The following is a 55,871-nucleotide window of genomic DNA, read 5'->3' on the forward strand; positions in this document are numbered from 1 at the left end:
TCGGCCAGCTTGTCTTCCGCGAGGCGGCTGAGCTGCGCGTGCGTGAGCGTGGTGCTGGACAGCGACAGTTGCAGGATCGGCTGCGCCCCGGGGTCGGCCCGCGTGATGATGGGCTCGCGCATCTCGGTCGGCAGCTTGTAGCGCACCGACGCAATCGCATTGCGCACCTCGTCGGCGGCCTCGATCATGTTCTTCGAGAAGTCGAAAAACATCACGATGGTGGCGCCGCCTTCACGGGACGTGGAGGTCGTGCGGTCCACACCCGAAATGCTTTGCAGCGCTTTTTCGATGCGGTTCACCACCTCGCGCTCCGCCGTCTCGGGCGACGCGCCGGGATACGTGATGTTGACCACCAGCACCGGCGGCTCGACCTCGGGGAACTGGTTGACCTTGAGCTTGGACAGCGCCAGCAGGCCCACCAGCATCAAGCCGATCACCAGCACGACCGTGGCTACCGGCCGGCTGATGCTGAAGTTGGAGAGGAACATGGCGACTCCTGCTTATTTGCTGGCCGCGTTGGACGCCACGGGCGCCGCCGGGGTCGCGCCTGCCACGGCCGAGGCCGCACCAGCGCCTGCCGCCACGCGTTGAACGGTCGCGCCATCGACCAAGCTGCCCGACGGGTTGCGCAGCACCGAGTCACCCAGCGCCAGGCCGGACGTGATGACCACCTCCCCCCGGCGGTCGTCTCGCTCACCCAGCGTGACGGTGACCTTCTTCAACTGCGAGCCGGCCAGCTTCCAAACGAACGCGGCATCACCTTGCCGCTGGATGGAGCCCTCGGCCAGCACCAGGGCGCGGCGGTCGGCGCTTTCCACGCGGCCTTCGGCGTACAAGCCCGCCACTTGGGGCGCCTTGCTGCGGTCATCAAACTCTGCAGCCACTTCAACTTGGCGCGTGGTGGCGTTGGCCGCGGCGTCAATGCGCGCCAGCTTGCCGCGGAACTCGGCATCGCCGAAGCCGTTGATGCGGAAGGCCACGGGCTGGCCGACCTTCAACTCGCCCAGGCGGTCCGCGGAGATCTGGCCTTCAAACCGCATGGAGTTCGGGTCGATGACCTTGATGAGCTCGCGCCCGACCTGGACGGTATCGCCGACCGAAATCTTGCGTTCGCTGACCACGCCGTCGAACGGCGCCCGCACTTCGGTGCGCGACACCTGCTGGCGCGCCGTGACCACGCGGGCCTTGGCGGCCGCCAGTTCGCTTTGCGCCGCATTGCGGCGGACCTCGGCATCTTCCAGGCCTTGCATGGAGATCATGCCTTGCTGGTTCAACGTGCGCTGGCGGGCCAGCACGCGCTCGGTCTGCTCAAAGCTTTGTTGGGCGGCGCGCAAGGCCTCCTCGGCCGAGGTCAGGCTGTCGCGGATCGCGGTGGGGTCCAGGCGAATGATCAGGTCACCGGTGCGCACGCGCTCGCCGTTGTCCTTGGCCACCTGCAGCACCACGGCGGCCACTTCGGCCCGCAAATCCGCGCGGCGCGCCGGCTGGATCGCCCCGGTGATCACCGGCGCACCGATCAGACCGCTCTGCGTCACCTGGCGCACATCCTCGGGCGCCACCAGCAGCGGCGCCGCCGTCTTCGCTGCGGCGTCCTTGCCGTCCTCGGGCTTGCCCCCCTTGCTGCAGGCCGTCAAGGCCAGGGCCAACATCAGGGCGGTCAAGGCAGGCGTGGCTCGCTTCATGGGGTGCTTTCTTCAGGCAAATGAACGGCGGCAGAAAACCGCGGAGCGTAAGGGGTTTTGATGACCTCGCCAGACGTCATGCCGGGCGAACGGGTCTGCACGCGCAAAAAAAGGCGTTCAGGCCGAGTGCCAGTCCAGAGGCCAAGCCCCCTGCTGCCAGCGCTGCAACCACAGCAGGCCGATCAAGGTCTTGGCATCGGTGAGGCTGCCGTCGCGCGCCAGCGCATCCAAGGCATCGGGACTGTAGGTCACCAAATCCAGGAATTCACCATCGTCCAGGTGACGAGGGCCGGGGGTCAACCCGCGCGCGAAGTAGATGTGGATGCCTTCATCCGAGTAAGCGATTGCGTTGTGCAGCACACCCGCATAGGCCCACTCGCGGGCCCGGTACCCGGTTTCCTCGGTCAACTCCCGTTGACCGCAGGCCAGCGGCGCCTCGCCCGCATCGAGTTTGCCGGCCGGAAATTCCAGCATCACACGGCCCATGGGGTAGCGGTACTGCCGCTCCAGCAACAACTGCCCATCGTCCAGCAGCGGCACCACCATCACGGCGCCCGGATGTCGGATGAACTCGCGTGTGGCGGTGCGCCCGTCGGGCAAGGCGACGGTGTCTCGCCGGACCTTGAGGAAATTGCCGGCGTAGACCTCGTCGGTCGACAGCAGGGACTCGCGCAGGTGCGCGTCGTCAGCCATCCACTGCCCCCGCACCGCGGCGCAGGTAACGCCACACAAAGCCGGGGAAGCCCAGGGTCACGAACAAGCACAGGCCCGCCGCGTAGAACTCCCACCCTTGGGGGTGCCTTTGGCCGATTCGCGCCTCCAGCGCACTGCCCACCGCCCAGGTCAGCGTGGCCATCAAGGCCAACTCCAACAAGCGCCACCAGCCTGACTTCTTGCCGGAGCGACGCCCCACCCACAGCGGCCGTTCACTCAGGTACGGCGCATTGGCGGCCACCACGGCCGTGAGCAGCACCAGCCAAACGGCGATCGAAGGATCCATGACGCGAGGTGGTAGGACGGGCCGATGCGACATCGCCGGGAGGCGCCAACTGCGACAGTACGAACTGCCGCAGACGCGCCTCAACGGCCATCAGGTGGCCAGTGCCTTGACAATGGCCTGGGCGCACAGCGCCATGAGGCCGCCGGGCAACAGACCGAACACCAGCACGGCGGCACCGTTCAGCGACATGACCACACGCACGTCCGTCGGCGCTGTGAGCGGCGAGCGGTCTTGCGGTTCGTCGAAGAACATCACCTTGACGACACGCAGGTAGTAGAACGCACCGATCAGCGACACCACCACCGCAAACACGGCGAGGTAGAGGTAGGCGTCCACATGCGTGGACACCAGTGCCTGCAGCACCGCCAGCTTGGCATAGAAGCCGACCGTCGGCGGCACACCCGCCAGCGAGAACATGAACATCGTCATGACCAGCGCGAACCAAGGGCTGCGCTTGGCCAAGCCAGCCAAGTCCTTGATTTCCTCGGCTTCGTGGCCTTGACGCGAGAGCAGGATGACCATGCCGAAGGTGCCCAGCGTGGTCAGCACGTACGTCACGGCATAGAACATGGCCGAGCTGTAGGCATTGGCCGCCGACAGGGTGTTGTTGTTCACCACACCGGCCGTCATGGCCAGCAGCATGAAACCCATGTTGGCGATCGTCGAGTACGCCAGCATGCGCTTGAGGTTGGTCTGCGCAATGGCCGCGAGGTTGCCGACGATCAACGACATGGCCGACAGCACGATGAGCATTTGTTGCCAATCCACTGCCAAGCCGATCATGCCTTCGACCAGCAGGCGCACCGTGATGGCGAACGCAGCGAGTTTTGGCGCGCCGCCGATCAGCAGCGTGACGGCCGTGGGCGCACCTTGGTAAACGTCCGGCACCCACATGTGGAAAGGAGCAGCGCCGAGCTTGAACGCCAGGCCGGCCACGACGAACACCACGCCGAACACCAGGACGCCACGGTTCGGCGCGCCCTTGGAGATGACGTTGAACACTTCCGGAATGCTGAGCGAGCCCGTGGCGCCGTACATCATGGACAAGCCGTACAGCAGGAAGCCGCTGGCCAGCGCACCCAGCACGAAATACTTCATCGCCGCTTCGGTGGACACGGCATGGTCACGGCGCAATGCGACCAGGGCGTACAGCGACAGGCTCATCAACTCCAGACCGAGGTAGATCACCAGGAAGTTGTTCGCCGACAGCATGACGCTGATGCCCAGCAACGAGAACAAGCTGAGGATGAACAACTCGCCCTTGAGCATGTCACGCGACGCCGCGTACGGGCGGGCGTAGACCAGCGTGATCATCGTGGCCACGCAGGCGAAACCCGCCAACAGATGCCCCATGGGGTCGGCAACCACCATGCCTTGCATGGCGTACGTGGTGACACCCGCCTTGAAATCGCTGAAATGCATCACACCCACCACCAGCAGCGTGAGTTGGGTGAGCCAGTAGGTCGGGCGGCGAGCTTCGTCCGTGACCCACAGATCCACCAGGGCCACGACGCAACTCATGGCCAGCAGGAGGATCTCGGGATAGATGGCGAGCCAGTTCATATCGTTCATTCTTGTGCCTCAGCGCGTCATCAACCGACCAACAGCTTGCTTTGCGCCACGTGGCGCAGCAACTCGGTGACGGAGGTGTGCATCACATCGGTGAAGGGCTTCGGGTACAGACCCATGTACAGCGTCGCGACAGCCAGGATGCCCAGCATCACAAATTCGCGGGCATTGATGTCCGTCAGTGCCCGGACATCATCATTGGCCACATCGCCGAAGTAGACGCGCTTGACCATCCACAGCGTGTAGGCCGCCCCGAAAATCAGCGCCGTGGCCGCGATGCCGCCCAGCCAGAAGTTGGCCTGCACGGTCCCCAGGATCACCATCCACTCGCCCACGAAGCCCGCCGTGGCCGGCAGCCCGCAGTTCGCCATGCCGAAGAACACGGCAAAGGCAGCGAACTTCGGCATGGTGTTGACGACACCGCCGTACGACGCAATCTCACGGGAGTGCACGCGGTCGTACAGCACGCCGATGCACAAGAACATGGCACCGGACACGAAGCCGTGCGAAATCATCTGCACGATAGCGCCAGACACGCCCAGTTCATTGAAGATGAAGAAGCCCAGCGTCACGAAACCCATGTGCGCGATGGACGAGTAAGCCACGAGCTTCTTCATGTCCTTCTGCACCAGGGCGACCAAGCCGATGTACACAACCGCGATCAGCGACATCGCAATGATCAGCCACGCCCATTGGCGGGCCGCATCCGGAGCAATCGGCAGCGAGAAGCGCAGGAAGCCGTAACAACCCAGCTTCAGCATGATGGCCGCCAGCACCACCGAGCCACCCGTGGGCGCCTCCACGTGCGCGTCAGGCAGCCAGGTGTGCACCGGCCACATCGGCACCTTGACCGAGAAGGCCGCGAGGAAGGCGAAGAAGAGCCAGGTTTGTGCACCGCCCGCGAGCGGCAGCTTGTGCCAGGTCTGGATGTCGAAGCTGCCCGCCGACTGGTAATACAGGTAGAGCAGCGCGATCAGCATCAGCAGCGAACCAGCCAGCGTGTACAGGAAGAACTTGAACGCGGCGTACACCCGGTTCGGACCACCCCAGACACCGATGATGATGTACATCGGGATCAGGGTCGCCTCGAAGAACACGTAGAACAGCATGCCGTCCAGCGCGCTGAAGACACCGACCATGAGGCCCGACAGAATCAGGAACGCACCCATGTACTGGTTCACGCGCGTCTCGATCACCTCCCATGCGGAAATGACCACGATGACGGTGATGAACGCCGTCAACGGCACGAACCACATCGAGATGCCATCCACGCCAAGGTGGTAGCGGATGTTGAAACGCTCAATCCAGGCTTGGTTTTCCACGAACTGCATCGCAGCGGTCGTGGTGTCGAAACCGGTGATGAGGGGCAGCGTGACGAGGAAGCTCGCCACCGCAGCCGTCAGGGCCATCCATCGAACGGAACCCGCCTGTTCGTCACGTCCCAACGCCAACAGCAAAGCGCCGCAAACGATGGGCAGAAAAATCGCAAGACTCAGCAACATTCTTGTTCTCCGCCTCTCGATCAGAACCCGAACAGGGCGCTGAACTGGGGCTTGATGTAGGGCCAGAGCTGCCAGGTCATCAGACCAGTCACACCAAGGATCATGACTAGGGCGTACCAGTACAAGTAACCCGTCTGGATTCGACGAATCAAGCCGGCCACGCCTCCGATGGTCTTGGCCGAGCCGTTGATCACGAGACCGTCGATCAACGCACCGTCACCAGCCTTCCACAAGCCGACACCGAGGCCACGCGCGAGGCGAGCCAGCACGTTCTCGTTGAACCAGTCCATGAAGTACTTGTTCTCGAGGATGACGATGACCGGGCGCAACACCTTGGCCAGCGTCGCAGGGATGCTGGGTGCCACCATGTAGAACACATACGCCGTCACCACGCCGGACAGTGCAAGCCAGAACGGCAGCGTCGACAGGCCGTGCAAGGCCATGGCCGCAGCACCATGGAACTCATGAGCCAGTTCCTCCATCGCCGGATGGGCGTGGAGATTGACCACGATCGCATCCTTGAAGAAGTCTCCGAACAGCATCGGCTGAATGGCCAGGAAACCGATCACGACGGACGGAATGGCCAGCAGCACCAGTGGCACGGTGACCACCCAGGGCGACTCATGCGGCGTGTGGTCATGCCCGTGGCCATGGTCGTCGTGGTGATCGTGCTCACCCGGGAAAGGCTTGTGGTGGAAATGTTCCTTGCCGTGGAAGACCAGGAAATACATCCGGAACGAGTAGAAGGCCGTCACAAACACGCCGGCGATGACGGCGAAATACGCGAAACCGGCGCCCGGCAAGTGGCTGGCGTGCACGGCCTCGATGATCGAGTCCTTCGAGTAGAAGCCCGAGAACAGCGGCGTGCCGATCAGGGCCAGCGACCCCAGCAATGACGTGATCCAGGTGATGGGCATGTACTTGCGCAGGCCGCCCATGTTGCGGATGTCCTGGTCATGGTGCATGCCCATGATGACCGAGCCCGCGCCGAGGAACAGCAGCGCCTTGAAGAACGCGTGGGTCATCAGGTGGAACACCGCGACCGAGTACGCCGACGCACCGAGCGCCACCGTCATGTAGCCCAGTTGGGACAGCGTGGAGTAGGCCACCACACGCTTGATGTCGTTCTGGATGATGCCCAGGAAGCCCATGAACAGCGCCGTGATCGAGCCGATGACCATCACGAAATTCAGAGCTGTGTCGGTCAGTTCGAACAGCGGCGACATGCGCGCCACCATGAAGATGCCCGCCGTCACCATGGTCGCAGCGTGGATCAGCGCGGAAATTGGCGTCGGACCTTCCATCGAGTCGGGCAGCCAGACGTGCAGCGGAAACTGCGCGCTCTTGCCCATCGCACCGATGAACAAGCAGATGCAAGCCACCGTCAACAAGGCCCAGTCAGTGCCCGGGAACAGCAACTGCGCCAGCGCATCCTTCTTCGCGAAGGTTTCGACGTAGTTCAGCGAACCGCCATAGGCAACCAACAGACCAATGCCCAGGATGAAGCCGAAGTCGCCGACGCGGTTCACCAGGAACGCCTTCATGTTGGCGAAGATGGCGCTCTGCTTCTTGTACCAGAAGCCGATCAGCAGGTAAGACACCAGTCCGACCGCTTCCCAGCCGAAGAACAGCTGGAGCATGTTGTTGCTCATGACGAGCATCAGCATGCTGAATGTGAACAGCGAGATGTACGAGAAGAAGCGCTGGTAGCCGTCGTCTTCTTCCATGTAGCCGATGGTGTAGATGTGCACCATCAGCGACACGAAGGTCACGACGCACATCATCATGGCCGTCAGACCGTCAACGAGGAAGCCGACCTCCATCTTCAACGGGCCGAGCACCATCCATTCATAGATGGTGGCGTTGAACCGGGCACCGTCGACAGCAACGCTGTAGAGCGTCATCGCCGAGATGATGAAAGCCACGAGCACGCCAAGGATGGTCACCATGTGCGATGCACGGCGCCCAATCGTGCGGCCGAAGAAACCGGCTGAGATCGCGCCTGCGAGCGGCGCCAGGGGCACCGTCAGCAGCAGGTTCTGGGAAAGTTGTGCAGACATCTTGTTCGCCTGTGTCCTTGTACGGTCAGCCCTTGAGCGCGTCGAGTTCCTGGACGTTGATGCTGGCGCGGTTGCGGAACAGCACGACGAGGATGGCCAGGCCGATGGCCGATTCGGCCGCTGCGACGGTCAGGATGAAGAACACGAAGACCTGGCCGCCCATGTCGCCCAGGTAGTGCGAGAAGGCGACGAAGTTCAGGTTGACGGCCAACAACATCAGCTCGATGGCCATCAGCAGCACGATCAGGTTCTTGCGGTTCAGGAAGATGCCGATCACCGACAGCGCGAACAGCATCGCGCCGAGCGTGAGGAAGTGGCCCAGGGTCAGTCCAGCGGCGCCGATCATGCCTGGCCTCCTTCGGTGGGTGCAGCGGGCGCAACAGTCGGCGCCATCTTGACGATCTTCAGGCGATCCGCCTTCGTGACCTTGACCTGCTCAGACGCATCCATGGCACGCGAGTCCTTGCGGCGACGCAGGGTCAGTGCAATGGCGGCCACGATGGCCACCAGCAGCAGCACAGCCGCAATCTGAAGCGGGTACAGGTAGCTCGTATAGATCTCGATGCCGAGCAGCTTGGTGTTGCCCTGACTAATCTGGGCGGCCGTGGCCACCGGGGCGTCAGACAACTGGAAGCCGCCCATCAGCACGATGCCCATCTCGAAGGCGATCAGCGCGCCGATGACGGCCGCCACTGGCAGATGCTTCCAGAAACCCTCACGCATGCTGTCGGTGTTCAAGTCGAGCATCATCACGACGAACAGGAACAGGACCATGACGGCGCCGATGTAGACCAGCACCAGGGCGATGGCCAGGAACTCGGCCTTGAGCAGCATCCAGATGCAGGAGGCCGTGAAGAACGACAGGATCAGGAAGAGCGCGGCATGCACGGTGCTACGCGCCGTAATGACACGGAACGACGACACCAGCAGGATGCCGGAGAAGACGTAGAACAGGATGGTCGTGATGTCCATGGGTATCCAGGCCAGAGAGCCGGACCGCCAGGGCGCCAAGGGCGCCTCAGCGATCAGCGGTACTTGGCGTCGGCCTCCTTCTGGGCTGCGATCTGGGGTTCGTACTTGTCACCGACCGCCAGCAGCATGTCCTTCGTGAAGTACAGGTCACCACGCTTCTCGCCGTGGTATTCGAAGATATTCGTTTCGACGATGGAGTCCACCGGGCAGCTTTCCTCACAGAAGCCGCAGAAGATGCACTTGGTCAGGTCGATGTCGTAACGCGTCGTGCGGCGACTGCCGTCGGCGCGGACGTCGCTCTCGATGGTGATGGCCATCGCCGGGCACACGGCCTCGCACAGCTTGCAGGCGATGCAGCGTTCTTCACCGTTTTCGTAGCGGCGCAGCGCATGCAAGCCGCGGAAGCGCGGCGACAGCGGCGTCTTCTCTTCCGGGAACTGAACGGTGATGTTGCGCGACAGGAAATGCCGACCCGTCAGGGCCATGCCCTTGAAGAGCTCGGTGAGCAGGAAGCTCTTGGCGAAATCTTTGATGGACATCCGCTTACTTCCAGATGTTGAAGGGGGTCTGCATCCACAGGCCGACAACGACCAGCCAGACCAGGGTCACGGGGATGAAGATCTTCCAGCCCAGACGCATGATTTGGTCGTAGCGGAAGCGCGGGAACGTGGCCCGCACCCACAGGAACATGGTGACCACGAAGAAGGTCTTGGCGAACAGCCAGAACCAGTTCCAGAACGCCATCGTGTTCTGGATGAACTGCGGCGTGTCCATGCCCAGCAGGCTCCAGGAAATCGGCGCGCTCCAGCCACCCAGGAACATGACGACGGCCAAGGCCGACACCAGGATCATGTTGGCGTACTCGGCGAGGAAGAACATCGCGAACGACATGCCCGAGTACTCGATCATGTGACCGGCCACGATCTCGGATTCGCCTTCGACCACGTCGAACGGGTGGCGATTGGTTTCGGCCAGGCCCGAGATGAAATAGACGATGAAGATGGGCAGCAACGGGAGCCAGTTCCACGACAGGAAGTTCAAGCCCATCGTGGCGAACGTGCCCTTTTCCTGCACTTGGACGATGGTCGTCATGTTCAGGCTACCGGTCACCATCAACACGATGACCAGCGCGAAGCCCATGGCGATCTCATACGACACCATCTGAGCCGATGCGCGAAGCGCGCCCAAGAAGGCGTACTTCGAGTTGGACGCCCAACCGGCAATGATGACCCCGTAGACCTCGAGCGAGGTGATCGCCATCAGGAACAACAGCCCAGCGTTCACGTTGGCCACCGCGGCATCCGGGCCGAACGGCACCACGGCCCAGGCGGCCAGCGCCGGCATGATGGTCATGACGGGACCGAGGAAGAACAGACCCTTGTTTGCCGCGGTCGGCTTGATGATCTCCTTGAAGATCAGCTTGACCGCGTCAGCGATCGGGGTCAGCAGGCCGTAGGGGCCGACGCGATTCGGACCCGGGCGGATCTGCGACCAGCCAATGGCCTTGCGCTCCCACAGCGTGAGGTAAGCGACGCAGATCATCAGCGGTGCAACCACCGCGATGATCTTCAGCAGGCTCCAGACCAGGGGCCACAGGCCACCCAGCAGCGAAGCGCCGTTCTGGTAGAGGGACTCGATCATGTTCTGAAACTCCCTCAGACCTTGCTGACGCTCACGGTGCCAAACACGGCACCCAGCGCGGCGGTTTGCGGCAGACCGGCCGGCACGCGGGCCACGCCGTCAGGCAGGCCGGCTTCCAAGCGGGCGGGAAGTTGGGCGGCGCCACCGTCCTGAACGACGCGCACCAGGTCGCCGTCAGACAGACCGAGTTGCTGCCACAGCGACTTCGGCAGGCCGACCGTCACGGCCTCGCGGCCGTCGGTCGTCAACTGCAGCGACGTCGAGTGGCGCACCAGCGCATCGGAGACGTAGATCGGCAGGTTGCCGAAGCGCTCCACGCCCGCCCCTCGCGCGCCGGCAACCGGTGCGGCCGTCGTGGCGTTGTTCAGGCGAGCGCTCAGGTCACCGGACAGGGCCTGTTCGCGGACCTGTTCGGAGCTGTCTTGGTTGAAGCCTTCGAGGCCGAGCAGGTTGCCGAGCACGCGCAGCACCTTCCAGGCCGGGCGGGTCTCGGCCAGCGGGCGCACCACCCCGACGAAGCTCTGCAGGCGGCCTTCCGCGTTGACGAAGCTGCCCGAGGTCTCGGTGAACGGCGCGATCGGCAACAGCACGTCGGCGTACTCGATGCCGGTCTTGAACGGGCTCAGCACAACGACCATCTCGGCGGCGTCCAGCGTCTTCGCGGCCGCTGCAGCGTTGGCCGAGTCGAGCACCGGGTCGGTGTTCAGCAGCACGACGGCCTTCAGGGCCGAGCCGTTCAGCATCTGGCCGGCGTTCAGGCCGCCGGAGACCGGCTGGGCCTTCACGAGTTGGGCGCCAACCGTGTTCGCGGCTTCGGTCAGATAACCGACGGTGGCACCGGTCTGCTGACCAATCCAGTTCGCCAGGGCCAGCAGGCTGGCCGCTTGAGGGTGCTCGGCTGCGGCGTTGCCAAGCAGGATGGCCTTGCTGGCACCTGAAGCCAGGCTCGTGGCGATCGCCTTGGCTTCATCCGTTGCGGTGCCAGCGAGCGGTGCGCCGACGCCAATCGCGGCCGCGACGTCCGCCAGCGTCTGCACCCAGGCCGACGGAGCGGCCGAGATGCCGGCGCCGAGCGGCATCAGCCAGTCGTCGTTGTTGACGCCCACGCGGTGCACAGCGGCGCCGCGGCGGGCGGCGAAGCGCAGCCGGGCGGCGAACAGCGGGTGGTCCTTTCGCAGGTTGGAGCCGATCACCAGCGCACGGTCCAGTTCGGACAACTTGGCAATCGGCAAGCCAAGCCAGCGGGCCTCGCCGGCGGCCGCCGCATTGCCGAAGTCGCTGTGGCGCAGGCGGTGGTCGATGTTGTCGCTGCCCAGGCCGCGCACGATGGCGCTCAGCAGGTGCAGCTCCTCGACGGTGCTGTGGGCCGAGCCTAGAGCGCCGATGGCCGCCGCGCCGTGGTCACGCTTGATGGACTTCAGGCCGTTGGCCACGTACTCGAGCGCCGTCGTCCAGTCGACCTGCTTCCAGGCGCCGCCCTGCTTGATCATCGGGGCGGTGAGGCGGGCGTCGCTGTTCAGCGCTTCGTAGCTGAAGCGGTCGCGGTCAGCGATCCAGCACTCGTTCACATCGTCGTTCTCGAGCGGCACGACGCGCATGACTTGGTGGTTCTTCACCTGCACCACGAGGTTCGCCCCCGTCGAATCGTGCGGGCTCACGCTCTTGCGGCGCGACAGTTCCCACGTACGGGCGCTGTAGCGGAACGGCTTGCTGGTGAGCGCGCCGACGGGGCAGATGTCGATCATGTTGCCCGACAGCTCCGAATCGACCGTGCGGCCGACGAAGGTCTGGATCTCGCTGTGCTCGCCGCGGTGGGCCATGCCCAGCTCCATGACGCCGGCGATCTCCTGGCCGAAGCGCACGCAGCGGGTGCAGTGGATGCAGCGGCTCATCTCTTCCATCGAGATCAGCGGGCCGACGTTCTTGTGGAAGACGACGCGCTTTTCTTCGGTGTAGCGGCTCTTGCTGGCGCCGTAGCCCACGGCCAAGTCTTGCAGCTGGCACTCACCACCCTGGTCGCAGATCGGGCAATCCAGCGGGTGGTTGATCAGCAGGAACTCCATGACACCCTGCTGGGCCTTGATCGCCTTGTCACTCTTGGTGCGGACGATCATGCCCTGCGTCACGGGGGTGGCGCAGGCAGGCATGGGCTTCGGAGCCTTCTCCACATCCACCAAGCACATGCGGCAGTTGGCCGCGATGCTCAGCTTCTTGTGGTAGCAGAAGTGCGGGATGTAGGTGCCAGCCTTCTCGGCGGCATGCATGACCATGCTGCCTTCCTGGACCGAGACCTTCTGACCGTCGAGTTCGATTTCAACCATGATGGTGTTTCCCTTGGGCAGCTCAGGTCGGAGCCACCAGGGGCTTCTTGTGTTCAATCAGGTGCACGAACTCGTGCTTGAAGTGCTTGATCATGGCGCGCACGGGCATCGCAGCCGCGTCGCCCAACGCACAGATCGTGCGGCCCTGGATGTTGTCGGCCACCGAGTTGAGCAGGTCGATGTCTTCCGCGCGGCCTTCGCCGTGGTAGATGCGTTCCAGCACACGGTGCATCCAGCCCGTGCCTTCGCGGCACGGCGTGCACTGGCCGCAGGATTCATGGCTGTAGAAGTACGACAAGCGGAGCAAGCTCTGCACCATGCAACGGGAGTCGTCGATCACGATCACGGCGCCCGACCCAAGCATGGAGCCGGCCTTGGCGATGGAGTCATAGTCCATCGTGCACTGCATCATGATCTCGGCCGGCAGCACCGGGGCGGACGAACCGCCGGGAATGACGGCCTTGAGCTTGCGGCCCTTGCGCACGCCGCCGGCGAGCTCCAACAGTTTCTCGAAAGGCGTACCCAGCGGAATCTCGAAGTTGCCGGGCTTCTCGACGTCGCCGGACACCGAGAACAGCTTGGTGCCACCGTTGTTCGGCTTGCCGATCTCGAGGTAGGCCTGGCCGCCGTTGCGGATGATCCAGGGCACCGCCGCAAAGGTTTCGGTGTTGTTGATGGTGGTCGGCTTGCCATACAGGCCGAAGCTGGCTGGGAACGGCGGCTTGAAGCGCGGCTGGCCCTTCTTGCCCTCCAGCGATTCCAGCAGCGCGGTTTCCTCGCCGCAGATGTAGGCGCCGAAACCATGATGCGCATGCAGCTGGAAGCTGAAGGCGCTGCCCATGATGTTGTTGCCGAGGTAGCCAGCGGCACGGGCTTCTTCCAGCGCGGCCTCGAAGCGCTCGTAGACCTCGAAGATCTCACCGTGGATGTAGTTGTAGCCGACCGTGATGCCCATCGCGTAGGCAGCGATGGCCATGCCCTCGATGACCTGGTGCGGGTTGTGCATCAGGATCTCGCGGTCCTTGCACGTGCCAGGCTCGCCTTCGTCGCTGTTGCAGACGAGGTATTTCTGTCCGGGGAACTGGCGGGGCATGAAGCTCCACTTCAGGCCCGTCGGAAAGCCCGCACCGCCTCGGCCACGCAGGGCTGAAGTCTTGACCTCAGCGATGACCTGATCCGGCGTCAGACCTTCACCACCGTCTTTGCCGAGGATCTTGCGCAGGGCCGCGTAGCCGCCGCGGGCTTCATAGTCCTTGATCGACCAGTTCTTGCCGTTCAGATCCGCGTAAATCTGCGGACTGATGTGGCGACCGTGGAAGCAGGTCTCGGCGCCGGTGCTTTGGAATTTGGAGAGGTCCAGCATCGTCTTCCTCAGGCCTTGGCGGCTTCTGCGCGCAGCGTGTCGACCAGCTCGTCCAGACGATCGTTCGTCATGAAGCTGCACATCTGACGGTCGTTGACCAGCATCACCGGGGAGTCAGCGCAGGCGCCCAGGCACTCGCTCTTCTGGACCGTGAACAGGCCATCGGCCGTGGTGCCGCCTTGCTCGATGCCGAGCTTGCTGCACAGATGGTCCAGTGCCTTCTGGCCATCACGCAGTTGGCAGGGCAGGTTCGCGCAGACGTTCAGCTTGAACTTGCCCAGCTTGCGCTGGTTGTACATGTTGTAGAACGTGGTGACCTCGTACACGGCGATCGGCGCCATGCCAAGGTGTGCCGCGATCACGTCTTCCGCAGCGCGCGAAACGTAGCCCTCTTCTTGCTGGACGATGGCCAAGCAAGCCATGACCGCCGACTGGCGCAGCTCATAGGGGTATTTGGCGACCTCGCGGTCAAAGCGGGCGCGAGTCGCGTCGCTCAGGATGTAGTCAGTGCTGCTCGTCATCGCTTGCCTGTCAACGATCGATTTCGCCAAACACGATGTCCATCGTGCCGATGATGGCCACCGCGTCCGCAATCATGTGGCCCTTGCCCATCTCATCGAGCGCCGCGAGGTGAGCGAAGCCCGGCGCACGGATCTTGAGGCGGTAGGGCTTGTTGGCACCGTCGCTGACCATGTAGATACCGAATTCGCCCTTCGGATGCTCGACCGCCGCGTAAGCCTCACCTTCCGGCACGTGGAAGCCTTCGGTGAAGAGTTTGAAATGGTGGATCAGCTCTTCCATGCTGGACTTCATGTCCACACGGGCCGGCGGCGCCACCTTGTGGTTGTCGGTGATGACTGGGCCTGGGTTGGCCTTGAGCCACTTCACGCACTGCTCGACGATGCGGCAGGACTGGCGCATCTCCTCAACGCGCACAACGTAGCGGTCGTACGTGTCGCCGTTCGTGCCGACCGGCACGTCGAAGTCCATCTTGGCGTAAACGTCGTAGGGCTGTGTCTTGCGCAGGTCCCAGGCGATACCCGAGCCGCGCAGCATGGCGCCCGTGAAGCCCATATTGAGCGCCCGCTCCGGCGTGACCACGCCAATGCCCACCGTGCGCTGCTTCCAGATGCGGTTGTCCGTCAGCAGGGTTTCGTAGTCGTCGACGTTTTTGGGGAAGCGACGGCAGAAGTCCTCGATGAAGTCCAGCAGGGAGCCCTGACGGTTCTCGTTGAGCTGGGCAATGGTCTTCGCGTTCTTGATCTTGCTGACCTGGTACTGCGGCATGCTGTCCGGCAGGTCGCGGTACACGCCGCCCGGACGGAAGTAGGCCGCGTGCATGCGCGCACCCGACACCGCCTCGTACATGTCGAAGATGTCCTCACGCTCGCGGAAGCAGTAGATGAGGATGTTCATCGCACCGCAGTCCAGGCCGTGGCAGCCCAGCCAGAGCAGGTGGTTCAGGATGCGGGTCAGCTCCGCGAACATCACGCGGATGTACTGCGCGCGCTCCGGCACCTCGATGCCCATCAGCTTCTCGATGGCGAGGCAGTACGCGTGCTCGTTGGCCATCATCGACACGTAGTCGAGGCGGTCCATATAGGGCAGCGACTGGATGAAGGTCTTCTGCTCGGCGAGTTTTTCGGTCGCGCGGTGCAGCAGGCCAATGTGCGGGTCGGCGCGCTGGATGACTTCGCCGTCCAACTCCAACACCAGGCGCAGCACGCCGTGTGCAGCCGGGTGCTGGGGGCCGAAGTTCAGCGTGTAGTTCTTGATTTCTGCCATGGCTTACAGACTCAGAGGCCGCCGTACTTGTCTTCGCGGATGATCCGCGGCGTGATCTCACGCGGCTCGATCGTCACGGGCTGATAGATCACGCGCTTTTGCTCAGCGTCGTAGCGCATCTCGACGTGACCCGACACCGGGAAGTCCTTGCGCATCGGGTGGCCGATGAAGCCGTAGTCGGTCAAGATGCGGCGCAGGTCGTTATGACCTTCGAAGATGACGCCGTACATGTCGAAGGCTTCGCGCTCGAACCAGTTGGCCGAATTCCAGACCGGCGTGACCGAAGCCACCACGGGGAAGTCGTCATCGGTGGCGAAGACCTTCAAGCGCAAGCGCCAGTTCTTGGAGACCGACAGCAGGTGGCTGACCACGGCGTAACGCCGGCCTTCGTAGGCACCCTCGCCGTAGGTGCTGTAGTCGACGCCGCAGAGATCGACCAACTGCTCAAGCTTGAGCTCGGCGTGATCCCGCAGCGTTGTCGCCACTTGGAAATAGTCCGCCGCACGCACGGTCAGCGTCAGCTCGCCGAGCGCATTCTTCAGTTCAACGACGCGATCGCCGAGGACGGTGCCCAAGTTTTGGGCCAAGGTGTCGAGGTTGTGGCTCATTCCGAGGCTCAGCGGGCGATGGTGTTTTCGCGGCGGATTTTGGCCTGCAGCTGCAGGATGCCGTAGAGCAGCGCCTCAGCCGTCGGCGGGCAGCCCGGCACGTAGACATCCACCGGCACGATGCGGTCACAGCCGCGCACGACGGAGTAGCTGTAGTGGTAGTAACCACCGCCATTGGCGCAGGAGCCCATGGACAACACCCAGCGCGGCTCAGCCATCTGGTCGTAGACCTTTCGCAGGGCCGGCGCCATCTTGTTGCACAACGTACCGGCCACGATCATCAGGTCGGACTGGCGCGGGCTTGGCCGGAACAACATGCCGAAACGGTCGATGTCGTAGCGCGCGGCACCGGCGTGCATCATCTCGACGGCGCAGCAGGCCAGACCAAAGGTCATCGGCCACAGCGAACCCGTCTTGGACCAGTTGATGAGCTTGTCGACCGAGGTGGTCACAAAGCCCTCTTTCAGGACGCCTTCAATACCCATTTGGAATTCCCAGCTTGTGTCGGCGAACGCTTATTCCCAGTCCAGGGCGCCCTTTTTCCACTCGTAGGCAAAGCCCACGACGAGGATGCCGAGGAAGATCATCATCGCCCAGAAGCCCGTCGCGCCGATTTCCTTGAGCGCCACGGCCCAGGGGAACAGGAAGGCAACTTCCAGGTCGAACAGAATGAAAAGGATGGCGACGAGGTAGTAGCGCACATCGAATTTCATGCGCGCGTCCTCAAAGGCCTCGAAGCCGCATTCGTAAGGGGAATTCTTGGCCTGATCTGGCCGATTCGGGCCCAACAGGGCACCAAGCACCTGAGGCGCAATCCCAACCACCGCGCCGACCAAGATGAAGAGGATGACGGGCAGGTATTGATCGAGATTCATAGATGCCTTCTCGGGTCGACTAAAACGTCTTCGTCAACGAGGCCGCCGAAAAAGCCGGCCACAAAAGCAAACAGGCGCGCCACCAGCGAATCCTAAGATATCGCTCGCGGATCGCGCCCGCCTGAAACCTTGCTGCACTGGAATCGAATCGACTCGCTGCAGCGACAGGCCGCTTCATTGTTCTGGTGCCGTCGGCGAGACTCGAACTCGCACAGCTTTCGCCACTACCCCCTCAAGATAGCGTGTCTACCAATTTCACCACGACGGCAGGTACTCAATTTGCCCAGCAAGCAGGGAGGGTTTCCTTGCTAGACAGCCTCGCATTCTATACCGCTTTTTACGCCCTCTCGGGCAAGAAGCGAGGGTTTTGATCAGGTATCAGTTCGCGGCCGCCGAAGCAGCGGGCTGTGCGGATGCTGCAGGCGCCACGATCGCGCCTGGAATCGCGGCCGCGCCGGAAGCTGCCGCGGCCGCAGCGGGTGCGCGGTCCAACACGCTGTCCGACGAGGATCCCGTCACTCGGCCATTCGACAAAGCGGCCAGCCCCAGGGTGCATCCGAAAAAGAGCGTGGCAGCAACCGCCGTGCTGCGCGACAGGAAATTCGCGCTGCCGGTCGCACCGAACAGGCTGCCGGAGGCACCACTGCCGAACGAAGCCCCCATGTCGGCTCCTTTGCCGTGCTGCACCAGCACCAAGCCAATGATGGCCAGCGCCGACAACAGTTGAACAATCAGCACCAGATTCGCAAAAAACTGCATTCCAAACACTCCATCAAAACTCATCTGCGGCCGTCGGACGGCGCGCGTTCTACTCAGTGCGCGGCCGCGCGGCAAATCGCCGCGAAATCCGCCGCCTTCAGGGCTGCGCCTCCGATCAAGCCACCGTCGATGTCCGGTTGCGCAAACAACTCCATCGCGTTGTCCGGCTTCACGCTGCCACCGTACAACACACGCATCAGCGGCGCGCGATCCGTTGCCGCCTGCAACTGCGCACGCAGAACCGCATGCACCGCCTGCGCTTGTGCGGGCGTTGCGGTCAGTCCGGTGCCGATAGCCCAAACCGGCTCGTAGGCAACAACCATTTCGCCGCAGCAGTGACCCAGGGTGTGAATCACCGCAGCCAGTTGGCGCTTGACGACAGCCTCCGTCTGGCCTGCTTCACGCTCAGCACGGGTCTCACCCACGCAAACGATGGGCGTCACGCCATGGGCGAGCGCTGCCTTTGCCTTGTCAGCAACGAGCTGATCGCTTTCGCCATGGTAGGCACGCCGCTCGGAATGCCCAACGATGACGTAGCGGCAGCCGATGTCCTGCAACATCGCGCTGGAGACCTCGCCGGTGTAGGCGCCTTGCTCATGCGACGAGCAATCTTGAGCACCGAACGCCATGGCCGTACCGGTCAACGCCAGCGCAGTTTCAGCGATGTACGGGAACGGCACGCAGACGGCAACATCTGCGTTCCACGGCCCCGCCTCCTTGAGGCCCGCCAGCAACTGCGCGTTGGCAGCGCGGCTGCCATGCATCTTCCAGTTGCCGACGACGAGCTTCTTTCTCATCTCCACTCCTTCACCAGGTCAGCACGATCTTGCCGATGTGCTGGTTGGATTCCATCAGTGCATGCGCCTCGGCTGCTTGGACGGCCGGCAACTCGCGGTAGATGACCGGCTTGATCCGGCCCGCCTCGATCAACGGCCAGACTCGCTCGCGCAACGAGCGCGCCAGCGCAGCCTTGAAGGCGGTCGAGCGCGGGCGCAGCGTGCTGCCCGTGATCGTCAACCGGCGGCGCAACACAAGGCCCGCGTCGATGTCGGACTTCACACCGCCCTGTACGGCGATCAAGGCCAGGCGGCCGTCTTCGGCCAGCGCTTGCACGCCGCGGCCGATGTAGTCGCCCCCGACCATGTCGAGGATGACATCCACACCGCGCCCGCCCGTGGCGGCCTTGGCTTCCGCGACGAAATCCTGCTCGCGGTAGTTGATCGCCAGCTCGGCGCCCAGCGCGAGGCAGGCTTTCGCCTTGTCGGCACCGCCCACCGTGACGAACACCCGGGCGCCAAGCGCCTTGGCCATCTGGATGGCCGTGACGCCGATGCCACTGGAGCCGCCATGCACCAGCAGCGTCTCGCCGGGCTGCAGGCCGACGCGATCGAACACGTTGGCCCAGACGGTGAAGCAGGTTTCCGGAAGGCTCGCGGCCTGCGCCATCGTCCAGCCGGCAGGCACCGGCAAGCACTGGCCCACCGGCACGACGCACAGCTCGGCATAGCCACCACCATTCGCCAAAGCGCAGACCTTGTCGCCCACGGCGAACCCATGAGCAGCCAGCGCCTGCACATCGCCCGACACGATTTCGCCAGCAACCTCCAGGCCGGGCAGATCGCTCGCACCCGGCGGGGGCGGATACGCCCCCTTGCGCTGGAGCACGTCCGGCCGGTTGATGCCGGACGCCGACACGCGGATCAAGCACTCGCCCGGGCCCGCGACCGGGTCCGGCCGCTCGGCCAGCTCCAGCACGTCGGGCCCGCCGGGGCGGGTGATGGCGATCGCGCGCATGGGGCGGTGATTACTCCGCGGCCGGGGGCGTGGCTTCAGGGGCCGGAGCAGCTTCGCGAGGTTGCTGCTCAGGACGGTCGATCAGCGCCTTCATGGACAGCTTGATGCGACCCTTTTCGTCGGTCTCGAGCACCTTGACCTTGACGACCTGGCCTTCCTGCAGGAAGTCGGTCACCTTCTCGACGCGCTGATGGGCGATCTGGCTGATGTGCAGCAGACCGTCCTTGCCCGGGAGCAGGTTCACGAGGGCGCCGAAGTCCAGGATCTTGACGATCGGGCCTTCGTAGACCTTGCCCACTTCCACTTCGGCGGTGATCTCGGCAATGCGCTTCTTGGCCATTTCGGCCTTCTCGGCGTCCGTCGAGGCGATCGTGATGGTGCCGTCTTCACCGATGTCGATCGTGGTGCCGGTCTCTTCGGTCAGCGCACGGATGGTGGCGCCGCCCTTGCCGATCACGTCACGGATCTTCTCGGGGTTGATCTTCATCGTGTACAGGCGCGGAGCGAACTGCGACACCTCGGTGTTGGCGCTGCCCATGGCTTCCACCATCTTGCCCAGGATGTGCAGGCGGGCTTCCTTGGCTTGCGCCAGAGCGACCTGCATGATTTCCTTGGTGATGCCCTGGATCTTGATGTCCATCTGCAGGGCGGTGATGCCCGTGGACGTGCCGGCCACCTTGAAGTCCATGTCGCCCAGGTGATCCTCGTCGCCCAGGATGTCGGTCAGCACGGCAAAGCGGTTGCCGTCCTTGATCAGGCCCATGGCGATGCCGGCCACGTGCGCCTTCAGCGGCACGCCGGCGTCCATCAGCGACAGGCAGCCGCCGCAGACGGAAGCCATCGACGAGGAGCCATTCGACTCGGTGATCTCGGAGACCACGCGCAACGAGTACGGGAACTCTTCCTTGCTCGGCAGCACGGCGACCAGCGCGCGCTTGGCCAGACGGCCGTGGCCGATTTCGCGGCGCTTCGGCGAACCCACGCGGCCCGTCTCGCCGGTGGCGAAGGGGGGCATGTTGTAGTGCAGCATGAAGCGGTCTTCGAACTCACCGTCCAGTGCGTCGATGCGTTGAGCATCGCGGTCGGTACCGAGGGTGGCCACCACCAGCGCCTGGGTTTCACCACGGGTGAACAGGGCCGAACCGTGGGTGCGCGGCAGGATGCCGTTGCGGATCTCGATCGGGCGCACGGTGCGGGTGTCGCGGCCGTCGATGCGCGGCTCGCCGGCCAGGATCTGGCTGCGGACGATGCGGGCCTCGATCTCGAACAGCAGGCCTTCCACTTCGACCTTGTCGAAGGACACGCCTTCGGCAGTCAGCGCAGCGAAGACGTTCGCAGCAGCGGTACGGCAGGCTTGCGTGCGGGCTTGCTTGGAGCGGATCTGGTAGGCCTCACGCAACGGGCCTTCGGCCAGGCCGTTGACCTTGGCGATGAAGGCCTCGTCCTTGGCGGGCGCGGTCCAGTTCCAGGCTGGCTTGCCGGCTTCCTTGACCAACTCGTTGATGGCGGCGATGGCCACATTGCCCTGCTCATGGCCGAACACGACGGCGCCCAGCATGACCTCTTCAGACAGGCCCGAGGCTTCGGACTCGACCATCAGCACCGCGGCTTGCGTGCCGGCGACCACCAGGTCCATCTGGCTGTTGACCAGCTCGGACTTGCTGGGGTTCAGCGTGTACTCGCCGTTGACATAGCCCACGCGAGCGGCGCCGATCGGGCCGTTGAACGGGATGCCAGAGACAGCCAGCGCTGCGGACGTGCCGATCATGGCGGCGATGTCGGCCTGCACTTCCGGGTTCAGGCTGACCACGTGCACGACGACCTGGACTTCATTGAAGAAGCCTTCCGGGAACAGCGGGCGGATCGGGCGGTCGATCAGGCGGCTGGTCAGCGTCTCGTGCTCGCTCGGGCGGCCTTCACGCTTGAAGAAGCTGCCGGGGATCTTGCCGGCGGCGTAGGTCTTCTCGAGGTAGTCGACGGTGAGCGGGAAAAAATCTTGACCGGCCTTGGCTTCGGTCTTGGCGACCACCGTGGCCAGCACGACGGTGCCTTCAATGTTGACGAGGACAGCGCCGCTGGATTGACGGGCAACTTCGCCCGTTTCCATCACGACCGTGTGACGGCCCCATTGGAACGACTTGGTGACTTTGTTGAACATGGACATGCTCATCTCCTGGTTGTGGTGGGCGACTGCATCGCTTGCAGAGCGCCCGGTGAACACCGGAAACGAGGCTGGGTTTGGCCCAGATGCCATTCCAAGGCGACTCGACGACGAGCCGTCTTGGAATGATCCGCGACCACGTCAGCTTGGTTCCGGCAGATGGACAAAGAGCCTGTACTGGGCTTGAGGACCAGACAGGCTCCTTGCGGGATACGCGAAATTACTTACGCAGGCCCAGCTTCTGGATCAGCGCAACGTAGCGGGCCGAGTCCACACGCTTCAGGTAAGCCAGCAGGCTCTTGCGGGTGTTGACCATCTTCAGCAGACCGCGACGACCATGGTGATCCTTGGCGTGCGTCTTGAAGTGGGGGGTCAGGTCGTTGATGCGGGCGGTCAGCAGAGCGACTTGGACTTCGGGGCTGCCGGTGTCATTGGCGCTGCGTGCATTGGCCTTGACGATTTCGGCCTTCTTTTCGGCGATGGACATTTGAGTTCCAAAAGGTTTCGGAAGTCCGGCCGGGCGAGATGCACAAAAGCATGCTGCCGCAGACGGTTTCCGGAGGGTTGACTTGCGGACACGGGGGAAACCACCCCGAGCCGTGCTGGTATCGCACACCTGACGGCGCACAACCTGCAGATTCTAGCGCAAAGCCTGCACCTGCGGGTCGATGGGTCGGGCGCACGAAGGCGAGCCCGTGGAGATCGGGGTGGAACGAATCCGTTTCAAGGGCACCTTTCGCTGCGCAACGCTTTTAAGTGACATCCATCAATCGACTGTCGCGCAGCCTCTTGACCCACCTGCCCGGCCGCCCTATCTCCGCTCCATCGGGTGCTGCTCCCGACTGGCCCAGCAGCGCAAACCAACGGAGTTGACCCTCATGTTCTACCTGACCCACCCCCGCCAAGTCGTTCGTGCCCTGCGCCAATTCGATGTGGAAACCACCCGCACACCGGCGCTCGATGTCAGCGAACACGAGGCCGGCTACCAAGTGACGCTGGACATGCCTGGCGTGGCCAAGGAAGCCGTCAAAGTTCGCGTCGACGGTCGCCGCGTGCACGTCGAGACCGTGACCGCCGACCACGCAGCCCCCACCGATGGCTCCCGCATGCTCTACCGTGAGCGCCGCGCGGCCAGCTACGCCCGCAGTTTCTCGCTGCCCGTGGAGCTCGAGCCCGCCCAATCCGAGGCCCGGTTCGAGAACGGCGTGCTGTCGCTGCGACTCGCCAAGCGCGTGGCCGAGAACGGCGGCGAACTCGCCGTGCTTTAAGCCGCTGACAGGTCCCAGCGCGGTCGCACTTCAAAGCCGCCGTCGCGTCGGGGCTTGGCCATGCCGCGCTGCACCCGCAGCGCGGCCGCCATCGCAATCATGGCGCCGTTGTCGGTGCAGAGCGACAGCTCCGGGTAGTGCACACGCACGCCTCGGCGGGCGCAGACCGCATTGAGTTGCTCCCGCAGTTGCGCGTTCGCCCCAACGCCGCCGGCAACAACCAACCGCCTGAGGCCTGACTCTTTCAGAGCCAGCAGCGACTTCTTCACCAACACCTCAACAATCGCCGCCTGGGTGGAGGCCGCCAAGTCGGCCTTGGCTTGATCGCACGGCGCGTCACCGAGTTTTTTCACCTGCGTCAGCACGGCCGTTTTGAGGCCGGCGAAGCTGAAGTCAGGCTTGCCGCTGTGCAGCAAGGGACGCGGCAATGCATAGGCCTGCGGGTTGCCGAATTCCGCCAGCCGTGCCAGATGCGGGCCACCCGGGTAAGGCAAGCCGAGCAGTTTGGCACTCTTGTCGAACGCTTCGCCGGCCGCATCGTCAATCGTCTCGCCGAGGATCTCGTACAGGCCGACGTCGCTCACCCGCATCAGCTGGGTGTGCCCTCCGCTGACCAACAAGGCCACAAACGGGAACTCCGGCGCGTCGGCAGACAAAAAGGGCGACAGCAAATGGCCTTCCAAGTGGTGGATGGGCAAAGCTGGCACCTCCAGCGCCGCGGCCAATGACACGGCCACCCCCGCCCCCACCAGCAGCGCCCCCGCCAAGCCCGGACCTTGCGTGTACGCAATCAGATCCACGTCACTCAGCGCCAGGCCCGCCTGGGCCATGACCTCCCGCGTGAGCGGCAGCACCCGCCGCACGTGGTCCCGCGACGCGAGCTCGGGCACCACGCCACCGTATGCCTGGTGCATGGCGATCTGGCTGTGCAGGGCCTGCGCCAGCAACCGAGGGGGGCGACCGCCCTCCACCTCGATCAGCGCCACCCCGGTCTCGTCACACGACGACTCGAACCCGAGGATGCGCGTCACCGCGGTCACTTGCCTTCCTTGGCGTGGTTGATCGAGTACTTCGGAATCTCGACCGTGATGTCTTGCTGCCCCAGGATGGCCTGGCAGGACAGTCGCGAATCAGGCTCCAAGCCCCAGGCACGGTCCAGCATGTCTTCCTCACCCTCTTCCATCTCGCTGAGCGAGCGGCCGCCTTGGCGCACGATGACATGGCAGGTGGTACAGGCGCACACTTGGTCGCAGGCGTGCTCGATGTGGATGTCGTGGTCGAGCAGCGCCTCGCAAATGGACGTGCCGGACGGCGCCGTCACGGTGGCGCCCTGTGGGCAGTACTCGGCGTGAGGGAGGATGTTGATGACGGGCATGGGGCGAAAGGGTCAGAGGGCCGAGACGTCGCGGCCGGTCAGCGCGCGGGCGATGCTTCGATTCATGCGCTCGGCCGCGAAGCCTTCGGTGGCTTCGGCCAGCGCCTTGGTGGCGGCGTCAATCGCGTCGGCATCGTCCGTCATGGCGGCCAGGGCCGACAGGCGCGCTTCCAAGGCCTCGCGCTCAGCCTCGGGCAGCAAGTCTCCATCGGCAGCCAACGCGCTTCGGGTGGCGAGCACCATGCGCTCGGCTTCCACACGCGCCTCACGGAGCTTGCGCGCGGCCATGTCCGCATCGGCGCTGGAGAAGCCGTCTTTCAACATGCGGGCGATTTCGTCATCCGCCAAGCCATAACTGGGCTTGACCGTGATGGCGGCTTGCACGCCGGACGTCATCTCCTCGGCCGCCACGCTGAGCAATCCGTCTGCGTCGACCTGAAAGCTGACGCGGATGCGCGCCGCGCCGGCGGCCATGGGCGGAATCCCGCGCAACTCGAAGCGGGCCAAAGAGCGGCATTCGCTGACCAGCTCGCGCTCGCCCTGCACCACGTGGATGGCCATGGCCGTCTGGCCGTCTTTGAAGGTGGTGAAGTCTTGCGCCTTGGCAACCGGAATCGTGGAGTTCCGTTCGATCACGCGCTCCACCAGTCCGCCCATGGTTTCCAGCCCCAGCGAGAGCGGAATCACGTCCAGCAACAAGATCTCACCGTCGGCGGCATTGCCGGCCAACTGGTTGGCCTGGATGGCGGCACCCAGCGCTACCACCTCGTCGGGGTTCAGATTGGTCAGCACCTCGCGGCCGAACAGTTCACTGACCGCGCGTCGCACCACCGGCATGCGCGTTGAGCCGCCGACCATGACGGCGCCCTGCACGTCCGCAGGCTTGACCTTGGCGTCGCGCAGCACGCGCTTCACGGCCGTCAGTGTCTTGGCGATCAGCGGCTGCGCGAGTTCTTCAAACTGGGCGCGGCTGACGGCCACACGCAGTTCCCCGTCATCCAGCGCCGCCACCAACTCGGTGGATTCAGCATCGGACAGCGCCTCTTTGGCCGCACGCGCCGCCACCAGCACCGCGCGCTTGTCGTGGGCCGACGCCAACACCCGCCCTGCCAGCGCCCAGTCAGCCAGGGCCCGGTCGAAATCGTCACCCCCCAGCGCGGCGTCGCCGCCCGTGGCCACCACCTCGAACACGCCACGCGTCAGGCGCAGCAGCGAGATGTCAAAGGTGCCGCCGCCCAGGTCGTACACGGCATAAAGGCCTTCACTGGCGTTGTCCAAGCCGTAGGCGATGGCTGCAGCCGTGGGCTCGTTGATCAGGCGCAAGACCTTCAAGCCAGCCAGCTCCGCGGCGTCTTTGGTCGCTTGGCGCTGGGCGTCGTCGAAATAGGCCGGCACCGTGATCACGGCGCCGAACAAGTCGTCCAGGAAGCTGTCTTCCGCACGGAAGCGCAGGGTGGCCAGGATGTCAGCCGACACCTCGACCGGGCTCTTCAAGCCGTCGCGCGTGGCAATGGCGAGCATGCCCGGGCGGTCTTCCAACTGGTAGGGCAACTGATCGCGGTTGGCGATGTCCGCCACCGTGCGCCCCATGAAGCGCTTCACCGACACCAGGGTGTTTTCAGGGTCGTCAGCTTGCGCTGCCAGCGCCTCCGCACCGATCTGTCGGCGGCCTTCGGGCAGGTAGCGCACGGCCGACGGCAGGATGACCCGGCCCTGTTCGTCGGGCAGGCACTCAGCCACGCCATGGCGCACCGAGGCGACCAGCGAGTGCGTCGTGCCCAGGTCGATGCCGACCGCAATGCGGCGCTGGTGCGGGTCGGGCGAAGCACCCGGTTCGGAAATTTGAAGAAGAGCCATAGGGGTCAGGCATCCAGCGCCGCCAGGCGTTGGTCAATATCGGCACGGAAGCGCTGAATGAACATCAGCGCCCTCACCTGCGCAGCCGCCGCGGCCGCATTGTTTTCGTTGTCCAGCAAGCGCGCGGCGGCTGCCAATGCAGCAGACTCGGCCGTCGCTGCTTCATCGTCCAGCGCCTCGAGTGCGGCCGCTGAACGCGCCTCGTCGAGCGCCTCGCGCCATTCCATCTGCTGCATCAGGAAGGCTGCGGGCATCTGGGTGTTGTTCTCGGCCCCAACGGCCGCACCACGCAGTTCACACAGGTAGGCCGCCCGCTTCAGCGGGTCCTTCAGGCGCTGGTAGGCCTCGTTCACCCGCATCGCCCATTGCATGGCTACACGCTGCGCGGCCGCACCTTCGGCCGCGAACCGGTCGGGGTGAACCTCGGCCTGCAACGCCTTCCAACGCGCATCAATCGCCGCGCGGTCCTGCGCCTGGGTCTCAGGCAAGCCGAAAAGCTGGAAGTCGTTGTCGGTCAAGCGCATGGCGGTCAATGAAAAGCAAAAGCGCGGCAATGCCGCGCTCCGCGCAATTTCAGCGGGTGATCACACACGGAACGATTCGCCGCAGCCGCAGCGGTCCTTCTCGCGCGGGTTGCGGAACTTGAAGCCTTCGTTGAGGCCTTCGCGAACGAAGTCCAATTCGGTGCCGTCCAGGTAGGGCAGGCTTTTCGGGTCGATCAAGACCTTCACGTCGTGCCCCTCGAAGACCACATCCTCGGGCGCCACTTCGTCGGCGTACTCCAGCTTGTAGGCCAGGCCCGAGCAGCCGGTCGTCTTCACGCCCAGACGCACGCCCACGCCCTTGCCTCGCTTGGCGATGTAGCGCTTGACGTGGCGAGCCGCGGCTTCGGTCAGCGTGACGGACATATCAGCTGCTGTGCTTGGCGCGGTAGTCGTCCACCGCAGCCTTGATGGCGTCTTCCGCCAGGATGGAGCAGTGGATCTTCACCGGCGGCAGAGCCAGTTCTTCGGCGATTTGGGTGTTCTTGATGGCCAGCGCCTCGTCCAGACTCTTGCCCTTGACCCATTCGGTCACGAGCGAACTGGACGCGATGGCCGAGCCGCAGCCGTAGGTCTTGAACTTGGCGTCCTCGATGAGCCCGGTGGCCGGGTTCACCTTGATCTGCAGCTTCATCACATCACCGCAGGCCGGCGCGCCGACCATGCCGGTGCCGACGTCGTCATCGCCCTTGTCGAAGTTGCCGACGTTGCGGGGGTTCTCGTAGTGGTCAACGACCTTGTCGCTGTATGCCATGAATCTCTCCTAGCGGGCTCAGTGGGCCGCCCATTGGATGGTCGACAGGTCGATGCCATCCTTGTACATGTCCCACAGGGGGGACAGCTCGCGCAGTTTCGCGACACGATCCGTCAGCACGCTGACGGCGTAATCGATCTCTTCTTCGGTCGTGAACCGGCCAATCGTCATGCGCAGCGAGCTGTGGGCCAGTTCATCCGAGCGGCCGAGTGCGCGCAGCACATAGCTGGGCTCCAGACTGGCCGAGGTACAGGCCGAACCCGACGACACCGCCAGGCCCTTCACGCCCATGATCAACGACTCGCCTTCCACGTAGTTGAACGAGATGTTCAAGTTGTGCGGCACGCGGCGCTCCAGGTCACCGTTGATGAAGGTCTGCTCGATGCCCGACAGGCCTTGCACCAGGCGGTTGTGCAGCGCGCGGATGCGCTCGCCTTCCGACGCCATCTCTTCGCGGGCGATGCGGAACGCTTCACCCATGCCGACGATCTGGTGCACCGGCAGCGTGCCCGAGCGCATGCCACGCTCGTGGCCGCCACCATGCATTTGCGCTTCCAGGCGCACGCGGGGCTTGCGGCGCACGTACAGCGCACCAATGCCCTTGGGGCCGTAAGTCTTGTGCGACGCCAGGCTCATCAGGTCGATCGGCAACTCGGCCAGATTGATCTCGACCTTGCCCGTGGCCTGCGCGGCATCGACGTGGAAGATCACGCCGCGCTCGCGGCACAGGTTGCCCAGCGCCACGACGTCCTGGATCACGCCGATCTCGTTGTTCACGTGCATGACCGAGGCCAGGATGGTGTCCGGGCGCAAGGCAGCCTTGAAGGCTTCCAGATCGAGCAGCCCGTTCTCTTGCACGTCGAGGTAGGTCACCTCGAAGCCCTGGCGCTCCAGCTCACGCATGGTGTCCAGCACCGCCTTGTGCTCGGTCTTGACGGTGATCAGGTGCTTGCCGCGGGTCTTGTAGAACTGTGCCGCGCCCTTGATCGCGAGGTTGTTGGACTCGGTGGCGCCCGACGTCCAGACGATCTCGCGCGGATCGGCACCGATCAGCTCAGCCACCTGCACACGGGCTTTTTCGACGGCTTCTTCAGCCTCCCAGCCCCAGGCGTGGCTGCGCGAAGCCGGGTTGCCGAAATGCTCTCGCAGCCAGGGAATCATGGCGTCTACCACGCGGGGGTCGCACGGCGTGGTGGCGCCGTAGTCGAGGTAGATCGGGAAGTGCGGGGTCATGTCCATGGAACGACTGCTTGTTGGAGTTCTTCTGACTTACTTGCTGAATGCACCGCCCAGTGCGAACACCGAGTTGGGCGCCGTCACGCGGATGGGCTTGAGCACCGGCTGGCTGGAGATGGCACGCTTGACCGGCGCCGCTTCTACCTCGAAGCCCTTGGCGAGCTGCTCGTCGGCCAGCTTGCGCAGCGAGACGGAATCGAGGTATTCGATCATCTTGGCGTTCAGGTTCGTCCAGAGTTCGTGGGTGATGCAGCGGCCGGCGTCTTCGCCCATGCAGTTTTCTTTGCCGCCGCAGCCCGTGGCGTCCAGCGCCTCGTCAACCGCCACGATGATGTCTGCCACGGTGATGTCTTCGGACTTGCGGCCGAGCGAGTAACCGCCACCCGGGCCGCGCGTGCTTTCGACCAGCTCATGCCGGCGAAGCTTGCCGAACAGCTGCTCCAGGTATGACAGCGAAATCTGTTGACGTTGACTGATCGCCGCCAAGGCCACCGGCCCCGTATTCTCGCGCAGCGCCAAGTCCAACATTGCGGTGACTGCGAACCGGCCTTTGGTAGTGAGACGCATCTGAAACTCCTTTGCGAGATGGCAGGACCAAAACTTGTCCTGGACAAATGATTGCGGGTTAACCCGGCGAGCTCGGCACAATAGCCGAGCAAATCATTTCCGATTATTTTACTCGACTAAAGGATTTCTGGGTGGCGCCCCACGGTGGCCCCTTGAGTTCAAGGGCCATTCACGCCGAACCTTTGCCGAAGCTGGCGGTCAGCGCCCCGGTCCACCCGATCGCGCCGCACTCAAGGGCACGACGTTGTCGTGAACACGGGCACCGAACGCCTGCTCGCGGAGCTGAGCCAGTTGATCCCGCAACCGAGCCGCCTGCTCGAATTCCAGGTTACGAGCGTGCTCCAGCATTTGCTTTTCCATCTGCGCCATGCGTTTGGCGAGGTCCTTCTCGGAGAGTTCCTCGACCTGCGCTGCCGCCAGCAACTTCGCCTCGTCGCGCCCGGACTCTTCGGAGTACACCCCGTCGATCAAGTCCTTGATGCGTTTTTGGACGCTGCGCGGCGTGATGCCATGCTCTTCGTTGAATGCGATTTGTTTGGCACGCCGCCGCTCGGTCTCGCCAATGGCCTTGCGCATGGACTCGGTGATGCGGTCCGCGTACAGGATGGCCTTGCCGTTCAAATTGCGCGCGGCCCGGCCAATCGTCTGAATCAGGCTGCGCTCGGCACGCAGGAAGCCTTCCTTGTCGGCGTCCAGGATGGCCACCAGCGACACCTCGGGGATGTCCAAGCCTTCGCGCAGCAGGTTGATGCCCACCAGCACGTCGAAGGCACCCAGGCGCAAATCGCGCAGGATTTCGACCCGCTCGACCGTGTCCACGTCGGAATGCAGGTAGCGGACCTTGACGCCGTTGTCGCTGAGGTAGTCGGTCAGTTGCTCGGCCATGCGCTTGGTCAGCGTGGTGATGAGCACGCGCTCGTTCACCTCCACGCGCAAGCGAATCTCTTGCAGCACGTCATCGACCTGATGAGTGGCGGGGCGCACTTCCACCACCGGGTCCACCAGGCCGGTGGGCCGCACGACCTGCTCCACCACTTGACCGGTGTTGTCCTGCTCATACTGCCCCGGCGTGGCCGACACAAAGATGGCCTGGCGCATCTTGCGCTCGAACTCATCGAACTTCAGTGGCCGGTTGTCCAGCGCCGAAGGCAGGCGAAAGCCGTACTCCACCAAGGTGGTCTTGCGGGCGCGGTCGCCGTTGTACATGCCGCCGAACTGGCCGATCAGCACGTGGCTTTCGTCCAGGAACATGACGGCGTCTGGCGGCAGGTAATCCACCAACGTGGGCGGCGGGTCGCCCGGCTGCGCGCCGGACAGGTGGCGGGTGTAGTTCTCGATGCCTTTGCAGTGCCCCACTTCCTGAAGCATCTCCAGGTCAAAGCGGGTGCGCTGCTCAATGCGCTGCGCCTCGACGAGCTTGCCCTCCTTCACGAAGAAGCCGACCCGCTCGCGCAGTTCTTCCTTGATGGCCTCCGCCGCGGCCAAGACGCGGTCGCGGGGCGTCACGTAATGACTGCTCGGGTACACGGTGAACCGCGGGATCTTCTGGCGAATTTGCCCGGTGAGCGGGTCGAACAGCGACAACCCGTCAATCTCGTCGTCGAACAGTTCGATGCGGATCGCCAATTCCGAGTGCTCCGCCGGAAACACGTCGATGGTGTCGCCGCGCACACGAAAATGGCCGCGGGTGAATTCCATCTCGTTGCGCGTGTACTGCATGCGAATGAGGTGCGCGATGACGTCCCGCTGCCCCATCTTGTCGCCCACCCGCAGCGTCATCACCATCTGGTGGTAATCGCTCGGGTTGCCGATGCCGTAAATCGCCGACACCGACGCCACGATGACCACGTCCCGCCGCTCCAGCAGGCTCTTGGTGCAACTCAGGCGCAGTTGCTCGATGTGCTCGTTGATCGCGCTGTCCTTCTCAATGAACAGGTCGCGTTGCGGCACGTAGGCCTCGGGCTGGTAATAGTCGTAGTAGCTGACGAAATATTCGACTGCGTTGTTGGGGAAGAAATCGCGGAACTCGCTGTACAGCTGGGCCGCCAGCGTCTTGTTGGGCGCAAAGATGATGGCCGGCCGCCCGAGACGGGCGATGACGTTGGCCATCGTGAACGTCTTGCCCGAACCCGTCACGCCCAGCAGCGTCTGGTAGCTCAAACCGTCATTCACCCCCTCCACCAATTGGCCGATGGCCGTGGGCTGATCCCCCGCCGGCGGGAAAGGCTGGAACAGCTGAAATGGTGAGCCTTCGAAGCTGACGAATTCGCCCTTGCGCGGCTCCGTGTCACTTTCCGGGCTGGCGGGGGCGTTCAAGGCTTCTTGCATGGGGAATTCCCTGGGTTCACGGGCAAAATTGCTGCGCTGCGAAACCTGGCAGGGTAGCGCAGCGCGCGTTCCCCGACCTCCCACCTCCTGCCAACGCCCTTTCAGGAACCTCGACATGTCTTCTTTGTTCGCCGACGTCGCCCTTGCCCCCCGTGACCCCATCCTGGGCCTGAACGAACAGTTCAACGCCGACACCCGCCCGGGCAAGGTCAACCTCGGCGTGGGCGTGTACTACGACGAAGCCGGCAAGCTCCCGCTGCTCCAGTGCGTGCGCGAAGCCGAGGCCGCCATGGCCGCAGCGCCCAAGCCGCGCGGTTATTTGCCCATCGACGGCATCGCCGCCTACGACAAGGCGGTTCAAAAGTTGGTGTTCGGCAGCGAACTCAAGAACGTCGCCACCGTGCAAGCCCTGGGCGGCACCGGCGCGCTCAAGATCGGCGCCGACTTCCTGAAGCAACTCAACCCCAACGCCAAGGTGTTGATCTCGGACCCGAGCTGGGAAAACCACCGCGCGCTGTTCACGCAGGCCGGTTTCACGGTCGAAACCTACCCCTACTACGACGCAGCCAACAAAGGCATCAACTTCGCCGGCATGCTGGCCGCGCTGAATGCCGCGCCCGCGGGCACCGTCGTGGTGCTGCATGCCTGCTGCCACAACCCGACCGGCTATGACATCAGCGCGGCTCAGTGGGCCGAAGTTGTCGCGGCCGTCAAGGCCAAGGGCCTGACGCCGTTCCTGGACATGGCGTACCAAGGCTTCGGGTTCGGCTTGAAGGAAGACGGCGAGGCCGTGCGCCAGTTCCAGGCCGCCGGCGTGGGCTTCTTCGTCTCGACCAGTTTCTCCAAGAGCTTCTCGCTCTACGGTGAGCGCGTGGGTGCCCTGAGCGTGGTGTGCAGCAGCGATGAAGAGTGCGTGCGCGTGCTGTCGCAGCTCAAGATCATGATCCGCACCAACTACTCCAACCCGCCGACGCACGGCGCCCAGGTGGTGGCTGCCGTGCTGTCTGACGACAAGCTGCGCGCCATGTGGGAAGAAGAACTGGCCGGCATGCGCGTGCGCATCAAGGCCATGCGCACAGCCTTGGTGCAGGCCCTGAAGACGGCTGGGGTGACGCAGGACCTGTCCTTCGTGACCGAACAACTGGGCATGTTCAGCTACTCCGGCCTCACCGCTGCCCAAATGCAGCGTCTTCGCGCCGAATTTGGCGTCTACGGCGTCGATTCTGGCCGCATCTGCGTCGCTGCGCTGAACGAAGCCAACCTGCCGACCGTGGCGGCAGGCATGGCCGCTGTGATGCGCGGCTGAGCCCGCGCCGCCAGGAAATGCGGACGATTGGCGGTTTGACCGCCAATCCAATGTTGCAGCGCACAACGCTGCAACCGTTTTCTGGCACCATGACAGCCTTTTCCAGCCCTTCCTGAAGGCTTGCCATGCTGTATCAGTTCTTCGAAACCCAGCGCGCCCTGCTCAGCCCCTTCTCGGAATTCGCCGCGGCGTCGGCCAAGCTGTACAGCCATCCGCTGTCGCCGTTTGCGCACACGCCGCTGTCGCAGCGCATGTCGGCCGGGCTGGATCTGATGCACCGGCTGGCCAAGGACTACGAAAAGCCTGAGTTCGACATCGAGTCGGTCGAGGTCGACGGCGTCGAAGTGGCGGTGCAGGAACTCGTGCCGCTGGAAAAGCCGTTCTGCCGGCTGCTGCGCTTCAAGCGCTACACCGACGACCCGGCCGTGCTGGCCAAGATGAAAGATCAGCCGACCGTGCTTGTGGTGGCGCCGCTGAGCGGCCACCACAGCACGCTGCTGCGCGAAACGGTCAAACAACTGCTGAAGGACCACAAGGTCTACATCACCGACTGGACCGACGCGCGCATGGTGCCGCTTGAAGTCGGCCCCTTCCACCTGGACGATTACATCAAGTACGTGCAGGAGTTCATCCGCCTGGTGGGCGGTGCCGACTGCCATGTGATGTCCGTCTGCCAGCCCACCGTGCCGGTGCTGGCCGCAATCAGCTTGATGGCGAGCGCCGGAGAAGCTACGCCCCGCAGCATGACCATGATGGGCGGCCCCATCGACGCCCGCAAGAGCCCCACGGCGGTCAACAACCTGGCCATGAACCGCAGCTTCAGCTGGTTCGAGAACAACGTCATTTACCGCGTGCCGACCAACTTCCCCGGGGCGGGACGCGAGGTTTACCCCGGCTTCTTGCAGCACACCGGCTTCGTGGCGATGAACCCGGACCGCCACCTGACGTCTCACTACGACTACTTCCTGGACCTGGTGCGCGGCGACGACGAAGGCGCCGAGGCCCACCGCCGCTTCTACGACGAGTACAACGCCGTACTCGACATGCCGGCCGAGTACTACCTGGACACCATCAAGACCGTGTTCCAGGACTTCGCCTTGGTGAACGGCACGTGGCAGGTCGATGGCGCGTTCGTGCGCCCGCAAGACATCACCGGCACCGCCTTGCTCACGGTGGAAGGCGAACTCGACGACATCTCCGGCGCCGGCCAAACCAAGGCGGCTCACGACCTGTGCGCGGGCGTGCCGAAGCAGCACCAGTATCACTACGACGCCATCGGCGCCGGTCACTACGGCATCTTCTCGGGCCGCCGCTGGCGCGAGAACGTGTACCCGCAGGTGCGAGATTTCATCGCCAAGTACGACGCGGCACCGCTCACGAGCGTGAAGTCCGGCAGCCCGGCCAAAGCAGCACCCTCCACCCGCAGCCGCAATCGCAAGGCGTGACGCTCGTCGATCGCATCGACGCGGCGCTGCCGCAAACCCAATGCACGCGATGCGGCTACCCAGATTGCCGCTCGTACGCCGTGGCTGTGGCCGCCGAAGAGGCGCAGATCAACCAGTGCCCTCCAGGCGGCCAGGAAGGCGTGGCTCGCTTGTCGGAGCTGACTGGCCGGCCGGCCTTGCCCCTCAACCCTGAGAACGGCATCGAAGCCACGCGCGGCGTGGCCGTCATTGACGAGGCCTGGTGCATCGGCTGCACGTTGTGCATCAAGGCCTGCCCGGTCGATTGCATCGTGGGCGCTCCGAAGAGCATGCACGTGGTGGTGGCATCGCAATGCACCGGTTGCGAACTGTGCGTGCCGGCCTGCCCGGTGGACTGCATCACCCTGCCCGAGGTCACCACGGCCACAGGCTGGGCGGCATGGAGCAGTGACTTGGCGGCTCAGGCGCGCGAACGCTATGAGTTCCGGAGCATTCGCGTTCCGCGGGATGCCCACGAACAGGAACAGCGCCTAATGAAGAAGGCGGAAGACAAACTCGCGGATGTTGCCGCTGCATCGCGGCTGACGGACCCTGCGCAACTCGACCGAAAGCGCGCCGTGATCGAGGCTGCATTGGCGCGCGCACGGGCCAAAAAAGGCTGAAGCATCGAATTGCGGTTCGGTCTGCAGGCCCACCTGACACGCACCTGCAGGCAAAAGTTCTGCGTCATTCTTCTTGGAAGCGCGCGAACGCGCTATACTAGCGGGCTGCTGGAGAGGTGGATGAGCGGTTTAAGTCGCACGCCTGGAAAGCGTGTGTGGGTTAATAGCCCACCGCGGGTTCGAATCCCGCCCTCTCCGCCAAGAAACTGAAAACGGGCCTCACGGCCCGTTTTTAATTTCTGCGCTCATTTCAGCCCCGCCAAGCTCAGTGCGGGCAAGCCCACCTCGGGGCCGGTCGAGCATCGCTTCAAGACACGACGCCGCCGATCGCCCTCCAATCGGCCTGGCTGCAATTCATCCCGCGAAAGGCGCATTTCGTCGGGTCGCGCTGGCAATGGCCCGTGAGCGCCATCACACTGCATGCTGTCTTTTGCTGTTTGCCTTCAAGGTGGAGCACCGCATGCCCTCAGTTATTCGTGCGTTGGCCTGTGCGCTAGTGAGTGCAACCGTACTCGCCGCGCCTTGCGAGGCCAGCGAGGTGGTAAAACTGGCCCGGCTCGTGGTCAGTGGCAAACGTGGTCCCGCCGATCCAGTACGTGCATCTGCGGATGGTCGCGCCGACGGCGCTGCGGGCCGACAAGGTGGCGCACCAGTCCACGGTTCTGGAGGAACCGACGCGGCCGGCACGGCCCCCACCCCACCGCGCGGCGTTTCCTGACGCAAACGTTTCGGGAAAAGGAAAAGCCGAATCTCTTGCGAGATTCGGCTTTTTAATATGGCGGAGTGGACGGGGCTCGAACCCGCGACCCCCGGCGTGACAGGCCGGTATTCTAACCAACTGAACTACCACTCCGCGTGGGATGTATTCAGTATTGAAATATCAATACTCAAGCCACATCAAACTTGGCGTCCCCTAGGGGATTCGAACCCCTGTAATCACCGTGAAAGGGTGGTGTCCTAGGCCTCTAGACGAAGGGGACAAAAACAACTTGTGTGCCACCAGAAGTGGTGGAGGTAAGCGGGATCGAACCGCTGACCTCTTGCATGCCATGCAAGCGCTCTCCCAGCTGAGCTATACCCCCAGACTGGCAACACACAAATGCAAACGGCCAACTTGTGGCCGCTTACACATTGGCGAACCAATGCAAAACTTGGCGGAGTGGACGGGGCTCGAACCCGCGACCCCCGGCGTGACAGGCCGGTATTCTAACCAACTGAACTACCACTCCGCGTGGGATGAATTCGATATTGTATATCAACAATATCCAAGCTCATCAAACTTGGCGTCCCCTAGGGGATTCGAACCCCTGTAATCACCGTGAAAGGGTGGTGTCCTAGGCCTCTAGACGAAGGGGACGAATCCTTCGCGACTTGAACTGCGCGCCACCATTCATATTCTGTTTGGTGGAGGTAAGCGGGATCGAACCGCTGACCTCTTGCATGCCATGCAAGCGCTCTCCCAGCTGAGCTATACCCCCTGTGCTAGCGAATGTCTTGCGACTTCGTTAACAGCGCTGTTCAAGCGAGAACGAGAGTATAGACCGATTTTCAGCGTGCCTGCAAGAGTTCGACCACTTTTTTCTGATCAAAGTGTTCGAGGACCGCGTCGAGGCTGGGCGTCTGGGGGCGCCCACACACCAACACACGGACGGGAATGGCCAATTGCGGCATCTTCAGTCCGCTTTCGGTCAAGGTGTCTTTCAAGGCCTGCTGAATGGCTGCCTTGTCCCAGGTTGCCAAGGCCGACAACTTGCCGGCAAAGGTGGCAATAGCCGGGCGAACCGCAGGAGTGACATGGGTTGCGAGGTCTTCCGCGGATGGGGCGACGGGCTCGAAATACATCCGCAACCAATCGGCAAGGTCGCCCACCGTGACGCAGCGGTCCTTGAACAACGCCAGCTTGTTCTGCACTTGCGAAGCTGCAGCGATCACGCCGCGGTGGGCCAACTGATCCACCACCAGCTGGGCCAGCCGGCCTTCTTCGACTTGCTTCAGGTGATGTGCATTGACCCAGTCCAACTTGGCCGGGTCCCACTGGGCCGGGCTCTTCGACAGATGGCTGCCGTCGAACCAAGCGACCATTTGCTCGGCGCTGAAGAGCTCGTCATCGCCATGGCTCCAGCCCAGGCGAGCCAAATAATTCAGCATGCCTTCAGGCAGGTAGCCCCTGTCGGCATAGTCCATCACGCTGACTGCACCACGGCGCTTGGACAGCTTCAGGCCGTCATCGCCCAGGATGATGGGCAAATGGCCGAATTGCGGCAACGGTGCACCGAGGGCGCGGAAGATGTTGATCTGCCACGGCGTGTTGTTGACGTGCTCATCGCCACGGAACACATGGCTGATCCGCATGTCCCAGTCATCGACCACGACGGCGAAGTTGTAGGTGGGCACGCCGTCCTGGCGCGCGATGATCAGATCGTCAATCTCGCGGTTGTTGATCGTGATCGGGCCCTTGACGATGTCGTGCCACGTCACGTCGCCCTCGATGGGGTTCGCGAAGCGAACCACCGGCTTGACGCCCTCCGGCGGTGCCGGCAGCACCTTGCCGGGCTCGGGACGCCAGCGGCGGTCGTACAGGGTCTTTTCACCGCGGGCCCGCTGCGCCTCGCGCATGGCATCCAGGTCTTCCGGCGTCGCATAGCAGCGGTAGGCCTTGCCTTCGGCGATCAGTTGCTCAATGACGGCCTGATACCGATCCAGGCGCTGCATCTGGTAGACCGGGCCTTCGTCATAGCTCAGGCCCAGCCAGTTCATGGCCGCGATGATTTGGTCGACGGAGTCCTGGGTGGAGCGCGCCACGTCCGTGTCTTCGATTCGAAGCACGAACTCGCCGCCATGGTGGCGGGCATAAGCCCACGAGTAGAGCGCCGTTCGCGCAGTGCCCAGGTGCAGGAACCCGGTGGGAGACGGCGCAATGCGCGTGCGGATCTTGTCGAAGGAACTCATGAATTCTTCAATGTAGAAAGGCCCCGGGCCAGGTCGTCGCAGATGTCATCGACATGCTCCAGTCCGACGGCCAGGCGAATCAACCCCTGGCCGATGCCGGCCGCCTGACGCTGAGCTTCAGTCAAGCGCCCGTGCGAGGTGGTCGCTGGGTGGGTGATGATGGTTTTGGTGTCACCCAGGTTGGTCGCAATCGACACGACCTGGGTGCTGTCGATCACGTGGAAAGCGGCAGCCCGCGAGGCTTCCGGCGTGTCGCCCTTCAACTCGAAGGACAACACCGCCCCGCCCTGCCCCGATTGCTGGCGCATGGCCAGGTCGTGCTGGGGGTGCGAGGGCAGCGCCGGGTAGTAGACGCGCGCAACTTCCGGCCGCGCCTCCAGCCAGCGCGCGACCGCCAGCGTCTGCTCACTCTGGGCTTTCATGCGCAGGCTCATGGTTTCCAGCCCCTTCAACACCACCCAGGCGTTGAAAGGTGCCAAGGTCATGCCCACGGTGCGCAGGATGGGGCCGAACACGTCACGGATCCAACGGTTCGGGCCGCACAAAGCGCCCGCCATGACCCGCCCCTGGCCATCCATGTACTTGGTGGCGGAATGCATGACGATGTCGGCGCCCATGTCCGCCGGGCGCTGCAGGGCCGGGGTCGAGTAGGTGTTGTCGACGGCCAAGATGGCCCCCGCGCCGTGGGCGATGTCCGCCAGAGCCCGGATGTCGCACACCTCGGTCAACGGATTGGTCGGCGTTTCAGCGAAAAACAGCTTCGTGCTGGGGCGCACTGCGGCGCGCCACTCGTCCAGGTCGGTTTGCGAGACAAAGCTGGTCTCAACACCGAACTTGCCGAACTCCTTGACGAAGAGGTTGATCGTGGAGCCGAACACCGAACGGGAGCACACCACGTGGTCGCCGGCCTTCAGCACGCCCATGGCGAGCAACAGGATGGCGCTCATGCCGGTCGAGGTGGCGATGGCCGCCTCGGTGCCTTCCAACGCAGCCAGACGCGCTTCCAGGCTGCGAACCGTGGGGTTGCTGGTGCGGGAGTAGGTGAAGTCTTCCGAATTGGAAAACTTGCGGGCCGACGTTTCGGCGTCGGACTGGACGTAGGCCGTGGTGAGGAACAAGGCCTCGGAGTTCTCGCCGTGGGCGCTGGGCGCCAACGCCGTGCGAACGGCAAGGGTCTCGGGGCGCAACCCCGGTGGCAAGGGGCGACGGGCCGGCTCGCTCATGCACTCAGCCCTCGCTGCCGCTTTGCAGCGCCAGACGGCTGCGGGCGGCCGCATCTTCCTCGTCGCCTTGCGCCGCACGTTGCTCACGCATCGCGGCAAAGTCTTCCAGGCTGACGTCGCCGGTCACGTAATGGCCATCGAAGCAACTCGCTTCAAAACCGGCCAGGCCGGGGTGCAGCGCGGCTACCACGCGCTTCATGGCGTCCACGTCTTGGTAGATCAGCGCATCCGCACCGATGTAGGCGCGAATCTCCTCGATGCTGCGGCCATGGGCGATCAGTTCTTCCTTGGTCGGCATGTCGATGCCATACACGTTCGGGAAGCGCACCGGGGGCGCGGCCGACGCAAGAAACACCTTGCGCGCACCGGCCTCGCGGGCCATCTGCACGATCTCTTTCGACGTGGTGCCGCGCACGATGGAGTCATCCACCAACAGCACGTTGCGGTTCTTGAACTCCAGCGAGATGGCATTGAGCTTCTGACGCACGCTCTTCTTGCGAGCGCCCTGCCCCGGCATGATGAAGGTGCGGCCCACATAGCGGTTTTTGACGAACCCCTCGCGGTACGGCTTGCCGATGCGATGCGCCAACTGCATGGCCGACGGGCGGCTGCTTTCCGGGATGGGAATCACCACGTCAATGTCGCTGGGCGGCATCGTGGAGATGACACGCTGCGCCAGCGTCTCGCCCATGTTCAAACGAGCCTGGTACACCGAAATGCCGTCCATCACCGAGTCCGGGCGGGCGAGGTAGACGAACTCGAACATGCAGGGGTTGAGCGACGGGTTGTCGTTGCACTGCTCGGTGTGGACTTTGCCGGTCATGTCCACGAAGAGCGCCTCGCCCGGCGCCACATCGCGCTCGAGCTGATGGCCCGTGCCTTCGAGGGCCACGCTTTCGCTGGCCACCATGAAGTCGCCGTTCGGCGCACGACCAAAGCACAGGGGACGGATGCCGTACGGGTCGCGGAAGGCGAGCAGGCCTTGACCGGCAATCAGCGCGATGACGCCATAGCTGCCCTTGATGCGCTTTTGCACCGCACGCACCGCGGCGAAGATTTCCTTGGGCGTCAGCGGCAGGTCGCGCGCGGCCAACTCCAGTTCATGCGCCAGCACGTTAATCAACACCTCGGTGTCACTCTCGGTGTTGATGTGGCGGCGATCGATGTCGAACAACTCCTCCTTCAACGCGTGGGCGTTGGTGAGGTTGCCGTTGTGCACCAGCACGATGCCGAACGGCGCGTTCACGTAGAAGGGCTGCGCCTCTTCCTCACTGTAAGCATTGCCCGCAGTGGGGTAGCGCACCTGACCCAGGCCGATGTTGCCCGGCAACGCACGCATGTTGCGGGTGCGGAACACGTCGCGCACCATGCCGCGGGCCTTGTGCATGAAGCACTTGTGGCCTTGCATGGTGACGATGCCGGCCGCGTCTTGGCCGCGATGCTGCAGCAGCAGCAAGGCGTCGTAGATCAGCTGATTGACGGGGGATGCAGCGAGAGTGCCGACGATGCCACACATGGCGGAGTCCTTATTCAGTCGAGGCCTCGTCCGACGGGGTCATCGAACGGGTAATGAAATGAGCAACGGGATCGGGCAGCCAGGGCGCCAGCCCCTGCAGCACACCGGCCAGCACGGGCACCGCACGGGAGGCCTGCCACGTGGCGGATTGCGCCAAGGGGGATGCCCCGATGACCAACACCAGCAGCAGTGCCACCAACACGCCGCGCAGGGTGCCAAAGCCAGCGCCGCCCAGCCGATCCAGCGCCGACAGGGGCGACGCCTGGATGAGCGTTTTGACCAGGCGCGATGCCAGGCTCCACACGATCAGCACCAACACGAAGCTGGCCACCAGCGACACGAAATGCAGCGCCGCCGGGCCGAGCGACTCCGTCCAACGCTGCGGCAGCAGCGACTCCACCAAGGGCGACAGCGGTCCTGCAGCCAGGTAAGCCACCAACCACCCGGCCAGCGACATCACCTCGAACACCAGGCCGCGCCACAGTCCCACGCCGATGGAAATCAGCAGCAGCGCCCCCAGCGCAAGGTCGACCCAGCTCAGCGTGACGTCCATGCGGCGTGCTCCGTCAGAGGGTCAGGATGGCACCCGGCAGCCCGGCGCTCTTCAGCTTGGCCGCAGCACGCTCGGCTTCGTCACGGCTCGTGAACGGGCCCAAGCGAACACGCACGCGGTGCCCATCGGCGGTGTCCACCGCCTGGGCGTACGTCTTGAGGCCGAGCTTTTCGACCTTGCCGCGCACTTCCTGCGCCGCCTTGTTCTCGCCGTAGGCGCCAACCTGCACGATGTAGCGCGCAGCGGCGGGCTCGCGTCCGTCCAGCAGGGCTTGCGCCCGCGCGCCGTCGGTCGCAACGGCCTTGGGCTTGTCCACGGTTTTCTCGGCCGGCTTGTCAGCGGCTTTCTCAGCCGGTTTCTCGGCGACCTTGACCGTCGGCTTGTCCTGAGGGCGCTCGGCCGGCTTGGCCGTCGGCTTGTCCGCAGGCTTTTCAGTCGGCTTGACCGCAGCTCTCTCTGAAGCTTTCTCAGCGGCTCTCTCCGGCGCCTTGCTGGCTGCCTTCTCCGGCGGCGGCTCCGCGGCCTTGTCCATCGCCTTTTCCACCGGCAGCTCTGCGGACGCTGCCGCCAGCTTGTCGCTCGACTTGGGGCCCGCAGCCGGCGGCGTCACCGGCGGGGTCATGGCGGTCGCGGTGCCGTTGGCCTCGGGGGTGGTCGCTGCAAGCGGCTCGCGCGTCGGCACAACCAGAGGCGCCGCGTTGTCCTTGCGCGGGATGTCGATGGGCAGGTCCACCGGGATCGGCCGCGGCTGGGTCTCGAACACCAGCGGGAACCCGACCACGCCGGCCGCCACCAGCACGGCGGCACCGATCAGGCGGCGCCGTGCCCGAATGCGCAACACCTGCACATCTTCGGCGGCGGACGACTTCGCGCCAGACTTGGCCGGCTTCTTGGGCGCCGTGTCGGCGTCACTGCGCTTGAGGAAGGAAAACAGGCCCATCGGCGGTGTCGCTGACTTCAGTGGAGGGTGGGAGGCTGTTCCGCCGGGCGGCCGGCGGTCACGCGCGGCAGGCCGGCTTGAAGCACGCCACCCACGGTGTAGAAGGAACCGAAGACCAAGATTCTATCGGCCGGTGTCGCGTCGGCGGCTGCCGCATGCAGGGCGTCGAGCGGGTTGGCGTGGGTGGCGGTGCTCACGCCCGGCGGCGTTTTCAAGCCCGAGGCCAGGAAGGCCGCCTGCAACTGCGCCGCTGTCGCAGCCCGGGGAATGGGCAGGTCGGTGAAGTGCCAGTGGTCCACCAGCGGTGCGATGCGCTCCAGGATGCCGGCCAGGTCCTTGTCGGCCATGGCGCCGAACACGGCATGCGTGCGGGGGAAGAAGCCCATTTGGTCGAGGTTCTGAGCGAGTGCCGCGACGGCGTGCGGGTTGTGGGCCACATCCAGCACCACGGCCGGCTGGCCGGCCAGCACCTGGAAGCGGCCGGGCAACTCCACCAAGGCCAGTCCCGTGCGCACGGCCTGGGCGCTGATGGGCAGGCGGTCGGCCAGCGCCTCAAACGCCGCCAGCACACCCGACGCGTTCAGCAGTTGATTCACGCCACGCAGCGCCGGGTACGACATGCCCGAGTACCGCTTGCTGCGGCCGGCCCATTGCCATTGGGTTCGGTCGCCGCTGAAGGTGAAGTCGCGGCTCAGTTGTCGCAGGTCGGCGCTCAACTCCTCGGCACGCAGCGCCAGCGACGCCGGAGGCATGGGGTCGCTCACCACCACCGGGCGACCAACGCGCATGATGCCGGCCTTCTCGCGGCCCACGCTCTCGCGGTCGGGGCCGAGGAACTCGGTGTGGTCCAGGTCGATGCTGGTGATGACGGCGCAGTCGGCATCGATCACATTGACGGCGTCCAGCCGCCCGCCCAGGCCCACCTCCAGGATGACGAGGTCCAGCGGCTCATGCTGCAGACGCCGCATGATGGCGAGCGTCGTGAACTCGAAGTAGGTCAGCGTGATGTCGCCGCGCGCAGCTTCGACGGCCTCGAAATGAGGCTCCAGCGACTCGGCCGCCACCGGCGCGCCGCCCACGCGGCAACGCTCCTGGAAGTGCACCAGGTGGGGCTTGATGTAGAGGCCGACCCGGTAGCCGGCGTGCAGGGCGATGGACTCCAGCATGGCGCAGGTCGAGCCCTTGCCGTTGGTGCCAGCCACGACCACGGTCGGGCAGTCGAAGGCGATGCCCAATCGCTCTTTCACTGCCTGGACGCGGTCCAGCGTCATGTCGATGGTCTTGGGATGCAGGCGCTCGCAGTGGGCGAGCCAGTCGTCAAGCGTCATGGCGGTCATCTAAAAACAAAAGCCAGGCGCGAAGCCTGGCTTGGAACTGTCGCGACGAAGCTCAGGCCACCGCGTCCGCGCTTTGGCGCTGCAGCATGGCGAGCTGGCGGGCGATGGTTTCGCGCAGTTGGCGGCGATCCACGATCATGTCGACCGCCCCCTTCTCCATCAGGAATTCGGCACGCTGGAAGCCGGCTGGCAGCTTCTCGCGCACGGTGTTCTCGATGACGCGCGGGCCGGCGAAGCCGATCAACGCCTTGGGCTCGGCGAGCACGATGTCGCCCACGAAAGCAAACGACGCCGAGACACCGCCCATGGTCGGGTCGGTGAGCACGCTGATGTAAGGCAGCTTGGCTTTGGCCAGGCGGGTCAGGGCCGCGTTGGTCTTGGCCATCTGCATCAGGCTCAGCAGGCCTTCCTGCATCCGGGCACCGCCGGTGGCGGTGAAGCAGATGAAGGGCGTCTTCTGCTCGATGGCGGTCTCGACGCCGCGCACGAAGCGCTCGCCGACCACGGAGCCCATGGAGCCGCCCATGAAGTCGAACTCGAAGCAGGCCGCAACGACCGGAACGCTCATCACAGCGCCGCCCATGACGATCAGCGCGTCGGTCTCGCCGGTGTTCTCCAGCGCTTCCTTCAGGCGGTCCGGGTACTTCTTGCTGTCCTTGAACTTCAGGGCGTCGACGGGCAGCACTTCCTGGCCGATCTCGTAGCGGCCTTCACCGTCGAGGAAGGCATCCAGGCGCGCGCGGGCGCCGATGCGGTGGTGGAAGCTGCACTTGGGGCAGACGTTGATGTTTTGCTCGAGGTCGGTCTTGTAGAGCACCGTCTCGCAGCTCGGGCACTTGATCCACAGGCCTTCCGGCACCGTGCGGCGGTCGGCGGGGTCACCCTGCTGGATCTTGGGCGGGAGGAGTTTGTCGAGCCAACTCATGGTCAGTCCTTTGTGTCGAGTGCGGCGCGGATGTCTCGGATGAAGGCCGCGCCGGTCAAGGCGACATTATCGACCGGCTGGCGCTCCAGCAATTCCACCAGCTTGGAGCCGATGACGACCGCGTCCGAAACGTCGGCCACCGCCCGGGCGGTGGCACCGTCGCGGATGCCGAATCCCACCCCCACTGGCGTGCTCACGTGCTGGCGAATGCGCGGCACCGCCTCGGCCACGGCAGCGGTGTTCAGGTGACCGGCTCCGGTCACGCCCTTGAGCGAAACGTAGTAGACATAGCCACTGGCCAGCCGCCCCACCTGCGCCATGCGGGCCTCGGTGGAGGTGGGCGCGAGCAGGAAGATCGCATCCATGTTCGCGGCGCGCAACTTGGCGGCGAACTCTTCACACTCTTCCGGCGGGTAGTCGACGATGAGCACGCCATCCACGCCCGCGGCCGCGGCGTCTGCGACAAAGGCATCCAAACCGTAGCGCTCCACCGGGTTGGCATAGCCCATCAGCACGATGGGCGTGGCGTTGTTGCGCGCACGGAACTCCCGAACGTAGGTCAGCACATGGCGAAGGCCGATGCCGTGCTTCAAGGCTCGCTCACCCGCACGCTGGATGACCGGGCCGTCAGCCATCGGATCGGAAAACGGCACGCCCAGTTCGATGACGTCGGCGCCTGCTTCCGCCATGGCCAGAAGAAGGTCGACCGTGGCGGCCGGGTGCGGGTCACCGGCGGTGACGAACGGAATCAGCGCCTTGCGACCTTGGGACTTCAGCGTGGCGAAGGTGGTGGCGATGCGGCTCATGCGCGGTCTCCAGGCAATTGGACGACGGCCTCGCCGCCCTTGACCGATTGGCCGCGGCAGCTCGGGCGGCAATAGAAGTCCGCGTTGGACAGATCGGCCACGGTGCCGATGTCCTTGTCCCCCCGACCCGACAGATTCACGAGGAGGATCTGATCCGGGGACATGGTCGGCGCGATCTTCATCGCATGGGCCACCGCGTGGCTGGACTCCAGCGCCGGAATGATGCCCTCGGTGCGGCACAGGTGGTGGAAGGCCGCCAGCGCTTCCGCATCGGTCACACCCACGTATTCGGCGCGGCCGATGTCTTTCAGGTGCGCGTGCTCGGGCCCCACGCCCGGATAGTCCAGGCCAGCGCTGATGGAATGGGTTTCGATGATCTGGCCATCCGCGTCCTGCAGCAGGTAGGTGCGGTTGCCGTGCAGCACGCCCGGACTTCCGGCCGACAGCGTCGCCGCATGCTTGCCACTGGCGATGCCCTCCCCCGCCGCCTCCACACCGATCAGGCGCGTGGCCTCGTGCGGGATGTAGGGGTAGAAGATGCCAATTGCATTGCTGCCGCCGCCTACACACGCGAGCACGGCGTCCGGTTGGCGCCCCGTCATCTCGGGCATCTGCACCAGGCATTCGTCGCCAATGATGCGTTGGAAGTCCCGAACCATCATCGGGTACGGGTGCGGGCCGGCCACCGTGCCGATGATGTAGAAGGTGTTCTCGACGTTGGTCACCCAGTCGCGCATCGCTTCGTTCAGCGCGTCTTTCAACGTCTTGCTGCCGCTGTCCACGGGCACCACGGTCGCCCCGAGCAGCTTCATGCGGTAGACGTTGGGCGACTGGCGCTTCACGTCCTCGCTGCCCATGTACACCACGCACTCCAGGCCGTAGCGTGCACAAATCGTGGCCGTGGCCACGCCGTGCTGGCCGGCACCGGTTTCAGCGATGACCCGCGGCTTGCCCATGCGCTTGGCCAGCAGCGCCTGGCCGATGACGTTGTTGATCTTGTGCGCGCCGGTGTGGTTGAGGTCTTCGCGCTTGAGGTAGATCTGCGCTCCACCCAACTCGCGGCTCAGCCGCTCCGCGTGGTAGATCGGACTCGGACGGCCGACGAAGTGCGCCAGTTCTTTCTTGAACTCGGCCACGAAGGCGGGGTCGTTGCGGTAGTGCGCGTAGGCATCCTTGAGCTGGTCGAGCGCATGCACCAGCGTCTCAGAGACAAAGCTGCCGCCGAACGCGGGGCCAGTGGACGAGCGGAAGTGCCCGGTGGCGTCGGGCTGGTCGTACGGGAACATGGTTTTTCCTAGCGGAGGAGTTCAGCATCGGCGCGCTTCACCGCGCGGCAGAACTCATGGATCAGATCGGCGCTCTTGATGCCCTTGGACACCTCGACGCCGGAACTCACATCAACGGCCCACGGCCGCACCCGGGCGATGCCATCGCCGACGTTTGCTGCATTCAACCCACCAGACAAAACGAGGTGAGAGGCTGCGTTTGGTGGAATGAGTGACCAATCGAAGACCTTGCCGCCACCGCCATAGCCTGCGACAGGAGCGTCGAGCAGGATGCCTTGGGCGCTGGAAAAACGAGTGCTGAAGTCTACCAAGTCAAAGCCCGGCACCATGGCAGCGGCGCGCAGATAGGGGCGCCGCACGCGCTCGCAGTCGGCGGGGGATTCGTCGCCGTGGAACTGAACCAGCATGTTCGGCAGCGCGGCCATGCCCGCCTGCAGTTCCGCGTCGGTCGCGTTCACGAACAAGCCCACAGGAGTCACAAAGGCCGGCAGCAGGCGAGCCAGCACCGCGGCGCGCTCCGGCGTCACCGCCCGCGGGCTCTTGGCATAGAACACAAAGCCGATGGCGTCTGCGCCGGCTGCGACGGCGGCTTCAACATCGGCCTCACGCGTGAGGCCACAAATCTTGATGCGGGTCATGGGAGCCAATCCAGTGCAGCCACGTGCTGCGGCATGTCGAACTCGGGGTCGTAGGTCGGCCCCAAAAAATAAAGCCCATCGGGCGCGAAGGTCGGCGCTGCAACTTTGCGATCGCGTGCGGCCAGCACCTCGGTGACCCAGTCCGGCGACCGCGTGCCCGTTCCCACCGCCAGCAAACAGCCCATGAGGTTGCGGACCATGTGGTGCAAGAACGCACTCGCTTCAAACTCGAATCGCCAGTAGTCACCCCGACGCTGCACCCGAATTTCGCGCAGGTGTTTGATGGGAGACGCCGCCTGGCACTCGGACGAGCGGAACGATGAAAAGTCATGCTCACCGATCAGCCGCTGCGCCGCCGCTTCCAACGCGGCTTGGTCCAGCGGCCGGAAGATCCAACCGCACTGGCCGGACTCGATGGCCGGCCGCACCGCCGACTCCAGCAACAGGTAGGCATACCGGCGGCCGCGGGCGGAATTGCGCGCATGGAACCCATCGCCGGGAAACCGACACCACTGAATGGCGATGTCCGGCGGCAGGTATCGATTGCTGCCACGCACCCAGGAAAACGGCTCGCGCACGACGTCGGTGTCGAAGTGCACCACTTGGTTGATGCCATGAACGCCGGTGTCGGTGCGCCCCGCGCACAGGGTTCGGATGGGCTGCGCCGCGAAGGCCGACAAGCCCTTCTCCAGGGCATCCTGCACCGTGCGCCCATTGGGCTGGCTCTGCCAGCCGTTGTAGCCACCACCGCGGTAGCTCACCCCAAGTGCAACTCTCATCGCGCCTCAACAAGAAAAAACGCCCGGCAGTGCCGGGCGTTGCAGTATCGCGGCTGTCGGCCCGGCCAGGGCCCCGCCGTCAACGCAGTTCGTTCAGCATCGCTTGCGCGCGATCCTTCAGAGAACCGCTCGCGCGTTGCAGCAACTCCTGCAGCACTTCACGGGCCCCTTCGGTGTCACCGATCTGGCGGAACTCGTCAGCCAACTCCAGTTGGCGCACCAGCGGATCGCCATCGTCATCGCCCAGGGCCTCCAACGCTTGTGCCAGTTGGTCTGGGCTTTCCGCCGAAGCGGCCGGCTCACCCAGGTCGAAGTCGAGGTCCGTCGATGCGGTTGCCGGCTTGGACGAAGGCGCATCCAACGCGCCCAGGTCGAAGCTCAAATCAGGCGCGGGCGGCGCGGTGCGCGTGCCACGGCTGGAGACATCGAAGTCCATCGACATCGGCAGCGGCTCCGCCGAAGCTGGCATGGCTTGGGTGGCCGCCATCGGGTCAGCCGACACCGGCTCCGGCGCATCCAGATCCAGGTCCAGCGCGAGATCGAAACCACTCACCGGGCCCGTGTCCGGACCACTGCGCATCGCGTCTGTCGCCATGGCAGCAGCAGCCGCCAGCGCACCAGCCGGCACCGCCGTCTGCGGCAGGGTGCTGGCGTTCATGGGCTCAGGCCGCAGGTCCGGGCCGTCGTCGTTCAACAACGGCGCGCCGCCAGGCTGGTACAGCGGATTGTCCGGATCGATACCGCGCCCCAGCTCCTGCGCCTTGGCCCAGTCTTCGCCGGTTCCACGGGTTTCGGCAAACAGCTGAACCGCCAGCTGCTCGAACCCCTTGGTGTCGCGCCGCTTGGCGTACACCTCGAGCAGCTTCAGTCGGATGGCCAGGCGTGCCGGGTTGGCACGCAGGGCTTCCTTCAGGATTTCTTCGGCCTGCAGGTCGCGGCCGTAAGCCAAGTACACATCTGCCTCGGCCACCGGGTCCACGTCACCAATGGCATCGAGCTGGCTCAGCGAGTAGCTCATGCTGGACTGGCCGCTGTTCTGCGCATCGCGAGTGTCCACGCGCTGACCGCCCGTGCCGCCGAAGAACGAGTCGGGCTGCAAACGGCTTTCGTGGAAGCCGGTCTCGGCCGCATTGGCCGGACGGCGCGAGCGCAGCCGGTACAAGCCCAGGCCGCCCAACACCGCAACCAGCACCCCGGCCAGCGGCAGCACGACCGGGCTGTCCAGCAGCGATTCGATGAACCCCGGAGGCTCAGCCGCAGGGGGTGGCGGCAACGGTGCGCTGGCGCGCGGAGCGGGCTTGGACGCTGCGACGCTGGCCGCAGCCGCCGGAGCCGAGGCCGTCAGCGCCGCGGAAGCCACCTCGGCAGCAGCCACCAGCGGCGCCGGTGCAGCGACCACCGGCGGCGCCTCAGGCGCCGGCGCCGACGCGCCTGCAGGGGCAGGACGCGCTGCGCTGGACAGCTTCTTCAGCTCTTCCACGTTGCGGGTCAACTCGGCCACGCGCGCGGCCGCATCCTTGCGCTCGGCGTCCTTCGACACCTTGGCCTCTGCAGCGCTCGCGGCGGGGCTGTTGCTCTTGCTCAGCGTGAGCTTGTCAGGCGTCGGGGCTGCGGCCGGCTTGCGGTCTTCCACCGCCGCCTGCACCTGCCCCTTGGACTGGCGCTCGCTCTCCGCGGTTTGCAGCGTGGGCGCCGCGGACGCCAGGCGTTGGCGGTAGGCCGAGAAGTCAGCGCTTTGCGCCAGGATGATCTGGCGGGCCTCCGGCGCCGACACAGAGGCCAACGCCTCGCTGCCCGGCACCATCAACGTGCTGCCCGCCTTGAGGCGGTTCATGTTGCCGTCGATGAAGGCGTCTGGGTTGTTGCGGAACAGACCAACCAGCATCTGGTCCAGCGAGATGCCGCTGACTTGCGTCTTGCCGGCCACGCGCGACAGAGAGTCACCCGGACGCACCGTGTACTCCGACGCGGCAGTCACGGGCGGGCGCACCGGCGCCGGGGCCGGCACGGGCGCCGGGGCTGCAGCGCGAGCCGACGCTACCGGCGCGGCAGGTGCGGGAGCCGGCGCACGCGGCAAGGCCGTGGCCGACGACGGTGCGGGCGCAGGCACCGCTTCCGACGTGGCCGCAGCAATGGCCGGAGCCGCCGTCACCGCCGGCGCGGGCTTGTTCATGCCCGGCGGGTCGAACAGCAGCGTGTATTCACGCACCAAACGGCCGCTGGCCCAGGTCAGCTCAAGGATGACGTCGACGAACGGCTCCTGCACCGAGCGGTCACTGCTGACGCGCAGCACCGTACGGCCGTTGTTGCGAACGACCTGCACCTGCGCAGAGGTCAGCACCGGGTTGTATTCGACGCCGCTGGTGCGGTAGGCCTCCGGTGGCGCAACCCGCACCCGCAGCGTTGCTGCCTCTTCGGCACTGATGCTGCTGACATCGATCTCGGCGCGCATGGTTTCACCCAGCGCCGACTGCACGCTGAGCTTGCCCAGACCCAAAGCCTGGGCGCTGGTGCCAGCCACGAGCAATGCGGCGGCAAGGGCGAGGTGATGGCGCGCAAAACCCGTGACCCGGGCTCCATCGCGTGCGTCGCGGATGTGGTTTTTCAAGGCGTTCCCCAAAGCAACAAGGCGGAACTCCAACGGAGCCCGCCTGTCTCGATCTTCAGCGCGCATGGCGCGAACCGGGTCTGAAAGCTGGTTTGCACGATGTCGCTAGCGTCGAGTTTCAAATCGAAAACACAACGGGATCAAGCATATACGCGGAAATGCTCACGCGATACCTGACGTGTCGCGCGGATTCCATTTCCACGCCCGGGTGAACCCTAGGTGTACACGTAAAAGACCGTAAGTGAAACCGGGCCCCTCGGCGGCTGCCGAGGGGCCCGGTTTCGCTGCGTTGACGCGTCAGGTCAACGCTCGATCAGGATGCGCAGCATGCGCCGCAGCGGCTCGGCGGCACCCCAGAGCAGTTGGTCACCGATGGTGAAAGCGCCGAGGTACTCGGGGCCCATCGCCAGCTTGCGCACGCGGCCGACCGGGATGGTCATCGTGCCGGTGACGGCCACCGGGGTCAGGTGCTTGAGCGTGTCTTCCCGCGTGTTCGGCACGTACTGCACCCACTCGTTGTCGGCGCGGATCATGGCCTCGATGTCGGCCAGGGGCACGTCCTTCTTCAGCTTGAAGGTCAAGGCCTGGCTGTGGCAGCGCATGGCGCCGACACGCACGCAGAAGCCGTCGACGGGAATGGCGCCGGAGCCAAGGATCTTGTTGGTCTCGGCCATGCCCTTCCACTCTTCCTTGGACTGACCGTTGCCGAGGTCCTTGTCGATCCAGGGAATCAGCGAACCGCCCAGCGGCACGCCGAAGTTGGCGGTCTCGTCCGCACTCAGGGAACGCTGCTTGGCGATGACCTGGCGGTCAATCTCGAGGATGGCGCTTTTCGGGTCGTCCAACAGCGGCTTCACTGCGGCATTCAGCGTGCCGTACTGCGTCAGCAGCTCGCGCATGTGCTGGGCGCCACCACCGGAAGCCGCCTGATAGGTCTGCGTGGACATCCACTCCACAAGGCCTGCCTTGTACAGCGCGCCAACGCCCATCAGCATGCAGCTGACGGTGCAGTTGCCGCCGATCCAGTTCTTGCCGCCGTTGGCGAGCGCCTGGTCAATGACGGGGCGATTGACCGGGTCCAGGATGATGACGGCGTCGTCCGCCATCCGCAGCGTGGACGCGGCGTCGATCCAGTGGCCGTTCCAGCCAGCCGCGCGCAGCTTGGGGTACACCTCGGTGGTGTAGTCGCCGCCCTGGGCGGTGATGATGATGTCGCAGCGCTTGAGCTGCTCGATGTCGAACGCGTTTTGCAGCGACTTCTCGTTCTTCGCCTGGGCCGGGGCGGCGCCGCCGGCGTTGGAGGTCGAGAAGAACAGCGGCTCGATCAGGTCGAAATCTCGCTCGGCGGTCATGCGCTCCATGAGCACCGAACCCACCATGCCGCGCCAGCCTACGAGGCCTACCAAGGTCGTCATCTTCAATTCCTTTGTCTGTCGTTCACCAAACCCCTTCCACTTTGGGCCCCGGCTCGTTCGCCGGGTCTGGTGGGGGCGAGACGAGACGGAGCTTTAGCTCTTAATGGTTTTGGTGGTCGTGATGGCTTTGACGACAGCGTCGCCCATCTCGATGGTGGAAACCTTCGAGGTGCCTTCACTCCAGATGTCGGCCGTGCGCAAGCCCTGGGCCAGCACCGATTCCACCGCGGCTTCAATGCGAGCGGCGGCGTCGGGGAGGTTGAGGGAGAACTTGAGCATCATGGCAGCGGACAAGATTGTAGCCAGCGGGTTGGCGATGCCCTGGCCAGCGATGTCCGGCGCGCTGCCGTGGCTGGGCTCGTAGAGGCCCTTGTTGTTCGCGTCCAGCGACGCAGAGGGCAGCATGCCGATGGAGCCGGTCAGCATCGCGGCTTCGTCCGACAGGATGTCGCCAAACATGTTGCCGGTCACGACGACGTCGAACTTCTTGGGCGCCTTGACGAGTTGCATCGCCGCGTTGTCCACGTACATGTGGTCCAGCGCCACGTCGGGGTACTGGGCGTGCACCTCGGTGACCACGTCCTTCCACAGCTGGGAGGTCTCCAGCACGTTGGCCTTGTCGACGCTGGTCAGGCGCTTGTTGCGCTTTTGTGCGGCCTGGAACGCCACGTGCGCAATGCGCTCGATCTCCGGGCGCGAGTAGCGCATCGTGTCGAAGCCTTCCTCGCTGCCGGGGAAGTGGCCATCCACGGCCGTGCGGCGGCCGCGCGGCTGGCCGAAGTAGATGTCGCCGGTCAGCTCGCGGATGATGAGGATGTCGAGCCCCGCCACCAGCTCGGGCTTGAGCGAGGAGGCATGGGTGAGCTGCTCATAACAGATGGCCGGGCGGAAGTTGGCGAACAGGCCCAGGGCCTTGCGCAGGCCGAGGATGGCCTGCTCGGGGCGCAGCGCGCGCTCAAGCTTGTCGTACTTCCAATCGCCGACAGCGCCGAACAGGACGGCGTCGGCCTCCTGGGCGAGCTTCAGCGTGGCGGGGGGCAGCGGGTGGCCGCTAGTCTCATAGGCCTTGCCGCCCACGTCCGCCCATTCGAGCGTGAGGGGCAGGTCCAGCGCCTGCAACACCTTGACGGCCTCGGCCATGATTTCTGGGCCGATCCCATCGCCGGGAAGAACTGCAATCTTCTTCATCAAATCACTCGGTTGTTCAGCCAGGGCTTGGCCGCAATACGGGCTGCCTCAAAGGCGCGGATCTTGTCGGTGTGCTGCAGCGTCAGGCCGATCTCGTCGAGGCCGCCGATCAGGCACTCCTTGCGGAAGGGTTCGATGTCGAAGGGCAGCTCGGCGCCGTCCGGCTTGACGACGACCTGCCGCGGCAAGTCAACGGTGAGCTGGTAGCCCGGGAAGGCGGCAACTTCATCGAACAGCCGGGCGATGGCGCTCTCGGGCAGCACGATCGGCAACAAGCCGTTCTTGAAGCAGTTGTTAAAGAAGATGTCGGCGAAGCTCGGCGCCAGGATGGCGCGGAAGCCGTACTGCTGCAGCGCCCAGGGCGCGTGCTCGCGGCTGGAGCCGCAGCCGAAATTGGCGCGGGCGATCAGCACGCTGGCCCCCGCATAGCGCGGCTGGTTCAGCACGAAATCGGGGTTGGGCTTGCGGCTGGCCGGGTCTTGCCCCGGCTCGCCGTGGTCCAGGTAGCGCCATTCATCGAACAGGTTGGGGCCGAAGCCCGAGCGCTTGATCGACTTCAGGAACTGCTTCGGGATGATCGCGTCGGTGTCGACGTTCTCGCGGTCCATGGGCGCCACGAGGCCCTTGTGGAGAGTGAACTTGTCCATGTCAGGCGAGGGTTCGAACGTCGACGAAATGGCCGGTCATGGCGGCCGCAGCAGCCATGGCCGGGCTGACCAGGTGGGTGCGGCCACCCGCGCCCTGACGGCCTTCGAAGTTGCGGTTGCTGGTGGAGGCGCAGCGCTCGCCCGGCTCCAGCCGGTCGGCGTTCATCGCCAGGCACATGGAGCAACCCGGCTCGCGCCACTCGAAGCCCGCGGCCTTGAAGACCTGATCCAGGCCTTCGGCCTCGGCCTGCGCCTTCACGAGACCCGAGCCAGGCACGATCAGCGCGAGCTTGATGTTGCGGGCCACGCGGCCGCCCACGCGCTTCACGACGGCGGCAGCCTCACGCATGTCCTCGATGCGGCTGTTGGTGCAGGAACCAATGAACACCTTGTCGACATGGATGTCGCTGAGCGATTTGTTGGGCTCCAGCGCCATGTAGGTCAGCGCGCGCTCGATGGCGCCGCGCTTGACGGCGTCCTTTTCCTTGTCGGGGTCGGGCACGCGGTCGTCGATGGCCAGCACCATCTCGGGCGAGGTGCCCCAGGTGACCTGTGGGCGGATCTGCGCCGCATCCAGTTCAACGACCTTGTCGAAATGCGCCCCGGCGTCGGAGTGCAGCGTGCGCCAGTACGCCACCGCCTGGTCCCACTCCACGCCTTGCGGCGAGAACGGGCGGCCCTTGACGTAGTTGATGGTCGTGTCGTCCACGGCGATCAGACCAGCGCGCGCACCGGCTTCGATGGCCATGTTGCACACCGTCATGCGGCCTTCCATGCTCAGCGCACGGATGGCCGAGCCCGCGAACTCGATGGTGTAGCCCGTGCCGCCGGCGGTGCCGATCTTTCCGATGATGGCCAGCACGATGTCCTTGGCGCCCACGCCCTTGGCGCACTGGCCGTCCACCTTGACGAGCAGGTTCTTGGCCTTCTTGGCCGACAACGTCTGCGTGGCGAGCACGTGCTCAACCTCGCTGGTGCCAATGCCGTGCGCCAGCGCACCGAACGCGCCGTGCGTGGAGGTGTGGCTGTCGCCGCACACCACGGTCATGCCGGGCAACGTGGCGCCCTGCTCCGGGCCGATGACGTGCACGATGCCTTGGCGGCGGTCACTCATCTTGAACTGCGTGATGCCGAAGCGGTCGCAGTTGGCGTCCAGCGTGTCGACCTGCAGCTTGGACACCGGATCAGCGATGCCTTGGCTGCGGTCGGTGGTGGGCACGTTGTGGTCGCTCACCGCCAGGTTGGCGGAAAGGCGCCACACCTTGCGGCCGGCCAAGTCCAGGCCTTCAAAGGCTTGGGGGCTGGTCACTTCGTGCACGAGGTGGCGGTCGATGTAGAGCAGCGCCGTGCCATCGGGCTCGGTGTGCACGACATGCTCGTCCCAGAGCTTGTCGTAAAGCGTACGAGAGGTCATTGCTTTTCGCGAGGAATGAGGGTGTCCACGAAGCGCTGCACGACGGTCGGCAGGCGCTGTTGGCGCAGCACACCCAGGTAGTAGTCACGCTCGGCCCACGACTCTTCCAGCCGCAGGGCGCGCACGCCGAAGACGCGAGTGAATCGCTCGGCCGGTTGCTCCGGCAACACGGCCACGCCCAAGCCCGACTCCACAAGCTGGGCGATGCCGTCAAAACCGCGCACTTGCAGACGCGC

At 64.7% G+C, this 55,871-nt stretch carries 53 protein-coding genes and 8 tRNA genes (2 of these 61 running past the window's edge); 5 read left to right on the plus strand and 56 right to left on the minus strand.

All coding sequences use genetic code 11. The features are described 5' to 3' along the window. The 24 genes from ACG01O_RS21055 to rpsO form a co-directional block, all read right to left on the minus strand. A protein-coding gene (locus ACG01O_RS21055; protein WP_394387440.1) for an efflux RND transporter permease subunit crosses the window boundary here: on the minus strand, positions 1 to 488 show its 5' portion. It extends 2,746 nt beyond the left edge of the window; the window shows 488 of its 3,234 coding nt (coding positions 1–488); it begins with the start codon at positions 486 to 488; its stop codon lies off the left edge, out of view. 12 nt (positions 489 to 500) lie between these two features. Further along, positions 501 to 1,682, minus strand: a complete 1,182-nt coding sequence (locus tag ACG01O_RS21060; protein ID WP_394387442.1) for an efflux RND transporter periplasmic adaptor subunit — start codon at positions 1,680 to 1,682, stop codon at positions 501 to 503. A 117-nt stretch (positions 1,683 to 1,799) separates the two neighbouring features. Further along, positions 1,800 to 2,375, minus strand: coding sequence for an NUDIX domain-containing protein (locus ACG01O_RS21065; RefSeq protein WP_394387444.1), 576 nt, complete (start codon positions 2,373 to 2,375; stop codon positions 1,800 to 1,802). After that, a complete protein-coding gene (locus ACG01O_RS21070) occupies positions 2,368 to 2,682 on the minus strand; it encodes a DUF2818 family protein (RefSeq protein WP_394387446.1) in 315 nt (104 codons plus the stop codon). Before ACG01O_RS21070 ends, ACG01O_RS21065 begins: the two co-directional genes overlap by 8 nt. Before the next feature lie 90 nt (positions 2,683 to 2,772). After that, positions 2,773 to 4,254, minus strand: coding sequence for an NADH-quinone oxidoreductase subunit NuoN (gene nuoN / locus ACG01O_RS21075; RefSeq protein ID WP_394387448.1), 1,482 nt, complete (start codon positions 4,252 to 4,254; stop codon positions 2,773 to 2,775). Between the two features lie 20 nt (positions 4,255 to 4,274). Further along, on the minus strand, positions 4,275 to 5,753 hold the full coding sequence (locus ACG01O_RS21080; RefSeq protein WP_394387450.1) for an NADH-quinone oxidoreductase subunit M: 1,479 nt from the start codon (positions 5,751 to 5,753) through the stop codon (positions 4,275 to 4,277). A gap of 20 nt (positions 5,754 to 5,773) precedes the next feature. Further along, a complete protein-coding gene (nuoL, locus tag ACG01O_RS21085) occupies positions 5,774 to 7,813 on the minus strand; it encodes an NADH-quinone oxidoreductase subunit L (RefSeq protein ID WP_394387452.1) in 2,040 nt (679 codons plus the stop codon). A 25-nt stretch (positions 7,814 to 7,838) separates the two neighbouring features. Beyond that, positions 7,839 to 8,159, minus strand: coding sequence for an NADH-quinone oxidoreductase subunit NuoK (gene nuoK / locus ACG01O_RS21090; protein ID WP_394387454.1), 321 nt, complete (start codon positions 8,157 to 8,159; stop codon positions 7,839 to 7,841). Beyond that, positions 8,156 to 8,785 carry an NADH-quinone oxidoreductase subunit J gene (locus ACG01O_RS21095; protein ID WP_394387455.1) on the minus strand — a complete coding sequence of 210 codons (630 nt, stop codon included), beginning with the start codon at positions 8,783 to 8,785 and terminating at the stop codon, positions 8,156 to 8,158. Before ACG01O_RS21095 ends, nuoK begins: the two co-directional genes overlap by 4 nt. 53 nt (positions 8,786 to 8,838) lie before the next feature. Further along, positions 8,839 to 9,324, minus strand: a complete 486-nt coding sequence (gene nuoI, locus ACG01O_RS21100; protein WP_088481273.1) for an NADH-quinone oxidoreductase subunit NuoI — start codon at positions 9,322 to 9,324, stop codon at positions 8,839 to 8,841. Between the two features lie 4 nt (positions 9,325 to 9,328). Continuing rightward, positions 9,329 to 10,426 carry an NADH-quinone oxidoreductase subunit NuoH gene (gene nuoH / locus ACG01O_RS21105; RefSeq protein ID WP_394387457.1) on the minus strand — a complete coding sequence of 366 codons (1,098 nt, stop codon included), beginning with the start codon at positions 10,424 to 10,426 and terminating at the stop codon, positions 9,329 to 9,331. A gap of 14 nt (positions 10,427 to 10,440) precedes the next feature. After that, on the minus strand, positions 10,441 to 12,747 hold the full coding sequence (gene nuoG / locus ACG01O_RS21110; protein WP_394387459.1) for an NADH-quinone oxidoreductase subunit NuoG: 2,307 nt from the start codon (positions 12,745 to 12,747) through the stop codon (positions 10,441 to 10,443). 22 nt (positions 12,748 to 12,769) lie between these two features. Continuing rightward, positions 12,770 to 14,110 carry an NADH-quinone oxidoreductase subunit NuoF gene (gene nuoF, locus ACG01O_RS21115; RefSeq protein ID WP_394387461.1) on the minus strand — a complete coding sequence of 447 codons (1,341 nt, stop codon included), beginning with the start codon at positions 14,108 to 14,110 and terminating at the stop codon, positions 12,770 to 12,772. Between the two features lie 8 nt (positions 14,111 to 14,118). Beyond that, positions 14,119 to 14,631 (minus strand): NADH-quinone oxidoreductase subunit NuoE family protein, encoded by a 513-nt coding sequence (locus ACG01O_RS21120; protein ID WP_394387463.1) that lies wholly within the window; start codon positions 14,629 to 14,631, stop codon positions 14,119 to 14,121. A 10-nt stretch (positions 14,632 to 14,641) separates the two neighbouring features. Continuing rightward, on the minus strand, positions 14,642 to 15,895 hold the full coding sequence (locus tag ACG01O_RS21125; protein ID WP_394387464.1) for an NADH-quinone oxidoreductase subunit D: 1,254 nt from the start codon (positions 15,893 to 15,895) through the stop codon (positions 14,642 to 14,644). Positions 15,896 to 15,906: 11 nt separating this feature from the next. Then, positions 15,907 to 16,503, minus strand: a complete 597-nt coding sequence (locus ACG01O_RS21130; protein ID WP_394387465.1) for an NADH-quinone oxidoreductase subunit C — start codon at positions 16,501 to 16,503, stop codon at positions 15,907 to 15,909. An 8-nt stretch (positions 16,504 to 16,511) separates the two neighbouring features. Then, positions 16,512 to 16,988 carry a NuoB/complex I 20 kDa subunit family protein gene (locus ACG01O_RS21135; protein WP_046113908.1) on the minus strand — a complete coding sequence of 159 codons (477 nt, stop codon included), beginning with the start codon at positions 16,986 to 16,988 and terminating at the stop codon, positions 16,512 to 16,514. A gap of 30 nt (positions 16,989 to 17,018) precedes the next feature. Further along, on the minus strand, positions 17,019 to 17,378 hold the full coding sequence (locus ACG01O_RS21140; protein ID WP_394387467.1) for an NADH-quinone oxidoreductase subunit A: 360 nt from the start codon (positions 17,376 to 17,378) through the stop codon (positions 17,019 to 17,021). A gap of 183 nt (positions 17,379 to 17,561) precedes the next feature. After that, positions 17,562 to 17,646 (minus strand) — tRNA-Leu (locus ACG01O_RS21145). Between the two features lie 110 nt (positions 17,647 to 17,756). Next, positions 17,757 to 18,137 (minus strand): preprotein translocase subunit SecG, encoded by a 381-nt coding sequence (gene secG, locus ACG01O_RS21150; protein WP_394387550.1) that lies wholly within the window; start codon positions 18,135 to 18,137, stop codon positions 17,757 to 17,759. A 53-nt stretch (positions 18,138 to 18,190) separates the two neighbouring features. Then, a complete protein-coding gene (tpiA, locus tag ACG01O_RS21155; protein WP_394387469.1) occupies positions 18,191 to 18,934 on the minus strand; it encodes a triose-phosphate isomerase in 744 nt (247 codons plus the stop codon). A 10-nt stretch (positions 18,935 to 18,944) separates the two neighbouring features. Then, complete coding sequence (locus tag ACG01O_RS21160) at positions 18,945 to 19,931, minus strand: NAD(P)H-quinone oxidoreductase (RefSeq protein ID WP_394387470.1); 987 nt, start codon at positions 19,929 to 19,931, stop codon at positions 18,945 to 18,947. Between the two features lie 10 nt (positions 19,932 to 19,941). After that, positions 19,942 to 22,095, minus strand: coding sequence for a polyribonucleotide nucleotidyltransferase (pnp, locus tag ACG01O_RS21165; protein ID WP_394387472.1), 2,154 nt, complete (start codon positions 22,093 to 22,095; stop codon positions 19,942 to 19,944). A 217-nt stretch (positions 22,096 to 22,312) separates the two neighbouring features. Beyond that, the gene (rpsO, locus tag ACG01O_RS21170) at positions 22,313 to 22,579 is read right to left on the minus strand and encodes a 30S ribosomal protein S15 (protein ID WP_268165882.1); all 267 of its coding nucleotides are present in this window, start codon (positions 22,577 to 22,579) and stop codon (positions 22,313 to 22,315) included. A 391-nt stretch (positions 22,580 to 22,970) separates the two neighbouring features. On the opposite strand from rpsO, the gene ACG01O_RS21175 reads away from it, so the two are divergent. After that, positions 22,971 to 23,360, plus strand: coding sequence for an Hsp20/alpha crystallin family protein (locus tag ACG01O_RS21175; protein ID WP_394387474.1), 390 nt, complete (start codon positions 22,971 to 22,973; stop codon positions 23,358 to 23,360). Here ACG01O_RS21175 and tsaD read toward each other — a convergent pair. The 9 genes from tsaD to uvrB form a co-directional block, all read right to left on the minus strand. Then, entirely contained in the window at positions 23,357 to 24,391 is a 1,035-nt protein-coding gene (gene tsaD / locus ACG01O_RS21180; protein WP_394387476.1) for a tRNA (adenosine(37)-N6)-threonylcarbamoyltransferase complex transferase subunit TsaD, read from the minus strand. The two genes, ACG01O_RS21175 and tsaD, sit on opposite strands and share 4 nt — an antisense overlap. 5 nt (positions 24,392 to 24,396) lie before the next feature. Continuing rightward, a complete protein-coding gene (fdx, locus tag ACG01O_RS21185) occupies positions 24,397 to 24,735 on the minus strand; it encodes an ISC system 2Fe-2S type ferredoxin (RefSeq protein WP_394387477.1) in 339 nt (112 codons plus the stop codon). Between the two features lie 12 nt (positions 24,736 to 24,747). Then, entirely contained in the window at positions 24,748 to 26,592 is a 1,845-nt protein-coding gene (gene hscA, locus ACG01O_RS21190; protein ID WP_394387478.1) for a Fe-S protein assembly chaperone HscA, read from the minus strand. A 5-nt stretch (positions 26,593 to 26,597) separates the two neighbouring features. Next, complete coding sequence (gene hscB / locus ACG01O_RS21195; protein WP_394387479.1) at positions 26,598 to 27,116, minus strand: Fe-S protein assembly co-chaperone HscB; 519 nt, start codon at positions 27,114 to 27,116, stop codon at positions 26,598 to 26,600. A gap of 60 nt (positions 27,117 to 27,176) precedes the next feature. Further along, positions 27,177 to 27,500, minus strand: coding sequence for an iron-sulfur cluster assembly protein IscA (gene iscA / locus ACG01O_RS21200; RefSeq protein ID WP_394387481.1), 324 nt, complete (start codon positions 27,498 to 27,500; stop codon positions 27,177 to 27,179). 1 nt (position 27,501) lies between these two features. After that, on the minus strand, positions 27,502 to 27,888 hold the full coding sequence (iscU, locus tag ACG01O_RS21205; protein ID WP_394387483.1) for a Fe-S cluster assembly scaffold IscU: 387 nt from the start codon (positions 27,886 to 27,888) through the stop codon (positions 27,502 to 27,504). 18 nt (positions 27,889 to 27,906) lie between these two features. Continuing rightward, positions 27,907 to 29,127, minus strand: coding sequence for an IscS subfamily cysteine desulfurase (locus ACG01O_RS21210; protein WP_394387485.1), 1,221 nt, complete (start codon positions 29,125 to 29,127; stop codon positions 27,907 to 27,909). Positions 29,128 to 29,157: 30 nt separating this feature from the next. Beyond that, positions 29,158 to 29,691: a Fe-S cluster assembly transcription factor gene (locus ACG01O_RS21215; protein ID WP_394387487.1), complete on the minus strand. Its 534-nt coding sequence runs from the start codon at positions 29,689 to 29,691 to the stop codon at positions 29,158 to 29,160. A gap of 198 nt (positions 29,692 to 29,889) precedes the next feature. Continuing rightward, positions 29,890 to 32,019, minus strand: a complete 2,130-nt coding sequence (gene uvrB / locus ACG01O_RS21220) for an excinuclease ABC subunit UvrB (protein ID WP_394387489.1) — start codon at positions 32,017 to 32,019, stop codon at positions 29,890 to 29,892. Positions 32,020 to 32,134: 115 nt separating this feature from the next. On the opposite strand from uvrB, the gene ACG01O_RS21225 reads away from it, so the two are divergent. The 4 genes from ACG01O_RS21225 (at position 32,135) to ACG01O_RS21240 (ending at position 35,612) form a co-directional block, all read left to right on the plus strand. Next, positions 32,135 to 33,325 (plus strand): amino acid aminotransferase, encoded by a 1,191-nt coding sequence (locus ACG01O_RS21225; RefSeq protein WP_394387491.1) that lies wholly within the window; start codon positions 32,135 to 32,137, stop codon positions 33,323 to 33,325. A gap of 125 nt (positions 33,326 to 33,450) precedes the next feature. Then, positions 33,451 to 34,770 carry a polyhydroxyalkanoate depolymerase gene (locus ACG01O_RS21230; protein WP_394387493.1) on the plus strand — a complete coding sequence of 440 codons (1,320 nt, stop codon included), beginning with the start codon at positions 33,451 to 33,453 and terminating at the stop codon, positions 34,768 to 34,770. Continuing rightward, positions 34,767 to 35,411, plus strand: a complete 645-nt coding sequence (gene rsxB, locus ACG01O_RS21235; protein WP_394387495.1) for an electron transport complex subunit RsxB — start codon at positions 34,767 to 34,769, stop codon at positions 35,409 to 35,411. Before ACG01O_RS21230 ends, rsxB begins: the two co-directional genes overlap by 4 nt. A 110-nt stretch (positions 35,412 to 35,521) precedes the next feature. Further along, positions 35,522 to 35,612: transfer RNA gene (locus ACG01O_RS21240), tRNA-Ser, on the plus strand. Between the two features lie 575 nt (positions 35,613 to 36,187). Here the strand turns inward: ACG01O_RS21240 and ACG01O_RS21245 are convergent. The 23 genes from ACG01O_RS21245 to ACG01O_RS21355 all read right to left on the minus strand — a co-directional run. Next, positions 36,188 to 36,264: transfer RNA gene (locus tag ACG01O_RS21245), tRNA-Asp, on the minus strand. Between the two features lie 51 nt (positions 36,265 to 36,315). Next, positions 36,316 to 36,391 (minus strand) — tRNA-Glu (locus ACG01O_RS21250). Between the two features lie 26 nt (positions 36,392 to 36,417). Next, positions 36,418 to 36,493, minus strand: a tRNA-Ala gene (locus ACG01O_RS21255). 70 nt (positions 36,494 to 36,563) lie between these two features. Beyond that, a tRNA-Asp gene (locus ACG01O_RS21260) sits at positions 36,564 to 36,640 on the minus strand. Positions 36,641 to 36,692: 52 nt separating this feature from the next. Then, positions 36,693 to 36,768: transfer RNA gene (locus ACG01O_RS21265), tRNA-Glu, on the minus strand. A gap of 45 nt (positions 36,769 to 36,813) precedes the next feature. Next, positions 36,814 to 36,889, minus strand: a tRNA-Ala gene (locus ACG01O_RS21270). 70 nt (positions 36,890 to 36,959) lie between these two features. Further along, on the minus strand, positions 36,960 to 38,360 hold the full coding sequence (gene gltX / locus ACG01O_RS21275) for a glutamate--tRNA ligase (protein ID WP_394387497.1): 1,401 nt from the start codon (positions 38,358 to 38,360) through the stop codon (positions 36,960 to 36,962). Next, on the minus strand, positions 38,357 to 39,583 hold the full coding sequence (locus ACG01O_RS21280) for an O-succinylhomoserine sulfhydrylase (protein WP_394387499.1): 1,227 nt from the start codon (positions 39,581 to 39,583) through the stop codon (positions 38,357 to 38,359). Before ACG01O_RS21280 ends, gltX begins: the two co-directional genes overlap by 4 nt. Before the next feature lie 4 nt (positions 39,584 to 39,587). Beyond that, on the minus strand, positions 39,588 to 41,099 hold the full coding sequence (gene purF, locus ACG01O_RS21285) for an amidophosphoribosyltransferase (RefSeq protein WP_394387501.1): 1,512 nt from the start codon (positions 41,097 to 41,099) through the stop codon (positions 39,588 to 39,590). Positions 41,100 to 41,109: 10 nt separating this feature from the next. After that, complete coding sequence (locus tag ACG01O_RS21290) at positions 41,110 to 41,652, minus strand: CvpA family protein (protein WP_394387503.1); 543 nt, start codon at positions 41,650 to 41,652, stop codon at positions 41,110 to 41,112. 13 nt (positions 41,653 to 41,665) lie between these two features. After that, entirely contained in the window at positions 41,666 to 42,592 is a 927-nt protein-coding gene (locus tag ACG01O_RS21295) for an SPOR domain-containing protein (protein WP_394387505.1), read from the minus strand. 17 nt (positions 42,593 to 42,609) lie between these two features. Then, positions 42,610 to 43,920 carry a bifunctional tetrahydrofolate synthase/dihydrofolate synthase gene (folC, locus tag ACG01O_RS21300; protein WP_394387507.1) on the minus strand — a complete coding sequence of 437 codons (1,311 nt, stop codon included), beginning with the start codon at positions 43,918 to 43,920 and terminating at the stop codon, positions 42,610 to 42,612. A 61-nt stretch (positions 43,921 to 43,981) separates the two neighbouring features. Then, positions 43,982 to 44,854, minus strand: a complete 873-nt coding sequence (gene accD / locus ACG01O_RS21305; RefSeq protein ID WP_394387509.1) for an acetyl-CoA carboxylase, carboxyltransferase subunit beta — start codon at positions 44,852 to 44,854, stop codon at positions 43,982 to 43,984. A gap of 2 nt (positions 44,855 to 44,856) precedes the next feature. Then, positions 44,857 to 45,660: a tryptophan synthase subunit alpha gene (trpA, locus tag ACG01O_RS21310; RefSeq protein ID WP_394387511.1), complete on the minus strand. Its 804-nt coding sequence runs from the start codon at positions 45,658 to 45,660 to the stop codon at positions 44,857 to 44,859. Further along, a complete protein-coding gene (trpB, locus tag ACG01O_RS21315; protein WP_394387513.1) occupies positions 45,657 to 46,946 on the minus strand; it encodes a tryptophan synthase subunit beta in 1,290 nt (429 codons plus the stop codon). The genes trpA and trpB overlap by 4 nt, the downstream gene beginning before the upstream one ends. Positions 46,947 to 46,954: 8 nt before the next feature. Continuing rightward, a complete protein-coding gene (locus ACG01O_RS21320; RefSeq protein ID WP_394387515.1) occupies positions 46,955 to 47,584 on the minus strand; it encodes a phosphoribosylanthranilate isomerase in 630 nt (209 codons plus the stop codon). Continuing rightward, a complete protein-coding gene (truA, locus tag ACG01O_RS21325; protein ID WP_394387517.1) occupies positions 47,581 to 48,363 on the minus strand; it encodes a tRNA pseudouridine(38-40) synthase TruA in 783 nt (260 codons plus the stop codon). Before truA ends, ACG01O_RS21320 begins: the two co-directional genes overlap by 4 nt. 79 nt (positions 48,364 to 48,442) lie before the next feature. Next, a complete protein-coding gene (locus ACG01O_RS21330; RefSeq protein WP_394387519.1) occupies positions 48,443 to 50,971 on the minus strand; it encodes a FimV/HubP family polar landmark protein in 2,529 nt (842 codons plus the stop codon). 302 nt (positions 50,972 to 51,273) lie between these two features. Continuing rightward, positions 51,274 to 52,386: an aspartate-semialdehyde dehydrogenase gene (gene asd, locus ACG01O_RS21335; protein WP_394387521.1), complete on the minus strand. Its 1,113-nt coding sequence runs from the start codon at positions 52,384 to 52,386 to the stop codon at positions 51,274 to 51,276. A 93-nt stretch (positions 52,387 to 52,479) separates the two neighbouring features. Next, positions 52,480 to 53,574, minus strand: coding sequence for a 3-isopropylmalate dehydrogenase (gene leuB, locus ACG01O_RS21340; RefSeq protein ID WP_394387523.1), 1,095 nt, complete (start codon positions 53,572 to 53,574; stop codon positions 52,480 to 52,482). Next, complete coding sequence (gene leuD / locus ACG01O_RS21345) at positions 53,574 to 54,221, minus strand: 3-isopropylmalate dehydratase small subunit (protein WP_394387525.1); 648 nt, start codon at positions 54,219 to 54,221, stop codon at positions 53,574 to 53,576. The genes leuB and leuD overlap by 1 nt, the downstream gene beginning before the upstream one ends. 1 nt (position 54,222) lies before the next feature. Then, complete coding sequence (gene leuC / locus ACG01O_RS21350) at positions 54,223 to 55,635, minus strand: 3-isopropylmalate dehydratase large subunit (RefSeq protein ID WP_394387526.1); 1,413 nt, start codon at positions 55,633 to 55,635, stop codon at positions 54,223 to 54,225. Next, positions 55,632 to 55,871: the 3' portion of a LysR family transcriptional regulator gene (locus ACG01O_RS21355; RefSeq protein WP_394387528.1), read on the minus strand. The gene runs 654 nt beyond the window's last position; 240 of the gene's 894 nt are visible here — the last part of the coding sequence; its start codon lies off the right edge, out of view; it ends in the stop codon at positions 55,632 to 55,634. The genes leuC and ACG01O_RS21355 overlap by 4 nt, the downstream gene beginning before the upstream one ends.

Origin of the sequence: Pelomonas baiyunensis (assembly GCF_043555935.1) — a bacterium.
Classification (GTDB): domain Bacteria; phylum Pseudomonadota; class Gammaproteobacteria; order Burkholderiales; family Burkholderiaceae_C; genus Pelomonas; species Pelomonas baiyunensis.

Excerpts from the sequence above, each read along its gene's own strand:
- ACG01O_RS21060 (WP_394387442.1), bottom strand. The coding sequence starts at position 1,682 with ATGAAGCGAGCCACGCCTGCCTTGACCGCCCTGATGTTGGCCCTGGCC.
- ACG01O_RS21065 (WP_394387444.1), bottom strand. The coding sequence starts at position 2,375 with ATGGCTGACGACGCGCACCTGCGCGAGTCCCTGCTGTCGACCGACGAG.
- ACG01O_RS21070 (WP_394387446.1), bottom strand. The coding sequence starts at position 2,682 with ATGGATCCTTCGATCGCCGTTTGGCTGGTGCTGCTCACGGCCGTGGTG.
- nuoN (WP_394387448.1), bottom strand. The coding sequence starts at position 4,254 with ATGAACGATATGAACTGGCTCGCCATCTATCCCGAGATCCTCCTGCTG.
- ACG01O_RS21080 (WP_394387450.1), bottom strand. The coding sequence starts at position 5,753 with ATGTTGCTGAGTCTTGCGATTTTTCTGCCCATCGTTTGCGGCGCTTTG.
- nuoL (WP_394387452.1), bottom strand. The coding sequence starts at position 7,813 with ATGTCTGCACAACTTTCCCAGAACCTGCTGCTGACGGTGCCCCTGGCG.
- nuoK (WP_394387454.1), bottom strand. The coding sequence starts at position 8,159 with ATGATCGGCGCCGCTGGACTGACCCTGGGCCACTTCCTCACGCTCGGC.
- ACG01O_RS21095 (WP_394387455.1), bottom strand. The coding sequence starts at position 8,785 with ATGGACATCACGACCATCCTGTTCTACGTCTTCTCCGGCATCCTGCTG.
- nuoI (WP_088481273.1), bottom strand. The coding sequence starts at position 9,324 with ATGTCCATCAAAGATTTCGCCAAGAGCTTCCTGCTCACCGAGCTCTTC.
- nuoH (WP_394387457.1), bottom strand. The coding sequence starts at position 10,426 with ATGATCGAGTCCCTCTACCAGAACGGCGCTTCGCTGCTGGGTGGCCTG.
- nuoG (WP_394387459.1), bottom strand. The coding sequence starts at position 12,747 with ATGGTTGAAATCGAACTCGACGGTCAGAAGGTCTCGGTCCAGGAAGGC.
- nuoF (WP_394387461.1), bottom strand. The coding sequence starts at position 14,110 with ATGCTGGACCTCTCCAAATTCCAAAGCACCGGCGCCGAGACCTGCTTC.
- ACG01O_RS21120 (WP_394387463.1), bottom strand. The coding sequence starts at position 14,631 with ATGACGAGCAGCACTGACTACATCCTGAGCGACGCGACTCGCGCCCGC.
- ACG01O_RS21125 (WP_394387464.1), bottom strand. The coding sequence starts at position 15,895 with ATGGCAGAAATCAAGAACTACACGCTGAACTTCGGCCCCCAGCACCCG.
- ACG01O_RS21130 (WP_394387465.1), bottom strand. The coding sequence starts at position 16,503 with ATGAGCCACAACCTCGACACCTTGGCCCAAAACTTGGGCACCGTCCTC.
- ACG01O_RS21135 (WP_046113908.1), bottom strand. The coding sequence starts at position 16,988 with ATGGGTATTGAAGGCGTCCTGAAAGAGGGCTTTGTGACCACCTCGGTC.
- ACG01O_RS21140 (WP_394387467.1), bottom strand. The coding sequence starts at position 17,378 with ATGAATCTCGATCAATACCTGCCCGTCATCCTCTTCATCTTGGTCGGC.
- secG (WP_394387550.1), bottom strand. The coding sequence starts at position 18,137 with ATGCAGTTTTTTGCGAATCTGGTGCTGATTGTTCAACTGTTGTCGGCG.
- tpiA (WP_394387469.1), bottom strand. The coding sequence starts at position 18,934 with ATGAGAAAGAAGCTCGTCGTCGGCAACTGGAAGATGCATGGCAGCCGC.
- ACG01O_RS21160 (WP_394387470.1), bottom strand. The coding sequence starts at position 19,931 with ATGCGCGCGATCGCCATCACCCGCCCCGGCGGGCCCGACGTGCTGGAG.
- pnp (WP_394387472.1), bottom strand. The coding sequence starts at position 22,095 with ATGTCCATGTTCAACAAAGTCACCAAGTCGTTCCAATGGGGCCGTCAC.
- rpsO (WP_268165882.1), bottom strand. The coding sequence starts at position 22,579 with ATGTCCATCGCCGAAAAGAAGGCCGAAATCGTCAAGGCCAATGCACGC.
- ACG01O_RS21175 (WP_394387474.1), top strand. The coding sequence starts at position 22,971 with ATGTTCTACCTGACCCACCCCCGCCAAGTCGTTCGTGCCCTGCGCCAA.
- fdx (WP_394387477.1), bottom strand. The coding sequence starts at position 24,735 with ATGCCCGTCATCAACATCCTCCCTCACGCCGAGTACTGCCCACAGGGC.
- hscA (WP_394387478.1), bottom strand. The coding sequence starts at position 26,592 with ATGGCTCTTCTTCAAATTTCCGAACCGGGTGCTTCGCCCGACCCGCAC.
- hscB (WP_394387479.1), bottom strand. The coding sequence starts at position 27,116 with ATGCGCTTGACCGACAACGACTTCCAGCTTTTCGGCTTGCCTGAGACC.
- iscA (WP_394387481.1), bottom strand. The coding sequence starts at position 27,500 with ATGTCCGTCACGCTGACCGAAGCCGCGGCTCGCCACGTCAAGCGCTAC.
- iscU (WP_394387483.1), bottom strand. The coding sequence starts at position 27,888 with ATGGCATACAGCGACAAGGTCGTTGACCACTACGAGAACCCCCGCAAC.
- ACG01O_RS21210 (WP_394387485.1), bottom strand. The coding sequence starts at position 29,127 with ATGGACATGACCCCGCACTTCCCGATCTACCTCGACTACGGCGCCACC.
- ACG01O_RS21215 (WP_394387487.1), bottom strand. The coding sequence starts at position 29,691 with ATGCGTCTCACTACCAAAGGCCGGTTCGCAGTCACCGCAATGTTGGAC.
- uvrB (WP_394387489.1), bottom strand. The coding sequence starts at position 32,019 with ATGCAAGAAGCCTTGAACGCCCCCGCCAGCCCGGAAAGTGACACGGAG.
- ACG01O_RS21225 (WP_394387491.1), top strand. The coding sequence starts at position 32,135 with ATGTCTTCTTTGTTCGCCGACGTCGCCCTTGCCCCCCGTGACCCCATC.
- ACG01O_RS21230 (WP_394387493.1), top strand. The coding sequence starts at position 33,451 with ATGCTGTATCAGTTCTTCGAAACCCAGCGCGCCCTGCTCAGCCCCTTC.
- gltX (WP_394387497.1), bottom strand. The coding sequence starts at position 38,360 with ATGAGTTCCTTCGACAAGATCCGCACGCGCATTGCGCCGTCTCCCACC.
- ACG01O_RS21280 (WP_394387499.1), bottom strand. The coding sequence starts at position 39,583 with ATGAGCGAGCCGGCCCGTCGCCCCTTGCCACCGGGGTTGCGCCCCGAG.
- purF (WP_394387501.1), bottom strand. The coding sequence starts at position 41,099 with ATGTGTGGCATCGTCGGCACTCTCGCTGCATCCCCCGTCAATCAGCTG.
- ACG01O_RS21290 (WP_394387503.1), bottom strand. The coding sequence starts at position 41,652 with ATGGACGTCACGCTGAGCTGGGTCGACCTTGCGCTGGGGGCGCTGCTG.
- ACG01O_RS21295 (WP_394387505.1), bottom strand. The coding sequence starts at position 42,592 with ATGGGCCTGTTTTCCTTCCTCAAGCGCAGTGACGCCGACACGGCGCCC.
- folC (WP_394387507.1), bottom strand. The coding sequence starts at position 43,920 with ATGACGCTTGACGACTGGCTCGCCCACTGCGAGCGCCTGCATCCCAAG.
- accD (WP_394387509.1), bottom strand. The coding sequence starts at position 44,854 with ATGAGTTGGCTCGACAAACTCCTCCCGCCCAAGATCCAGCAGGGTGAC.
- trpA (WP_394387511.1), bottom strand. The coding sequence starts at position 45,660 with ATGAGCCGCATCGCCACCACCTTCGCCACGCTGAAGTCCCAAGGTCGC.
- trpB (WP_394387513.1), bottom strand. The coding sequence starts at position 46,946 with ATGTTCCCGTACGACCAGCCCGACGCCACCGGGCACTTCCGCTCGTCC.
- ACG01O_RS21320 (WP_394387515.1), bottom strand. The coding sequence starts at position 47,584 with ATGACCCGCATCAAGATTTGTGGCCTCACGCGTGAGGCCGATGTTGAA.
- truA (WP_394387517.1), bottom strand. The coding sequence starts at position 48,363 with ATGAGAGTTGCACTTGGGGTGAGCTACCGCGGTGGTGGCTACAACGGC.
- asd (WP_394387521.1), bottom strand. The coding sequence starts at position 52,386 with ATGACGACCTTGGTAGGCCTCGTAGGCTGGCGCGGCATGGTGGGTTCG.
- leuB (WP_394387523.1), bottom strand. The coding sequence starts at position 53,574 with ATGAAGAAGATTGCAGTTCTTCCCGGCGATGGGATCGGCCCAGAAATC.
- leuD (WP_394387525.1), bottom strand. The coding sequence starts at position 54,221 with ATGGACAAGTTCACTCTCCACAAGGGCCTCGTGGCGCCCATGGACCGC.
- leuC (WP_394387526.1), bottom strand. The coding sequence starts at position 55,635 with ATGACCTCTCGTACGCTTTACGACAAGCTCTGGGACGAGCATGTCGTG.